Origin of the sequence: Virgibacillus salexigens, from assembly GCF_014905415.1 — a bacterium.
GTDB classification, from domain to species: domain Bacteria; phylum Bacillota; class Bacilli; order Bacillales; family Amphibacillaceae; genus Virgibacillus; species Virgibacillus salexigens.
In genome coordinates this window covers 865,069-922,739 of sequence record NZ_BNEO01000001.1, presented here as the reverse complement: position 1 = coordinate 922,739, position 57,671 = coordinate 865,069, and the positions used below count along the sequence as shown (strand labels likewise).

Sequence of the window (57,671 nt, the reverse complement as noted above, 5' to 3'; positions counted from 1 at the left end):
CTCTAATGACACAGCCAATTATTTAGCAAAAAGTTTAGATATGGACCATTTTATTCATACAGTAACTTCAACTTGCGATTACATAAAAGCAAAACATCGTAGCAAAAAAACGATTCATTTAAGCTTTGACGAATGGAATGTTTGGTATCACTCGAGAGAGCAAGATAAGAAGATTAATCATTGGCAAATTGCCCCTCCTCAATTAGAAGATGTCTATAATTTTGAAGATGCTTTGCTTGTAGGTAGCATGTTAATTACTTTCTTGAATCATGCTGATCGTGTGAAAATGGCTTGTATGGCTCAGCTTGTAAATGTCATTGCCCCCATTATGACGGAAAATAATGGCCGCGCATGGAAACAAACCATTTATTATCCATACATGTACACATCTAAATACGGTAGGGGGCATTCCATCAAACCAATATTATCTTCTCCAAGGTATGACAGTAAAGACTTTACGGATGTACCGTATATCGATAGTGCAGCAGTATTTAATGAGGAAAAAGAAGAGTTGGTTATCTTTATCGTAAATAAAAACGTACATGATTCGATCTATTTAAGTACGGATATTAGAAGTTTTGAAGGCTATGCGGTTGTTGAGCATGTTGTATTGGAGCACGAAAATTTAAAGGCAGTAAATACATCAACAGGTGAAGAGGTGAGGCCTCATAAGAGCGGAGCATCTATCCTGAATGATGGTTTATTGGAAACCCGTTTAACAAAAGCATCTTGGAATATGATCCGTATTCAAAATGTAACCGCTTAAAATATTGGAATAGAGGAGGTTTTACCATGGCATCGTCATCTGCATCTGATCAATCTCAGTTACAATTAGAGACGGAGGAGTACCGTTCACCGTTATCCCCAAATAAAGATCCTAAATATAAAAAGAATAAAAGAGGTCCAAATAAGTTCTTTAAGCTATTAAATTCAAAGAAAGTAGTTCCATATGTATTTATATCACCGTTTATCATTACTTTTTTAATACTGACTCTTTATCCTGCCATTCAAGGAATCATCATGAGTTTTCAAAGTGTATTACCCGGACAAGTTTCGTTTATTGGGTTGGAGAATTATTCACGTATTACAAACGGTACGTTTTATAAGGCTCTAACGAATACAACCATATATGTGGTCCTGACAGTTATTATATTAACCGTTATTCCTATACTACTGGCGGTCTTTTTAGATTCTAAATTAATTAAAATGAAGACTTTCCTGCGCGCATCCTTTTTTATCCCTGCACTTACGTCAACAATTGTTGGTGGTATGATATTTCGATTAATGTTTGGTGAGCAAGATACAGCAGTAGCAAATCAAATACTAAACTTCTTGGGTATGGACGCTGTTAATTGGCGATTTAATGCCATATCAGGCATGTTTTTAATGGTTTTGTTAGCATCATGGCGTTGGATTGGTGTTAACATGTTATATTTCTTGGCAGCATTACAAAATGTACCGTCTGAATTATATGAAGCAGCGAAAATTGATGGAGCATCGAAAGTTCAACAATTTTGGTATGTTACATTACCACAGCTCAAGCCGATCGTTATATTTGTTATGACGATCACAATTATTAATGGGTTTAGAATGTTTGAAGAAAGCTTTGTGTTTTGGGAAGCGGGTTCACCAGGCAATATTGGACTAACCGTTGTCGGCTATATCTATCAGCAAGGTATTCAGCAGAATGATATGGGGTTTGGAGCTGCAGTCGGAGTAATTTTAATGCTTATCATTTTTGTTGTTAGTATTATTAACCTGTTGGTAACTGGAGCCTTTAAAAGAGGAGATGAGTAAATGAGTAAGCAAAACCACGCCATAGTGAAATGGATCGTAAATATTGGTTTTATTATTTTTGCGTTAATTGCACTTTTTCCAATTATTAGTCTTGTTATATCGTCATTTATGCCTTCTTCTGAACTAATGAGAAACGGAATTTCATTTAATATAACAATGGAGAAGTTACAATTAGATAACTATACCTACATCTTTTCACAGGCACCTGAATATTGGGCATGGTATGGCAATAGTCTAATTATTTCGGTTGTAACGATCGTACTTTCACTCTTTTTTTCTTCCATGGTAGGTTATGCATTAGCTTTATACAACTTCAAAGGGAGAAATTTCTTTTTCATCCTTGTGTTATTTATTTTAATGGTGCCATTTGAAATTCTTATGCTGCCACTATTTCAATTAATGATAAATACACAACTGGTGGACACATATTTTGCTGTGATTTTACCAATGGTCGTTGCACCAGTTGCTGTCTTTTTCTTTAGACAATATGCATTAGGATTACCTAAAGAGTTAATGGACGCAGCACGTATCGATGGTACAACAGAATATGGAATATTTTTCAAGATTATGCTTCCGTTAATGGGACCTTCCCTTGCAGCGATGGCCATTTTACAAGGGCTTAGTAGTTGGAATAATTTCTTATGGCCATTACTTGTCCTCCGTTCAAACGATATGTTTACTTTACCCATCGGTTTAGCTACATTATTGACACCTTATGGAAATAATTATGATGTATTAATTGCAGGTTCGGTAATGACCATTATTCCGATTATTATTCTATTTATCTTCTTCCAACGCTATTTTGTTTCGGGACTAACAGTTGGAGGAGTTAAAGGATAATAAAAGCGCACCACTTAATGAATGAAGAAAAGGAGGTTTGAGGGTGAATCCAAATGGAATAGTAACGACTTTAGAGAAAGTGATGAACTGGATTAGTAGATTCGCAGTTGTGAATTTCCTCTGGCTGCTTTATTCACTGATGGGACTATTTGTTGCTGGAGTGTTTCCGGCTACTGTCGCAGCCTTAGGAGTTTCTCGTAAATGGATAGCTGGTAATAAGGAGATTCCTATTTGGAGAACGTTTAAAGAAGTATATTTTAAAGAATTTGCAGCAGCTAATGTATTGGGGTGGATTTTAACAGCAATTGGTACCGTGCTTTTTTTGAATTATAAGGTATTACAAGTGCGCCAGGAGGAAGTTGTGTTTATGGTACCTTTTGCTTTCTATTTTGTAGTAATTGTTTACTGTTTGGTTGTTATTTGGAGTTTCCCCCTCCTTGCTCATTATCAAACCAGTATCTATCAATATATGAAACATGCGTTCATCATTGGATTATCAAAAGTACATATTACGTTGGGGATCTTTGTTACTAGCTTTGGTTTAATTTATCTATCGATTTCCTATCCTGCATTTCTACCACTCCTATTTTTTAGTGTTTTTGCATTTAGTTGGATGTGGGGAGCGATGTATGTTTTCTCTCAAATGGATACAGCCAATGTATAAGAAGAAAGATTTTTTAAAAAGGAGATGGTTGCTTTGAACAAAATCATTATCAATGGGGATATACATGAAGGAGTCATTCACAAAAACATATATGGGCATTTCGCAGAGCATCTGGGAAGGGGGATATACGAAGGGATTTGGGTTGGAGAGGACTCGCCTATTCCCAATACACAAGGAATTCGAAATGATGTATTACAGGCATTAAAACAGTTGAATATTCCTGTTTTGCGATGGCCTGGTGGCTGTTTTGCAGATGAATACCATTGGAAAGATGGCGTTGGCCCATATGAAGATCGTAAGCGTATGGTAAATACGCACTGGGGTGGTGTGGTTGAGAACAACCACTTTGGGACACATGAATTTATGATGCTTTGTGACATGCTTGGAGCGGAACCGTATATTTGTGGGAATGTTGGCAGTGGAACGGTCCAGGAAATGTCGGAATGGGTAGAGTACATGACATTTGATGGGGAATCACCAATGACAAATTGGCGTAAAGAAAACGGAAAAATGGCACCTTGGAAGCTGACATATTTTGGTGTAGGCAATGAAAATTGGGGTTGTGGCGGGAATATGCGCCCCGAATATTATGCTGATCTATACCGTCAGTATCAGACATATTGTCGTAATTATAATGATAATACATTATACAAAATTGCTGGGGGAGCTAATGTTGATGATTTTCATTGGACTGAGGTGTTAATGCGTGAGGCAGCACCTTTTATGGATGGCCTAAGTTTACATTATTATGTACATCCTGGTGGATTTGAAAAAAAGGGTTCAGCTGTTAATTTTACGAAAGAAGAATGGAAGGTCACGATGCAGAAAGCATGGTTTATTGAAAAACTGATTAGGAAACATGGTACTATTATGGATAAATATGATCCGAATAAACGAATAGGTATGATTATTGACGAATGGGGAGCTTGGTATGATGCGGAACCAGGTACAAATCCTGGGTTTCTTTATCAACAGAATACGATTCGTGATGCGCTTGTTGCAGGTGTTTCCTTAAATATCTTTAACCAGCATAATGACCGTGTGCGAATGGCTAATATTGCGCAAACCGTAAATGTTATTCAGGCCATGGTATTAACAGAAGGGGATAAGATGTTACGAACGCCAACATATCATGTGTTCGATATGTTTCAGGTGCATCAAGATGCTAAAAAGCTAAGTCTTGATATTGTTTCTGAGGAAGTTGAGGTTGGCGATGAAAGGTATTCGAAACTAAGCGCATCCGCATCAGAGGCAAAGGATGGAACTATTCATATCAGCTTATGTAATTTAGATACAGATGAATCAGCTAATACCACCCTTCACATCCGTGGATCCGATATGACCACCGCTACTGGAAGGGTTCTGACTGCAAAGGAAATGAATGCTAGAAATACCTTTGAATCACCCGAGACAGTTAAACCAACTGCATTCACCTCATATAAACGGAAAGGCAATTTCCTCCAATTGGAATTACCACCGATGTCCGTCGTAGTATTGGCTCTAAACTAAATATTCAATAAGGAACGGATGATTTAATTTAGAATGGAGGAAAAAAGAATGGAGCTGACAAAGGAACTCTACCACTTGGCAGAGGATTTAAACCAAGATACATCTAACTTTCCTACGATAGAAATTAAAAAGAATTGTATGGATCAAGTAGCCCCTTTTCTTCAAGCGCATCATTTGGCAACCGTTGTGTTGGTGGTAGATAAGCATACGTACCAGGTTGCTGGAGAAAAATTACAAAACGCATTACAAGATAAAGTAACTACACACCTAGTTTCACTGCGAGCAAATGCACATGGTCAAGTAAATGCAGATGAGACTACAATAATGCAATTACTTGTTGGTATACCAGAGCAGGCAGATGCTTTAATTGCAGTTGGTGCAGGAACGATTCATGATATTACGCGCTTCTGTGCTTATAAAATGGGTATCCCGTTTATTTCTGTACCTACGGCAGCGTCAGTAGATGGCTTTACTTCAAAAGGGGCACCACTCATTCTAGAGGGTGTTAAGCAAACCATTCAAACAGCATCTCCAATCGCTGTTTTTGCAGATATTGCTGTCTTGAAAGATGCACCTAAAGAACTTACTGCGGCTGGTTTTGGTGATATTTTAGGGAAGTACACGTCACTACTAGATTGGAAGATTTCCTATTTAATTGGTGAAGAACCATATAACCAAACGGCTGCTGATCTTACAAGAACGTCATTGGATACCTGTATTCAATACGTAGAGGAAATTGCACAGGCAAACGAGGAGGGTGTTGCCATTTTAATGCAAGCATTAATCGAATCGGGATTAGTGATGTTGCTAATCAATTCATCTCGTAGTGCTTCCGGCGGAGAGCATCATCTATCCCATTTTTGGGAGATGGAATTATTAAAGAAAGACGCGAAACAATTATTACATGGAGCTAAGGTAGGTGTAACGACAATCCTTATTGCTGATTTATATCGTCAGTTTGCACATTGTTTTGCTACTGATTTATTAAAACCTGCTACGAAAATAGAGGAAAGATTAATAACGTATTGGCCTACAATAAAAACTGAAATACTCACGATGCCTGATTCTGATTGGTTAAGGACGATGTTGAATAGAGTGGGAGGTCCGACTACTTCTCGTGAATTAGGGATTGATGATCAACTCGTGGAAGAAAGTCTTAATAAGGCATATTATCTACGGGATCGCTGTACGGGTTTATTGTTAATCAATAAATTAAAAAAACAACGCATAGCATATCCTTTCGAGAAGGTGTATGGCTAGGAGGTTATTGATGAGCTGTAAAGGATGTTATGCTGATAATGTGATGTCTATTCACGATGTAAAGCTTCTTGTGGAAGAACAACTAGCACTGGAGACGGATCTAGTCGATGATGCTGTTTACAAAGAAAGAGTTGCTAGTTGTATGACTTGTCCATCACTGCTTAATCAAACTACCTGCAGTCTTTGTGGTTGTTTTATTCACTTTCGAGCAAAGATAGCGTATAAGCATTGTCCCCATCCGACTGACTTCAAATGGTAAGTGAATAAAACATTCCTTCTTAAATTAATTTAATTTACTATGCTATAATGAAGTCAGTTAATGATTGAACGGAGGATAAGCCATGCAGCGTGGGACGTTTCAGTTAATGAAATCAGTAAATAAATCCATCATACTTAATAAAATTAGAACATCAGAACCAATATCGCGAGCACAAATTGCCAAAGATACAACATTAACCCCACCGACTGTCAGCAGTATTGTAAAGGAACTAATCGACCAAGGAATCGTCATGGAAAGTGAACTTGGGAAATCAATGGGTGGGAGAAAACCCACCATGCTTCACATTAATAGTGATGCCTATTATGTGGTTGGAGTGGATGCTGGTCCAGAAACAGTAGCTTGTATGCTGACGAATCTCTCAGGGGAGGTTTTTGAGCGTATTTCCAGTAAAGTGATAAAACCAACAACCAATACAAAATTTCTTGCCGTTATCAAAGAGAATATACAAAAAATTCTTCATACTTCTCCAATCCAATCAGAAAAAATTATTGGTATTGGTGTTGCCATGCATGGCGTTGTTAATGTGAAAGATGGGGTATCACAAATTGCCCCAAACCTCGGGGTGTCAAATATACCTATTAAGCAGGAATTAGAGGAAGCATTTGGTTTAACGGTTCGAGTTGAAAATGATGCAAGAGCCATGGCATTAGGGGAGTCTTGGTTTGGTGGTCATGGAGGCGTTCACAGTATGGTCGCAGTGAACATTGGACGTGGTGTTGGTTCTGGTATTATTATAAACAAGCAGTTATATCATGGTGCGGAGGATATTGCTGGGGAGATAGGGCATATGACCATTGATATAAATGGACCGATTTGTGATTGTGGAAATCCCGGCTGCTTACAAACATTCATAACAGGAACAGCAATAGCTGATCGCGCGCAGTCCAAGCTAGCACTAGAAAATGGCAGTAATTTAACTGGGAAGAAAGTATTTGAACGTGCACAGCATGGCGAACGAGGATATATCGAATTACTCCAGGAAACGGGCATAATCATTGGTATAGGGCTAATTAATCTGATTCATTTGCTGAATCCCGAGAAAATTGTCCTTGGCGGAGGTGTTATGAAAGGGGAGAAGTTTATTTTTCCCCATATTAAGGACACGATTAAACAACGTGCACTTACTTCGAAAGCAAAGGAGACCGAGATTACCATTACGAATCTCGGAGATGATGCAACATTATTAGGTGCAGTAGCGTTACTATTAGTTGAATTATTTAATGAAAGACAATGAATAAATCAAAGAGCTGAATGCATACTTGTTCAGCTCTTTGATTTGTTAAGCCTGTATTCCAAAGGAAAAGACCGTTTTTTCTTGATAGATTTTATCTGGCTTTAATAGGATTGATGAAATATGGTTATGGTGTAGGGAGGCTGGGCTTCCTTGTGTTTCAAAGCATACCCCCATATAACTGCCAGATTGTCCTTCTGCTAATTCCATTCCTCCCTCTAATGTATTCGATGTATACATGACCATCCCCGGTTGGGTCGTTCGAACATCCAGTGTTCTGCCCGATGTCTCTTCTGTTATTTGTACATGGCCATTTCCGTCAAATAGAAAGTAGTGATCATAGCCATCATTCGCAACTTGATGTTGTAAGGAAGCAGTAGTCGTGCCGTCTTTTAAAAATCTTCCAGTGCGAAAATCAAAGGTGCTATTGTCCACTTCAATCGTTTTACCGGTTGGAATGAGTTTCTCATCTAATTCAAGAAATGCATTGCTGTTAAAGGTCACATAGTGATTAGTAACCTCCTGTTTGGCAGATCCATTTAAATTAAAATAACTATGATTCGTTAATGCAATCGGAGTTGTCTGATCAGTTGTCGCATGATAATCCAAGGTAAGTTGGTTATCGTTTGTTAAACAATAAGTTACCGTAACGTCAACATGGCCTGGAAAGCCATTCTTAGGATCTGTTTGATGCCTAAGTTTCACTCCTACAGCCTCATTTGTTTGGAAAGGTACGGCGTCCCATAACACTTGATGAAATCCATTCGACCCGCTATGCAGATGATTCTCCCCATCATTTTTCTCCAAGGGATATGTTTTTCCGTCCAATTGAAACGAAGCTTTCTCAATCCTCCCAGCTACTGGACCAATCAATGCACCAAAAAAGGCAGGATTCGCTTGGTAATCGGTAATATTTTTAAATCCGAGGACGACATTTTCTCTGTTCCCATCACGATCTGGTACCATGATTTCTGTAATAATACCGCCATAGTTTAAGAGACTAACAGACATCTGCTTGTCATTTACTAAAGTGAATTCCGTCCACTTATCCGTCACTTGCTTGCTTGAGATCTTCATCCATTCGGTCACCTACCTATTTAATGTGTCTATAAATCGTGAGAAGTCTTCTTTTTGTTTAAATACCCCAGCATCTTCTAATGCTTTGGTGAATTTCTTACCTACTTCTTCCTTAATAATGGATGTTGCGCGATCCTCGTCATTAATCACACCGTATTGCTGCTGTAGTTGTTGTGCCCAAGCTTGATGATATGTTGCAATAGCTGCGGACTCTCCAAGCAAATGCTGCTTTATTTCAGCTAGCTCCTCTTTTAAACGTGCTGGGAGTACAGCAAGACCCATTACTTCTATCAAGCCAATATTTTCTTTTTTGATATGATGAACGTCTGCATGTGGATGGAAAATTCCCATTGGATGCGCTTCTGAAGTTCGATTATTGCGTAATACCAGATCAAGCTCATGGGTTCCATTTTTATGCAATCTTGCTATTGGCGTGATCGTATTATGAGGAACATTACCGGAAAATGCATGGATAGCAGCACCTTCATCCGAATAACCTCTCCATTGTTGTAATATGTGATCTGCTGCATCAAGCAATTGTTCTTTATGCTGACTTTGCAAACGAATCACCGATAATGGCCATTGTAAAACCGCTGCATGAATGGATGGAAAACGCTCTAACGTAAAGATAAACGCATTTTCTGCTGTGGTCATAGCAAATTGATAATTACCTGCTTGATAATGGTCATGACTTAAAATGGAACCACCGACAATTGGTAAATCTGCATTTGATCCAATAAAGTAGTGGGGGAATCGTTCCGTAAATAGTATCAGACGTTCAAATGCTTGTCTATCGATCTTCATGTTTCGGTGTTCTTCTGCAAGCAGAATGCTATGCTCGTTATAATAAACATAAGGAGAATATTGCAAATACCAATTCTCCCCTTGCAGGGAAACCTTTATTACTCGGTGATTAGCACGGGCAGGATGACCGATTCTTCCTACATACCCTTCATTTTCAACACATAAGACGCATTTAGGGTAATTCGTCTTCTGTTTTTGTTCTCTTTCTCGTTTTATTTGCGCGGGATCCTTTTCTGGCTTCGAAAGATTTATAGTAATATCCATATCCCCATAAGGCGTACTAGATGCAAAATGAATGTTCTTGTTAATTCGTTTTAATTGGATATAATTGCTGTTTTGGCTCAAGCGATAAAAGTAGTCCGTTGCTTCCTTAGGTGATTGTTCGTATTTTTGATAAAAGGTACGATTCACTTCGGAAGGGCGAGCAACAAAACAATTCATAACCGAAGCTGCTAGCATTTCCTTATCATCAAAAATATCTTCGATTACGTTATGGTCAATTGCATACGTAATTATTTGATCAAGAAGTTCAGGAATGGACGCTTCCAGGGGTATGACATCTTCTGGGAACGTAGTTATATCTAATAGGTGCATCACTTGATTTCTGACATACAAACGATCGTCTTTGGTGATTAAACCAACGTGAGTGGCTTGTTTAATTAGTCCACTAAGTAGTTGTTCAATCATGATGATTTATCTCTCCTTTATAGCCGTTAGGATGCTGTTGATGCCAATTCCAAGCATCGGCTAATATCGTATCAATGGAAGTCCTTGTTGGTTTCCATCCTAAGACTTGCTTGGCTTTGTCAGAACTTGCAATGAGTACAGCTGGGTCTCCCGCTCGTCGTGCGCCTATCTTTACGGGAATAGCTTTTCCCGTAACACGTCTAGCAGATGCAACCATCTGTTTGACGGAAAAGCCAGTATTGCTACCTAGATTGAAAACATCGCTTTTTCCATCATTTTCTAAATAATCAAGTGCAAGGATATGGGCTTGAATAAGATCTTCTACATGCACATAGTCGCGAACACAGCTCCCATCGTCGGTAGGATAATCTTCTCCAAAAATCGTTATCGCATCTCGCTGGCCAAGGGCAACTTGTAAAATGATCGGGATAAGATGTGTTTCTGGACGATGATCTTCACCAATTTCGGCTGTCTCTCTTGCACCAGCCACATTAAAATAACGAAGTGATACAAAACGGATATCATGCGCCTGGGCCGTCCACTTCATTAATTTCTCCATCGTTTGTTTGGTTTCTCCGTACGCATTAGTAGGGTTAGTAGGCATTGTCTCCTTAATTGGTATCGTATCGGCTTCCCCATACGTAGCTGCGGTAGACGAGAAAACAATAAGCTTCACCTGATTTTCGACCATGACCTCTAATAATACTTGCGTACCATACACATTATTATCAAAATATTGGAGTGGCTTTTCCATTGATTCACCAACTAATGAATTAGCAGCAAAATGGACCACTGCTTCAATCGTTTCTTGGTGAAAGACATGACGTAAAAAATCAATATCTCGAATATCTCCTTGATAAAAAGTAGCGCTGGGGTGAATGGCTGCTTGATGTCCTGTTTGTAAATTATCAACGACAACAACTTCTTTTCCTTTATCAATTAATTGATAAACTGCATGGGAACCAATATACCCTGCTCCGCCTAAGACTAGTATGGACAATTATACCACCTCCTCTATGATTTCTTTTGCACCATCACCGATTTCAGCTGAATAGAACGTGGCAGGATAACCAATCTTTTCTTCATAGATTGTATTTACATTTTTCCGAAAGGCTTCTGTATATTTTCGTTCCACAACCGCAATCGCACAGCCTCCAAAGCCAGCTCCGGTCATCCTTGCCCCTAACACGCCTGGTTGATCCCAGGCAGCCTCTACGATGGTGTCAAGTTCTATTCCTGTAACTTCATAATCATATTTTAACGATAAATGAGATTCATTCATCAGCTCTCCAAAACGGTCTAAGTCACTCACTCTTAATTTTTCAAGAGCTTCCTTTGTTCGAGCATTTTCATATACCGCATGTTTAGCACGTTTTTGATGGATGGGGTTATTAATCCATTTGGCATTTGTTTCAAATTCATCAGGTGTTAATTCTCCAAGGCTTGCTATGGGAAGCTGCTTCCGCAAGTCAAATAATGCTTGCTCACATTCGGTTCGTCGTTCGTTATACTTTGACCCAGCTAATGTGCGTTGCTTATTCGTATTTATAATAAGAATAACATGGTCTTTAAGCTCTAGTGGAGCATAGTAAAAGTTCAAAGACTGACAGTCTAATAGAATTGCATGGTTTTTCTTTCCCATACCAATAGCAAACTGGTCCATGATTCCACTACTAACCCCAATATATTCATTTTCTACTCGTTGACCAAGCTTGATCATCTCAATTCGGTTACTATTTAAGGAGAAAATCCCCTCTAAAAGTACACCTGTCACCATCTCAATGGATGCAGAAGAAGATAGTCCAGCACTGTTTGGAATATCCCCGTAAAATAAGATATCCATTCCTTGATCGATAAGATGCCCTTCATTAATAAGAAACTGGATCATCCCTTTGGGATAATTCGCCCAATTATGGGACGCTTGATAATTTAAATTAGATAATTCACATTCGATGATTCCAGTTTCAGAAAAATTGCTGGAATAGAATCGTATGCGTTTATCCTCGCGTTTGCTACAAGCAGCATAGGTACCAAAGGTGATAGCGGCAGGAAAAACATTCCCGCCATTATAATCGGTATGTTCCCCTATTAAGTTAATTCGGCCAGGAGCAAAAAATAACCGTGGCTTCTTTGTTGTATGAAAGATATTTTGAAACATCGTTTGTAATTCAGACGATTTCATAAAAAACCCCCTTCATTGGTTTAAAACGCTTGCAAAAGAAGATAATTAATTTAATTAATTAAGTATAGTTTACTATAACATTTGTTGAGATACAATGGAAAATAATTGCGAATCTAACCAGCTATCAACCTATGTAATAATATTAAATCTTTTCATTCTATAACGTCTATGATATTGTTTCATTTAGATAATTAATTTAATTAATTAAGATGTTTGGGAAGATTGCAAAAGTGGGATATAGTTTATAAACGTTTTTTGCAAGCGCTAACGATTGCTAATTTATATGAAAAGGAAGGGTTGTATGACATGAAGGGTAAAATACTAAACAAGAAAATGATCTTCTTTTTCGGTGCTTTAGGTGGACTCTTATATGGATATGATATGGGAGTTATATCGGGAGCATTGCTATTCATTAAAAATGATATTCCATTAACGAGCTTTACGGAAGGGTTAGTAGTTAGCTCAATGTTATTCGGTGCGATATTTGGATCTGGATTTAGCGGACCGTTATCAGATAAATTTGGACGTAGGCGGCTCGTGTTTATGATTTCTATTATTTTTATCATTGGTTCATTAGTGCTTGCCTTTGCACCTAATATGGAAGCACTTGTAGTCGGAAGGCTTATTATTGGACTAGCAGTAGGTGGATCAACTGCCATTGTCCCTGTATATTTATCAGAAATGGCTCCGACAGAATCACGAGGCTCATTAAGTTCGTTAAATCAGTTAATGATTACGATTGGTATTCTTTCTTCCTATTTGGTCAACTATGCCTTTGCAGAAATAGAAGGCTGGCGTTGGATGGTGGGATTAGCTGTCGTACCTTCATTAATATTAATGATCGGTGTCTTATTTATGCCAGAAAGTCCAAGGTGGTTGCTGGAACACCGTAGTGAATCAGCTGCTAGACGTGTAATGAAATTAACAAGAAAATCAGGGGAAATCGATAAAGAAATCGATGAAATGCATGAGATAAATCGTATTTCTGAAGGAACATGGAAAGTGCTAGCTTCCTCCTGGCTGCGTCCAACGTTAATCATTGGTTGTACATTTGCATTATTGCAACAGATTATTGGCATCAATGCGATTATTTATTATGCACCAACGATTTTTAGTCAAGCAGGTTTAGGAGATGTAACAGCTATACTAGGGACAGTGGGGATCGGTTCGGTTAACGTATTAATGACAATTGTTGCAATTATGATCATTGATAAAATTGATAGAAAAAAATTATTAATTACTGGTAATATCGGAATGGTTGCTTCATTGGTAATAATGGCCGTACTGATTTGGACACTTGGCTTAGATTCGAACTTGGGTGCGTGGATCATCGTCGCTTGCCTATCTTTATTTATAATCTTCTTCGCATTTACTTGGGGACCAGTGTTATGGGTAATGCTTCCAGAATTATTCCCAATGCGCGCACGTGGTGCTGCAACAGGAATTGCTGCATTGGCTTTATCGATTGGAAGTTTACTAGTTGCCCAGTTTTTCCCAATGTTGGCAGAAGCTTTAGGTGTTGGGCAAGTATTTCTAATCTTTGCAGTTATTGGCGTTGTCGCGCTTATCTTTGTTATTAAATTCTTACCTGAAACACGCGGGCGTAGTCTAGAAGAGATCGAAGCCGACTTACGTAAGCGAACAGCTAGCTAATGATAGAAGAGTATATGTACGAAGCATTCGCTTGATATTCCTATTTTCCCTAGGTTTCTTTGGGTACAAACGTAATATAGATCATAAATATCCAAACTAATTTTTGTATAATTATATTCGGAAATTAGTTTGGATTTTTTTAGGGTATTTTAAATGTGGCTACTACCGATAGGATGGATACCATTCGTAGGGAATGTATTCTATGCTAAAATAAATAAAACGCTTTCAAGAAGGTGTATAAAATGAATGTTTATCGAAAACGACTCATTTTTTTATTAGCTACAATTTTATTCATTGTAAGTTGTAGCGTGATGCTCTATTTTGGCTATAAAACTTTTTATATTGAAGAAAACAATAATAACGCAGCTGATAATTATCGCTATCATTTTGCTTTAATAGCGGAGGAAACTGAAAACGCGTATTGGCGATTAATTGAGGATGGAGCAAAAAAGGCAGCTAGAGAAAAGGAGATATATTTAGAGTATGTTGCACCGAAAAAGGCAGATAATGATCAGTTGTTGGTGTTATTCGATCGTATGATTGCAGCTAAGGTTGATGGAATTATTATTCAAGGGATAGAAGGAAATAGGTTCGTCGATCTTGTTCATAAGGCAATTGAACGAAATATACCAGTAATTACGATTGATACAGATGTGAAAAGTAGTGAGCGTAAGGCATATGTAGGAACGGATAATTATTATGCCGGTCAATTAGCTGCGCAGACAATTATACAACATACACAAGGAGAACAACGTGTAGGTATTGTTATGGGGAGATTAGATGCTATTAACCAAAAGGAGCGTCTTGCTGGATTTAAGGAAGAAATAAAAAATGCACCACGCATTGAAATTGCTGATATTAAGGAATCACAGATTACCAAGATTGGTGCTGCACAAGCAGCATATGAAATCTATAAACAACATCCTTCCATTACAGCATTGGTTGGAATGAGTGCGCTAGATGGAATTGGCATTGTTCAGGGGATGCAGGAGGTCGCACCAGAAAAAGAACTCTACATAACTTCCTTTGATATTTTACCAGAGACAGTTGAATACATAAAACAAGGCGATATTGATGCAACAATTAGTCAATATCCGAAGCAAATGGGACGTACATCTATCGATACGTTGATTACGCTACAAAACAAGGATCTATTAAAAAATGAAAAATTTATCGATACGTCAATTATTACGAAGGGTAACTTAGAAAAGCTAAGTGGTGATTGGAAATGAGGACAATTCGTGGGAAATTGATCGTATATTCGTGTGTGTTTATTATTTTGTTTCAAATTACTGCTATATCTATTTATGTCAGCTCTAATCAATTATCTTCTATTTACAATAAACGATTTGAGCGGTTTTTAATCTTGAATACTATCTCTCAACAAACAGAAAGCTTGTATTCTGAACTTAAACTGTATGTTAACAATTCAAATACGGCACAAGATACGTCCTACTTCCAACTGAAGAATGGATTGGAGAATCAAAAAGATCGATTGCTAGCAATATTTAATGAAGATAACACGATTGAGTTAAAAAATTATCGTCATATTATTGAAACGTTTATTTACGAGAGTGAGTTAACCATGGGTTTTGTAATTAAAGATGATATGGAACAGTATACGAAGCATTTAGAGGAAACACGTGCAGCTTCTAACTATATTCAGGCAGCGACTTTGGAATTAATAGATAGGGATCTAACAGACTATCAACTATTTTATCAGGACATGCAAGAACGGAATCAGAATTTCTTTTTATTTATTCTTTTTTTGTCTTTATCAACGATATTACTTGCCGTTTTCTTTGCTATCTGGTTTTCCAAAGGAATTACGATGCCGATTCAACAATTGTCTGATGCAGCGAAAGAAGTTTCGACAGGAGAATTAGTAGGCGCACCGATTAATATTAAGGCAAATAATGAACTGAAATTATTAGGGGATACGTTTCATAAAATGCGTTTGGATATTCATCAGCTTGTGTCTGATATGAAAGACCAATCAGAATTGGATCGACTTGTGAATGAAATGGAAATAAAACATCTGCAAAATCAAATTAATCCTCATTTTTTGTTTAACACGTTAAATACGGTATCGAAAATGGCCTATTTAGAAGATGCTGCATCTACATCAAAGCTCATTGATGCAACTGCTGCGCTTCTAAGACATAGTCTCGGGCACATTGATAAGAATGTATCGCTTCGCGAAGAAGTAGATGTAGTTGCTGACTATTTTCATATACAAAAAGTCCGGTTTTCAGAACGAATTCAGTTTCAATGGTTTGTGGATGAAGCATGTTTAGATATAGATGTTCCAAGACTGACACTGCAGCCATTAGTTGAAAATGCATTTATTCATGGAATTGAAGGGAAAGAAGAAGGGGGAACTATCACGCTGACCATCTACGAATCCGAGAAATGGGTAGTTACAGAAGTAGCTGATGACGGGATTGGCATGGACCCAGATGATGCACAAAGCTACATTACAACAACCAATAAAGCGATCAACCATGTAGGACATTCTACAGGAATCGGTTTATCCAATGTCATTCGCCGACTCCAACTATGCTATCAACAAATGAATGTTGCAGAAATCGATACGGAACCGGGGAAAGGAACAACAATTCGATTACTTTTGCCCAAAGATGGGAAGGAGGATGAAGATGCGAATTATTATAGCTGAAGATGAGTTGGTAGAAAGGAAAGCCATGCGCAAGTTTATTGAAGAAACATTCGTTGATATGGAAGTGGTAGGAGAAGCAATGAATGGAAGAAAGGCGGTCGAACTCGCAGAACAATTAGAACCAGATATTATGTTTATGGATATTCGTATGCCAGGTGTGAATGGACTTGAAGCCATAGAGCAAATTTCAGCAAAGCATAAGCGAATAAAATTCATCTTGGTTTCAGCCTATGACTCTTTTGAATATGCGAAAGAAGCGATGCGATTTGGCATTAAGGATTATATTTTAAAGCCTGGAAGAAGGCAGGAAATAGTGAAGACACTATTACGTGTTTCCAAGGAAATCCATCAAGAACAACAATCCGATTTGCAGTCTCAGGTATTACGAAAAGAACAGTTATTGGATCGATTAATGCACCAATCAGATTCGAGAGGAATAAAAGAACTAAAAGGTCAATTGTTCCCAGATATGGAAACTGCCTGTTTTTTTGTAATCAAAGCGACTGGTGATCATAATCTAGAAGATTATGAGTATCAACTGAAAACAGTGCTCAGCAGTAAAGCGTGTATCTTTAAATCAATTCCGAGTGAACAAGTAATTGTTGGCTGTATTTTTTCAGTAAATAAATTAATCAAATCGGATCTATTAGTTCTCGCAAGAAAAGTTCATCTTGAATTAGGAGAAGCAAGTTATATTGGGATTGGTAATCCGACAGCAAACATGGACCAACTAGCTCATTCTTATCAGAATGCATATCGTGCTTGTATCGACTTATTCGCGGACCGAAATCGGAATTATGGATTCTATCAGGGGAAAATCAAAGACAAACAAACAGATGAAAAGATTAACACTATTTGTATTTTAGTAGAACAAGGAAAACAAGAAGAAGTGATCGTATTTTTTAAGAATCATGAATCAGAACTTACCGGAATGGATAAAGAAGAACTTTATATTCAATTAATACAGCTATTTGCTCGTCACGGTGTGGAAAAACCAAAGACATTAGTGACTTCTTTACAGTCCAGTCAGGATTGGTATTCCTATTTGCATCTGTGCTGTATGCAAATGCGTGATTATTTTGCTTCCAAACGTTCGATCCATCTAGCAAAAACATTTATGAATGAACATTTTCATGAGAACTTAACATTAGAACAGGTTGCGGCAGAAGTGAATCTTAGCCCAAATTATTTCTCTAATCTATTTCGAGCAGGTGTTGGATCAACATTTATTGATTATCTAACACAGATTCGCTTACAAAAAGCAAAAGAATTAATAGAAACGAATAATTATTCCTTAAAAGAAATAAGTTTCATGATTGGCTATAAAGATCCAAATTACTTTAGCAGGGTATTTAAGAAGCATGTTAATCAATCACCTAAGCAGTATCAACAAGCCATCTTAAGAAAGTGAAGAAAAACGTAAGATAGTGCAGAAAATGTACGCCAGCTCTCATTGATAGCGTTTTATAATGGTTATGGAAGCGTTATCAAAAACATACCGAAGGGGGAAAATATAACGTGAGGAAGCTATACGGGATGTTCGCATTTATGGCAGTTATCATGTTCATTACGGCATGTAGTGAAAATTCGTCGGGAGAATCTGAAAATGAATCATCTAGTAATGAGGCAGAATCTACTGGGGAAGTAGAAATATTTAGCTGGTGGACAGGTGCGGGCGAAGAGGATGGTTTACTTGCATTAATTGATTTATTTGAAGAAAAACACCCAGATATAACTGTTGAAAACGCTGCGGTAGCAGGCGGAGCAGGAACGAATGCCAAAGCAGTGTTAGCAACAAGAATGCAAGGAAATGATCCGCCATCGACGTTTCAAGTCCATGGTGGGGAGGAGTTAAATAAAAGTTGGGTTGCTGCAGATAAGATGGAGCCGTTAAATGACCTATATGAAGAAAACGAATGGATGGATAAATTCCCAGAAGAGTTAATTGAGTTAGTTAGTAAGGATGACGATATTTACTCTGTTCCTGTAAATATTCATCGTGGGAATGTAATTTTTTATAACAAGCAAGTATTTGAGGAAAACAACATAGCAGTACCAACGACATTGGACGAGTATTTTGCAGTAGCGGATCAGCTTCAAGAAGCAGGGGTTGTACCAATGGCGTTAGGAGATAAAGAATCATGGCCTGCTACACAAATATTTGAAAATGTATTACTAGGTGAGCTTGGCCCAGATGATTACGTGAAGTTATTTAATGGAGAAATTAGCTTTGATGATGAACGGGTCGTTCAAGCAGCAGAAAAATTTGCTAAGATACTAGATTATGTAAATGAAGATCATGCTTCACGTAACTGGCAGGATTCGGCACAATTGGTTGCAAACGGGGAAGCAGCAATGATTAATATGGGTGACTGGGCAAAAGGCTATTTTGCCAATGATCTGGAATTGGAAACAAATGAGGATTTTGGTTATTTTGCCTTCCCTGATACAGAAGGAGACTTTGCAGTCATTACCGATACGTTCGGATTACCAAAAGGCGTAGAAAATCCAGAAGAAGTAAAGGAATTCTTAACCGTGTTAGGATCTGTAGAAGGCCAGGATACATTTAATCCTTTGAAAGGATCGATTCCGGCACGTGTAGATGCAGATCCCGAAAAATATGACCAATACGGAAAGGATGCGATGGATGCATTCCAAAGTTCCAGATTAGTTCCTAGCCTTGCTCATGGTTCAGCAGCATCCGAAGGATTTCTTACAAAAGCAAACCAAGCAGTCAATATCTTTGTTACCCAACGAAATGTGGATAATTTAATTCAGGCTTTGGATAATGCTGGGCTTGAGTAACCAGCAAAAATCCAAGCAGATAATGAGGCTGCCCATTTCAGGCAGTCTCTTCCTATTTAAATTAGTTGAAAAGGAGGGGGTTATATGGCAAATACGATAAACGGAAAACGCAAACGATTTTCCAAGGATCAATGGACGGCTATTGCATTTTTGATTCCATCGTTGATTTTAATTTTCATCTTTGTTTACGGATTTATTGGCTGGACGGGATACGTATCGGTAAGTAATTATAATTCACTCGTTCCCGACTTTTCCTTTGCTGGATTAAAAAATTACCTTTATTTATTTAACGATTTTCGCTTTCAAGCGGATTTACGGAATACCTTATTCTTCACGGTTTTATTTATTGGGCTTGTTATTGTACTCGGAATAGGGATTGCAATTTTAATTGATCAAAAATTAAAAGGGGAATCGATCTTTCGCAATATCTTTCTATTTCCAATGGCGCTATCTTTTGTTGTAACAGGGGTTGTTTGGCAATGGCTGTTAAATCCTTCTACTGGATTTAACCAATTCTTAAAGGTGTTTGGTATTCAGCCTAAATGGTATACGGACACAAATATACTGGCGGGATTTGAATGGGGAAGTATTGAATTTGGTTTGCCAGTAGCCATTATTGCAGTCGTTATTGCTGCTGTTTGGCAAATGACAGGTTTTTCTTTAGCAATGTATTTAGCAGGGTTACGTGGAATTCCGGATGAATTACGAGAAGCGGCAAGGATGGATGGAGCAAGCGAATTTCAAATTTATCGGAAGATCGTACTTCCCATGTTGCTGCCAATTACGATGAGTGTCGTGATTATAATGGCACATATTTCTTTAAAGATTTTTGATTTGATTTATGCAATGACAGGTCCAGGTGCTAACTTTGTGACGGATGTTCCTGGGGTGTATATGTTTGAAACCACATTTAGAGGTAATTATTATGCGAATGGAGCGGCAATAGCGATTATTATGCTCTTATTAGTAGCAGTATTTATTGTTCCTTATTTGTGGAACAGTCGAAAGGGGGATCAGTAAATGACTGCTGTTAACCTTGGAAAAGTGTTTAAATATCTTATCTTAGTTGTATTAGCAATTGTCTTTTTAATGCCAGTCTATGTCATTATTGTGACGAGTCTAAAGCCATTAGATGAAGTTTCCCTTGATCAAATGTGGGCCTTGCCGTCGTCGATTGATTTCAGTTCGTATACAGAAGCGTTTGCTAATTTAGCTCCAAACTTTATGAATAGTATTTATTTGGTTATACCAGCGACAATACTATCTGCTTTGTTAGGGGGCATGAATGGATATGTGTTATCAAAATGGAAGTTCAAAGGTGCAGATACCTTATTTACGGTTATATTATTTGGTATGTTTATCCCTTATCAAAGTATCTTAATTCCATTAATTCAATTTTTACGTACAATTGAATTATATAATACCATTCCCGGTTTAATTCTTGTCCACGTCGTTTATGGACTTCCAATTACAACATTGATGTTCCGAAATTTTTACGCCAATATACCAGATCAAATGATTGAAGCAGCTAAAATAGATGGAGCAAGTTTTCTGGGAATATTTCGTCATATCATGATACCTTTATCAATTACAGGATTTGTCGTTGTGGCCATTTGGCAATTTACAAATATTTGGAATGAATTCCTATTTGCAGTCACCATTACAACTTCTGATCAACAGCCGATTATGGTTGCTTTACAGAATTTGTCTGGGAGCCAAATCGTTCAGTGGAATGTACAAATGGCAGGTGCTTTGATTGCAGCCTTACCAACATTACTCGTATATATTTTCTTAGGAAAATACTTTGTAAGAGGATTATTGGCTGGATCTGTGAAGGGGTGAATTTTCTACTATATGATTAGAAAAGAGCTAGCCTATCTGTGGTTGAAAACATAGATAGGCTTTTTTCATGTCTTCCATTCAATTGTAATTACTACTTAAAAACCGAACAATTGTATTCGAATAAATTCGTATATGCAGGGAGTCTAATTTACTTTATTCTTTATTTATATATAGATAATTTTCTAAAAATTATAGACAATAAAAATCGGATATGCTACTATTAAAAATAATTAGTAAACATTTATTAATAAATTTACTAAATAGACATTTGGATGCAGACATGAGGTGACAAGTTTGAGTTACTCCATTGGGGTGGATATTGGAGGTACAAAAATTGCTGCGGTAATTTTGGATGAACGAGGTGCTATTGTTCATAGAAGTAAAGTGAATAGTATAACCAATGATAAAGAGGTGATGTTTCAGCAAGTTGTCACGTGTATCCATGGAATGATAGAAGAAGCAGAGATCCCATTATACAAAGTTGGAGGAATGGGAGTAGGTGTTCCTGGTAAAGTCGATCGAGAAGAGGGATTGGCTGTATATCAAAATAATTTGCCTTGGGATAATTTCCCAATTGTAGCACGTTTACAAGAAATGTTTCCGATTTCTAAGATAAGTATCGAAAATGATGTGTATATGGCTGCCTATGCAGAATGGGAGCAAGCTATGTTACAGAAAGAATCAACCTTCGTATATATTACAATCAGTACTGGGATTGCCTGTTCCATTATACATAATGGCATTTTTCTTCGAGGGAAAGGTTTTGCTGGTGAGATGGGAATGTATCCAATTCGAAATATCTTCGGTGACGATTCTTCACTGGAACAAGTGGCTTCTGGTCCAGCTATCGAACGAATTGCTAGGCAAATGTTAGGGAAGCAAATTCAATCTACTCATGATTTTTTTCAGGTTTATCAAAAAGGTGATTTAAATGCAAAACGGATTATGATTTCCATCGTAGATGCAATTGCTCAAGGAATGTATATTGTTATAAGTTTACTAGACCCACACTTAATTGTATTAGGTGGAGGTGTCATCAACCATAATCCCATTTTACTAGATTTAGTAAAATCAGAATTACGAAAGCGACTCATTCCAGAACAGGAGGGAGCAGAAGAACGTATTCAACTCAGCCAATTAAAAGATGATTCTGGTGTGATAGGGGCAGGCTTGATAGGAAGTTGTTAAGATAATCATTCATTTGTGGATAATAAACACAATTGTTGGAGGGGAAATATATGAGAAGAGTATGGGGGATCATCATCCTTCTAGGTTTCCTAATAGCTGTATCCGCATGTTCACAGGAAGAAGATGCAACTGCTGATGGAGATTCAACGATCACGTATGCGTATTGGGATAAAAACCAAGAAGATATGTTAAAAGGTATCGTTCAAGAATTTAATCAAGAATATCCAAACATTCATGTAAAGTTAGAACTTACGCCCTATGATCAATACTTTACAAAATTAGATGCCGCTGCTACTGGAGGAGGTTTGCCCGATGTGTTTTGGATGAATGGACCAAACTTTGTGAAATATGCATCCAACGACATGCTGGAGCCTATCAATGAGTATATCGAAGAGGATAACTTAGATTTATCACCTTATCCAGAAGGGCTATTAGGCTTATATCAATACGAAAAGACAACCTATGCGCTGCCAAAAGATTATGATACTGTTGGTCTTTGGTATAATAAAGAGCTATTTGATAAGGCTGGTGTATCTTATCCAGATGAAACATGGAAGTGGGAAGACTTAGTAGATGCTTCCAAAAAACTGACTAATCCAGATAAGGATATTTATGGGGTTGCAGCATATATTCAGGATGCACAGGCTTCCTATTTCAATACGATATTGGCAAATAACGGTTACGTTATTTCAGAAGATAAAAAGGAATCGGGATTTGATGATCCAAATACAATAGAAGGATTGCAGAAATACCATGATCTTATACACAAGCATGAAGTATCTCCAACACATGCGCAGATGGAAACAACGGAAGCGGCTAGTATGTTTGAGTCAGGTAAAGTTGCAATGCTATTTCAGGCATCGTATATGATTCCACAGTTTAAAGCAAATGAGTATACAAATGCGAATGTTGATGTAGCACTTCTTCCAGAAATGAAAAAACGAGCTAATGTTATCCATGGTTTAGGTAATGTAATAGCGAAAAATTCGGCAAACAAGGCAGCTGCATGGGAATTTGTGAAATTCTTAAGTTCGGAGAAAGCAGCAACTATGCAAGCAGAATCGGGTATCATTCCAGCTTATGAAGGAACGCAGGATGCTTGGCTGAAATCAACGCCTAATTTTAACTTGCAAGCATTTTTAGACATGGCAGAAGTTGCTGAACCGTACCCCGTATCCAAAGATACGGATAAATGGTCAAGCATCATTCAAGATAATTTAGCAAAAGCCTGGTCTGGTCAAATGACAGTAGAGGAAGCGAGTGAAGTGATTGATAAAGAAATGGAAAAAGTACTCGAAGAAGAATAGATAAGTGGCTCAAATTAATGGAGTGATCATAGGTGGATATCAAAAAGCAAAAATCAACACTTAGAAAAAATGATATGTATTGGGGTTATTTGTTTATTGCACCAACTTTATTGGGGCTATTAATCTTTTATATCTTTCCCGTCTTCCAAACTTTCTTTTATAGCTTTAATGATTGGGGAGATTTTGGCAGTTATTCATGGTCAGGGTTGGAAAACTATGAAGAGATGTTCGCCAATCCTGAGATTTGGGATTCTTTTAGAAATACATTAATTTACGCATTTGTAATGGTACCAATCAGTATAGCGATTTCGATTATTGTTGCAGTACTGTTAAACCAGAAGATCAAGGGCCTAACGTTTTACCGGACTCTTTTCTTCCTTCCTGTGGTAACGATGCCAGCCGCAATTGGAATGATATGGAAATGGTTATACAATGCCGATTATGGAATTATTAATCACATTCTTGGTTGGTTCTCCATTCCAGGACCAGATTGGCTAACAGATCCTAATTGGGTGCTTATCTCAATTATTATCGTAGGTACATGGGGAGCAATAGGAACAAATATGGTTATTTTGCTGTCTGGACTACAAGGGATTCCAAAGTCACTATATGAGGCAGCGTCACTAGATGGAGCAGGACCAACTTATTCTTTTTTTAAGATTACACTACCATTATTATCACCAACCATTTTCTTTGTTGCTGTTATTTCATTTATTTCGGCATTTCAGGTTTTTGACTTTATCTTTATGATGGTAAGTCCGACAAACCCGGCAATTGATAGTGCGCAATCGGTGATCTATTTGTTCTATCATTATGCATTTGTTATTGGAGAAAAAGGAATAGCTGCAGCCATCGCTTTTGTATTATTCTTAGTTATTCTCGTGTTAACCATTCTACAGTTCAGGTTACAGAAACGGTGGGTGCACTATGAATAGGGGGAAAATGGTAAGATGGAGAATATAAGTAATACACGAAAAGTGGTGATTCACGCCCTGCTCATCATCGGTTCTATTGTAATGGTTGGACCATTTCTGTGGATGGTACTAACTTCCTTAAAGACAGTAGGTGAGGCAGCGCAAATACCACCTAAGATATTTCCTGAAGTATTCCAATGGAGTAATTATAAAGAAGTATTCTCATCCTTTCCCTTTGCGGAATTTTATTGGAATACCTTTTTTACCACTGTAATAAAGACGATTGGCCAATTGTTCTTATGTTCGTTAGCGGCATATGCATTTGCAAGAATTAAATTTCCCGGAAGGAATTTTTTCTTTATCTTGTATTTATCGGTGTTAATGATTCCGCCACAAGCATTTTTAATACCGCAATATCAAATTATTGCTAATCTCGAATTACTTAATACGTTAACAGCGTTAATCTTGCCGGGATTATTCAGTGCATTTGGAACGTTCTTATTGAGGCAATTTTTTATGACCATGCCGGATGAATTAGAAGAAGCTGCCAAAATAGACGGTTGTAATCATTTTCAAATCTATTGGCGTATCATGCTGCCACTTGCGAAACCAGGGTTAATTGCTTTAGCAATATTTACAATTATTTGGTCATGGAATGATTTTTTGTGGCCGTTGATCGTTAATAGTTCACCGGATAAGATGCCGTTATCAGCAGGGCTAGCATCATTACAAGGGCAGTACAGTACGAATTACCCCGTACTTATGGCTGGTACCTTCTTAGCTTCATGGCCATTAATTATTATCTTCATGTTCTTCCAAAAGGCTTTCGTGGAAGGAATTGCCTTATCTGGTCGAAAAGGCTAGTATTCAAGAAAGGAGCGATGATTATTGCGAAAGATAAAAGCGGTGTTGATTGGTGCAGGTGATCGTGGAGCAAGGGCATATGCCCCGTATGCGAAAAACTTTCCCCATGAACTGGAGTTTGTTGCGGTGGCGGAGAAGGATCCTGTTAAAAGAGCAGAAATCGCTTCGTCACATCAAATTGAAGTGGCATCCTGTTTTTCCTCGTGGGAAGTGTTGTTAAGTGAAAATATGGATGCAGAAGTGGCTTTTATTTGTACTTTGGATCGGCAGCATTTTTATCCGACGATGAAGGCGTTAGAAAAAGGGTATCATGTATTGTTAGAAAAGCCGATGTCTCCAAATGCTGAAGAATGTGTGCAGATGACTGAGCAGGCGAAGAAGTATCAACGGCTTCTTTCCATCTGCCACGTGCTGCGATATACCGATTTTTGGTCAAGGATTAAGCAGATCATCCACAATGGTACGATTGGTGATATTGCTTCCATTCAGTTAAATGAAAATGTAGAAATTATGCATATGTCGCACAGTTTTGTGAGGGGAAATTGGAATAATAGTGACACATCAAGCCCGATGATTCTGCAAAAATCCTGCCATGATATGGATATTATCATGTATTTGATGGACGAATCATGTAAGCGAGTTAGTTCTTTTGGTTCTCTCCTGTATTTTCATGAAGGGAATAAACCGGAAGGAGCCCCGCTTCGTTGTTTGGACGGATGTCCAGTAGAATACCAATGTCCATTTCATGCCGGGAAGTATTACTTAGGAGAAGGAAGAAATTGGGCCAAGAAATTTACAACCGATCATACACGTGAGGGCATTATTCATGCATTGGAAACGACATCATATGGTAAATGTGTCTATCAATCAAATAATAATGTGGTTGATCATCAAGTCGTTAATTTAGAATTTGCTAACGGTGCAACAGCAACATTCAGTATGTCTGCGTTCACTAGGGAGCAGACTAGAATCGTACAGATTATGGGAACAAAAGGAGAAATCAGAGGAAAAATGGATGAAAATCAGATTTCTGTTTATGATTTCTTAACAAAACAAGAAACAGTCATCCATCTCCCTAATCCGAACAGTGGCCACGCTGGCGGTGATGAAGGAGTAGTAAGGGAGTTCTTACAAGAGGTTCGCCAGTTTAATGGAAAGGAAAGTACAAGTAAATCATCGGCAGTATTATCTTTGGAAAGTCATTTAATAGCCTTTGCAGCAGAGGCTTCACGCCTCGAAAAAGGAAAAGTGATTGAGATGGATTATTTTCATCAGAAGCATCGAACCCAAGCAACAATTGATTAATTATGGGAGGAAGCCTCATATGGCTTATAAAAGGCAGTTATTCTGCCTTTTTTCTATGACTTAAACAGACGATACTGTTAGAAAAATGGTAAAATAATGATAGATTTGAAGTAAGTAGTCTAGGAGTGATGGTGTGGCAACAATCAAAGACATCGCGAATCAAGCTGGAGTTTCTCCTGCAACGGTTTCTCGTGTACTTAATTATGATGCAAGTTTATCCGTATCAGATGAAACAAAAAAGAAAATATTCGAAGCGGCTGAAGATTTATCTTATCGGAAAAAGGCAACAAAGCGGAATAGTAGTAAGCAAATTGCAATCGTTCATTGGTATACAGAAAAAGAGGAATTAAGTGACTTGTATTATTTATCCATACGATTAGGAATAGAAGAACGATGTAAAGCACTAAATATTCAATCCGATGTATATTTCCTTGATAACATAGATGAAATATCCAATGAAGAGGTAGACGGGATTATTGCCGTAGGAAAATTCAGTGCAACCCAAGTAAATGAATTAACCACTGTGAGCCCTCATGTGGTTTTTGTAGATGATAGCCCTGATGAAGATAAATATGATGCGATTATCATTGATTTTGAGAAAGCAACCAAAACGGTTATTGATTATTTCTTGAATACAGGTCATGAATCCATTGGGCTTATTGGTGGTAGAGAACAATTAAAAGGGGAGGAGGTAGCACGTACGGACCTACGAGAGAAAACATTTATAACGTATATGAAAGAAAAGGCCATGTTCGATTGTAACTATATCTTTGTTAGTTCTTTTTCTGTTGATGAAGGATACCGCCTGATGAAGCAAGCCATTAACCAATTAGGAGATCATTTGCCTACCGCCTTTTTTGCTAGCAGTGATGTGATGGCAATTGGCAGCTTACGAGCATTGCATGAGGCAAATATTGCTGTTCCTGAACGGGTAAGTGTTATTGGATTGAACGATATGTCTGTCGCGAAATATGTGTTTCCCTCCTTAAGTACTGTTAAAGTATATACAGAAGTGATGGGAGAAACGGCAGTAGATACATTAATGGAACGGTTAGAAGGCAGGAAAATTGCAAAGAAGATCTTTATTTCTACGAAACTAGTTATAAGAAAAAGCGTGCGTTAGTTCCTGATTTTTTCATTCCTCCTTTTAAGGCAATAAACTCCTTTTATTGGTTGGGACCTTTACATATGCATTGAACTGCTATATACTAAAATGAACTGGTAATAACCACTTTTGGAAGGAGGATATCGCTCTAATTGGATAAGTTAAGCAAGGTACCTTTATACTTACAATTGATGGAAAACCTTATCAAACAAATAGATGAGCAAACATATCAAGAGCATGAGAAATTGCCATCAGAACGCGAACTATGCGCTATGTATAATTTGAGTAGGATCACTGTTAGGCAAGCACTGCAAGAGTTAGAGAGAGAGGGCTATATTTATAAATTACATGGTAAAGGGACATTTGTTTCTGCATCCACGTTCAATCAACATCTAGTAAAGCTTTATAGCTTTACTGAAGAGATGAGAAAGCTAGGAAAAACACCTTCAACACGCGTTTTGTCCTTTAAAGAAATTGCGGTTGAAGATCGCTTAGCTGAAAAAATGAATGTACAACCCCTCGATGAAGTATATCAAGTGGTTCGCTTACGATTAGCAGATGATGAAGCTTTAATGTATGAGACATCCTATTTGCCAAAGAAAATTTTTCCTTATTTAACCAAGGAACAATTGATGAGGGCACCAATGTATGATGTGTTTTCTAGGGATTATCAGGTTGTTGTTACCCGTGCATTAGAGAAGTTTTCGGCAACGAGTTTACGAGAAACAGAGGCTGGATACTTAGAAGTAACTGCTCAACAGCCAGCAATGTTAATCAGGAGATTCGCCTATCATAATGAGCAGTTAATTGAATATACTGTAAGTGTAGCAAGAGGAGATAAATTTGATTACACAGTGGAATTGACGTAAAACAAACTCTATTAGGAAGCCATTCCATTCTTAATAGGGTTTTCAATTATCAATACTGGTTATGACAACATAACCAGTTGAGGAGGAAATAAGATGTTTAAGCTATCAGAAAAAGAATTAGCAGATGAAATGGCTGGATTTACAACCCGTGAGATTTCTCAACAGCCAAATGTTTGGAAAGAAGCAGTAGAAAACGTATTCCAATGGAAGGATGACATTCATGCATTTCTTTCAGCTATTTACACGAAGCATGCTCGATTAAGGGTTGTCTTTACTGGTGCAGGTACTTCAGCGTTTGCGGGTGATATACTCGCGCCAGTATTACAAAAAGAGAATCAAGCGAACATACAATTTGAAGCGATTGCAACAACAGATATGGTATCTAATCCTGCCGATTATCTATTTGAGGAAATACCTACTATTCTAGTTTCTTTCGGAAGATCCGGAAATAGTCCTGAGAGTGTAGCTGCAGTCAATTTGGCTAGCAATATCATTAAGGATTTCTATCAAGTTATTATCACTTGTAATCCAGATGGGGAGTTAACAGAGAATGCAAGGCATGATGAAAATAGCCTTATTCTACAGACACCAGAACAAGCACATGATCAAGGCTTTGCGATGACAAGTAGTTTTACAAGTATGATGATCGTTGGTTATGGGGCATTCACCACGAGTCCTTTTACTGGAAATTCAGTTACAAAAATCATTGCGTATGCAGAAAGATTAATCAGCACTTTAGCAGATATCGTTGATGAAATTATTCATATGAATATGGAGCGAATTGTATATTTGGGATCTGGGATATTAAGTCAATTATCGCATGAGGCAGCTTTGAAAATGCTAGAGTTATCGGCGGGTAAAGTTGTTGCCGTACATGAATCCTCCTTAGGGTTCCGTCATGGACCTAAATCAATCTTAAATGATCAGACACTCGTTGTTCTATTCATGTCTCAAGATCCATATACCAGACAGTATGATTTGGATATATTAAAGGAATTGTCACAGGAGAACAGCAAGGTGGTCGTACTAACGGAAAGTAAAGATTCAGAAGTAGTGGAGCTGGCAGATTGGGCCCTTTCAGTCAATGGAGAGGGAGAGTCACTTGGAAATGACTTTTATTTGGCCTTTCTTTATATCATCTTCGCTCAAATCCTTGCTTTGAAGAAGTCGATCCAACTTGGAATTACACCGGACAATCCAAGTCCTGATGGAAAAGTGAATCGAGTGGTTAAGGGGGTTACTATTTATGAGTACCGCAACATTTAGGGACTATGGGCAGTCTCTAAATAACTAATTATGATAGCACTTACATGTTTGAAGAATTAAAAGAAAGGATGAATCATATGACAGGACCAAATATATTATTAACACGAATTGATAATCGATTAATACATGGGCAGGTAGGCGTAACATGGGTAAATCACTTAGGGGCAAATTTAGTCGTTGTAGCGAATGATAAAGCTGCTGGAGATGAGGTTCAGCAAAGTCTAATGGATATGGTACTTCCAGATGTCATACAAGCACGATATTTTTCATTACAAAAAACAATCGATGTTATTCATAAAGCATCGCCTAAACAGAAAATATTCTTGGTTGTTAAAGATGTTCATGATGCTCTGGCATTAAAAGAAGGTGGCGTTCCCTTGGAACAAATCAATGTGGGTAATATGCATTATGAAGAAGGGAAAAAGCAAATATCTTCTACTGTCTCTGTAGATGAAGCTGATATAAGTGCATTTAAAAAACTCGAACAATTAGGAGTAAGTATGGACTTACGGGGAGTTCCGAATGAAAAAGGCCAAAATATCATGGATCTTCTTTAATTGAAGTGTTTCCTACAAATCTATGTTTAAAAGGAGGAGTGAAGGATGTTACTGGAGGCTATTTTAATAGCTTTATGGGCAGGGATTATTGGAATAGATTTATATAATGGTTTGACACATATTCATCGTCCAGTTGTCACTGGTCTGGTTGTTGGTTTGATTCTTGGAGATGTTACTACAGGATTAATCGTCGGCGGTACATTAGAACTAATTTGGATGGGGATGGTCCCGCTTGCTGGGGCGCAACCTCCTAATGTCGTTATTGGTGGAGTTATTGGAACCGCATTCGGAATTATAGCTGGGCAAGATCCGAATGTTGCTGTTGGTGTAGCCATCCCATTTGCTGTTGCTGTACAGGGATTGATTACATTATTCTTCACCGTTTTTGCACCAGTCATGCATAAGGCCGATCAATTTGCGTTGGAGGCAAATGGAAAAGGGATTGAAAGAATTAATTATCTTGGTCTAGTAATCTTGTTTATTTTTAATGCAGTTATTGCCTTTTTGCCTATTTACTTTGGTGCTGAAAAAGCGGCTGCTTTTGTAGAAACCGTTCCACAATGGATTATTGATGGATTATCAGTTGCAGGAGGAATCATGCCAGCAATAGGTTTTGCAATGCTGCTAAGGATTATGATGAAGGTCGAATATATCATGTTCTTTATTGTTGGGTTCATTCTTGCTGCCTATCTTGAGCTCCCAATATTAGCGATTGCTTTAATTGGTTTAGCCATCGCATTGTACGACTATTATCAAAACAAACATAAGCAAGGCCCTACACCTGAAGAGGGGGAGATAACGGATGGCATCTAATCATTATCAATACGAGGATACAACTTCTGCACAGGACTTACCGCCCAAACAAATACGAAGTCTTGCATGGAGGTCGTTATTGTTACAAGCCTCATTTAATTACGAGCGAATGCAAGCCGCTGGATGGCTATACTCTATTTTGCCTGGACTGAGGGTTATTCATAAGAATAAAAAAGATTTAAGCAAATCAATGAAGGATCATTTGGAATTCTTCAACACACATCCTTTTCTCGTAACGTTTATTATGGGAATTATTCTAGCTATGGAGCAAAAGAAAGAGGATAGGGAAGCAATACGTGGCATTAAAGTAGCAACAATGGGACCCTTAGGTGGTATTGGTGATGCTTTGTTTTATTTAACATTATTGCCAATTACAGCAAGTATAGGTGCCTCTTTGGCAGTGGAGGGCAATATTCTCGGACCGTTTATCTTTTTGATCATGTTTAATATTATTCATTTCGGAGTTCGATTCGGATTAATGCGTTACGGTTATCGTACTGGGGTTAAGGCAATCGGCAAGTTAAAGGAAGGCACGAAACATGTTTCACGGGCCGCCTCAATCGTTGGGTTAACAGTAGTAGGTGGGCTGATTGCCACCTATGTAACTTTTAAAATTGATTATACATGGAAACAAGGAGAGTCTGAATTAAATGTTCAAACGGACATCTTAGACCAGATCATGCCAGCTATGCTTCCTTTAATATATACCCTGCTTATTTATTGGTTATTAAAAAAAGGCCGTTCGCCAATTTTGTTAATAGGAATAACCGTAATAGTAGGCTTGATTGGATCTTATTTTGGAATTATGTAGTAAGAAAAGTGCAGAGCGCCTGTTTAAAAATTTAGAAATTGGAGCGGCGTACCATAGATAAAGGAATCTCGATGGGCGTTAGCAAATCGATGATGATTTATCGTAAGACACGACGTGAAATCTTCTAGTATTTTGCGTTCGTAGCTAGACACAATTTTCTCATCAGAAGCGTTTTATCCAACCATCAAATTTAATACTTTCTTCACTTAGGACAAAAGCGCAACGAATCGTTCCGTACATTAAAATGAAATTGTAAGAAAAAGGAAGGTGAATGACATGATTGGTATTGTTCTAACAGGTCATGGGAAATACCCTACTGGTTTGTACCAATCCGTTAAACTAATTGCTGGAGAAGTAGAGAGTCTGGAGGTTGTCCCTTTTGTGCAAGATCAAGACAAGTTAAAAGACTCATTGCTTAAGGCAATTGAAAAAGTAGATGAAGGAGACGGTGTTGTTTGTTTTGCAGATTTAGCTGGAGGCACCCCATTTAATGTAAGCTCGCAATTAGCAATAACAAGGGAATACATGCATGTAATTGGTGGAACAAATCCTCCGATGCTGCTTAGTGCTTTGTTTCAAAGAGAACTTCCAGTCAAAGCATTTGTCTCGAACGTTATACAAGAGGGGAAAGCGAGTATTAAAGCTTTTGAATTCAAAGAACGAACAGGAAATCATTCAGAGGGTATTTAGCAATTTGACCAAATAAAATACGGAGGTATAAAATTATGACCTGCTTGCAAAATACAAAAGAAATGCTAGAAAATGCAAGGAAAGAAGGCTATGCTGTTCCAGCTTTTAATATTCATAATCTCGAAACGATTCAAACCGTCGTAGAAGCTGCGGCTGAACAACGATCACCGGTTATATTGGCGGCTACTCCTGGAACGATGAACTATGCAGGGCGTGCTTATATTCAAGCAATAGCAGAAGTGGCTGCAAAGCAACATGAGATCCCTATTGCATTGCATCTGGATCATCATGAAACCTATGAATCGATTGCAGCATCACTTGAACTCGGTACGAAATCCGTGATGATTGATGGATCTAAACAAACGTTTGATGAAAACATTGCTATATCAAAATTAGTTGCCGATAAAGCGCATACGTATAACGCTACGGTAGAAGCAGAGTTGGGGAAATTAGTGGGGCAAGAAGATGATATGGTCGTTGCAGCAAAAGATGCGGCATACACAGATCCAGATACTGTTGTTGAATTTGTGGAACGGACCGGGGTAGATTCCTTAGCTGTTGCAATTGGGACGGGACATGGTTTATACGAAACAGAACCTCATTTAGATTTTGATAGATTAACAAAAATCAAGAATCTAATATCGATACCGATTGTACTGCATGGGGCATCAGGGATATCGAAGCAAGATGTACAAAAATGTATTTCGCTGGGATGTGCAAAGGTCAATATTTCAACAGAGTTGAAAATCCCGTTTTCTCAAGGGTTAAGAGAGCATTTGATTAATTATCCAGATGAAACAGACCCACGTAAGTACATGGCACCTGCAAAAGCAAAAATGAAAGATGCAGTTGTCGAAAAAATAGCCATATGTATGAGTGCTGGGAAAGCATAACAGATGTATGGAGGAGGTGGTATCGATGATTCTTACGGTTACGTTAAATCCTTCGGTAGATATGCAGTACCAATTATCAGCGTTACAAGTAAATGATGTGAATCGGGCTGCCCATGTGTCTAAGACTGCTGGTGGCAAAGGGCTTAATGTCACCAGAGTTATTGATCAATTACAAGAGCAAGTCACAGCAACTGGTTTTCTAGGTGGAAGATTAGGAGAGTTTATAGTAGATGAATTATCGCAGCAACAGATTGCTCATGATTTTGTATCCATTCAAGGAGAGACAAGAAACTGCATCGCTGTTTTACATGATGGCAAACAGACAGAGATCCTAGAGAATGGCCCAATCATTACCAAGGATGAATCAGAGCAATTTCTTCAAAAGCTGCAGAATTTATTGGGGAAAGTTACTAGATTGACGATTTCAGGCAGCCTTCCAAAAGGTTTAACGGTATCCTTTTATCAACAAATTATTAGCTTGGCAAATCAACAAAAGGTTCCTGTTTTTTTAGATACGAAGGCATCGCTATTGATGGAAATTGTAAAAGGTGATGCGAAGCCATATTTAATTAAACCAAATCAGCAGGAATTTGCCGAGGCGATGGAAATGACCTCAAACAGCGTGGAAGCCATTGTTGACATTTTATCTCATCGAACCCTTCTTTCTGATATCCCTTGGGTAGTCGTAACACTAGGAAAAGATGGAGCTGTTATAAAACATGAAGCAGTTATTTATCGAGCATCTATTCCTAATATCCATGCTAAAAATCCAGTTGGTTCTGGGGATAGTGTCTTGGCTGGTTTTGCCGTTGGTCATCAGCGGCAATTATCAGCAGTGGAACTAATTCAATTTGGTTTAACAATGGGTGTCTTAAATGCATTGCAAGCCCAGACAGGTCAGATTGACCCAGAAGCCATACCTGATTACCTATCGCAAATTCATGTTCGCAAATTGTTGAAATAGAATCGCTAATCCGTCTTAATTGACGGGTTAGCGGTATTTTTTTGCCCGAAATTCTATGGGGAACTTCAAATTTCTTTGCTACATCAGTTTTAGAAAATTTTATTATTATCTTTATTTCGTGTTATATAGGAATAGGAATAAAGAGAGATACAAGCTGTTTGTGTCGATCCCAATATCGTACATTCGTCGTTCAAACATTTATGATGAAATCGCGTACATTATTGTGGTATTGGCTGATACAATGAATGTGAAAGAGGGGAAATCATGAAACTTGATGATCGGAGTAACACGATCTTTGAAGCATTATTAAATAATCCTAGCATGAATAGCAAAGAGGTTGCACATACGTATAAGCTGACGAGAAGACAATTAAGTTACAGGATTCAAAAGATCAATCAATGGCTGGATAATCAAGGTCTCCCGCCAATTAATCGTACAAGGCAAGGTTACTTTATTCTAGATCAGAATGTTTATACAGCCTTGCTTCATGATCAGGAGGGAGCGAAGCCAAACCGGATTCTCTCCGAATCAGAACGTGTGTACATGATCGTGTTTATGCTTATCAGTAATAATGACTTATCGCTCTACCATTTTTCAAGTGAATTACAAGTAAGTAAAAATACTGTCCTAAATGATATAAAGAAAGCACAGCAATTGGTTGAACCATTTCAATTAACCATTCGCTATAGTCGGAAGTATGGTTACCTATTAGAAGGCAATGAATTCTATACTCGAAAACTACTCATTCACATAACAACGGTCATACTTGATATGAACGATGGAGAGAAGCTTGTACGGCATTTGGCTCATATGCAAGCAGGAGCGGTAACAGAGACTATAAAACGAATCGAGAATATAGAAAAGAAGCTTAATCTGAAATTTACGGATGAGAAGCTAGCATCGATGCCTTATATCTTATTACTTGTTTTATACCGAATTAACAAGGGACATGTGATTGATTCTTTCTATATTACTTACGATGAGCTCTCAAATACGAAAGAATATCTGGCGACAGAAGAAATTCTTTTTGATCACCCCCATATTCCTATGGTAGAGCGGCTGTTTATTACCTTGCATTTATTAACGATAAATGTGTACTGGTCTGAGTTATTGATGGAAGATACGATTCCTGATTTATATGAAGCACTTGATGAAATGGTGACGCGTTTTGAGAAGAAATCTGTAGTTGTCATTCAAGACCGTGTGCAATTACTGCAAAAGCTATTATTACATGTCAAACCAGCGTATTACAGAATTAAATACGAACTAACGGAAATCAATCATGTACAGCACGGATTAAGCAAGGAATTTTCTGTGCTTCATCACCTAGTAGAACAGGCAATCGAACCGTTAGCGTTTTTAATTGGCAAGGATATTCCCGAAAGTGAAACGGTCTATTTAACGATGTTAATTGGTGGTTGGTTAACGAAGCAGGGGGACAGTATTCAGAAGAAAATCAAAGCCATTGTTGTTTGTCCAAATGGTGTATCGGTATCAAGGCTGATGTATCGTGATTTGAAAGATTTATTTCCTGAATTTGTATTCTTAGATTCATTATCTGTACGAGAATTCAAGGTTTATCCGTATGATTATGATCTTGTGTTCTCGCCAATCCCTTTAGAAACAAATAAAAAGCTTTTTACGGTGAGTAGTGTCTTGCATCGTGATGAAAAAATTCGCTTAAAGAAACAGGTGTCATTAGAATTACATGGCTATTTTCCTTCGAAAATCGAAATGGATGAAATGCTGCAGATTATTAAAGAACATACGACAATTCATGATAAACAACAATTAGCAAAGCGATTATATCGTTATATGCATCGTGATGAGGCAGAATCCATTTATACGGAAGAACCTCCTTCTTCCATGATGGTGCTAAGTGATTTTTTGCCATTAGATCATATTCGAATGGTGCATACAGTTACTTCCTGGAATGAAGCAGTTAAATTGACAGCAAAACCTTTACTTGTAAATAACAAGATTGCTAGATCTTATTTGGAAGCAATGTTGAATCAAAAAGAACAGGATCCTTATATTGTCATTGGGAATCATCTTGCTATCCCACATGCAGCACCTGAGGACGGTGTTAGGGAGACATCAATGAGCCTGCTGCATATAAAGGAAGGTGTTGATTATGGAAAGGAGTATCGTATTCACATTATGGTTGTAATTGCTGCGATGGATAAACAAAAACATTTAAAAGCATTACTGCAGTTAATGAGGCTTGCTCAATCGAAGGATGCAATGAAAACATTGATGCAAATAGAATCAAAAGACAAAATGAAGCAATTGATTCAAGATTACTCATTTGAATAACAACAGGGACTGAGGTGCAGATATGACAGAGCTATATTATGATCAATCAATTATTCAAGTAGACCTTGATGTGACAAGTAATCAAGAAGCACTTGAGAACATGGCAGCAACGATGGCAGAAAAAGGATTTGTCACGGAGTCATTTAAAGATGCGCTAATTAACCGGGAAGCAGCGTTTCCAACAGGCTTACCAACTCAAGGCGTATCTGTGGCAATACCGCATACCGATATCGAGCATGTCATTAAAAAATCAATTAGTGTCGCAATTTTAAAGAAACCAGTTGAATTTGGCATAATGGGAGATTTGGATTCGACGACTCCCGTAAAAATTATCTTCTTGCTAGCTATGGATGAAACCCACGCGCAGCTTGTCCTATTACAACAGCTGATGCAGGTCTTTCAAAATGAAGAACAATTAACGTATTTAGCTAATCAGAAAGATAAACAAAATATAAAACGATTCCTAGAAGAAGAACTAGGGTTCACGCTTAAAGGAGGTGAATAACATGGCAGATAAGAGAAAAGTATTGGTGGCATGTGGTGCAGGGATTGCTACATCAACGGTAGTCAATAGTGCAATTGAAGAAATGGCAAAAGAAAATAATTTAAATATTGAATTAGTTCAAATAAAAATTGCTGAAGTAGGTTCATATGTAGACACCGCCGATTTGCTAGTAACGACAGCAATGACGAAGAAAGAATATCCTTTTCCTGTAATCAATGCACGTTCTTTCCTAACTGGAATTGGTGTAGAGGATACAAAGAAACAAATTTTAGAAGAACTAAAAAAATAAGTGAAGGGGCATCTCGTAAGGAGAGATGCACCTCTTCAAAGGGATAAGGGGGAGGAATTATGCAGGGGTTTGTTGATTTTATTCAAGCCTTCTTAGACTTAGGAGCTACCGTTATTTTACCAGTTGCGATTTTTCTATTAGGTCTGTTATTTGGGCAAAAACCGGGAAAAGCATTTCGATCAGGATTAACGATAGGTGTCGCATTTGTTGGTATATTCTTAGTTGTTGATTTATTGGTAAATAATTTAGGGCCTGCAGCACAAGGAATGGTTGATCGATTAGGTGTTGAATTAAATGTCATTGATGTAGGATGGCCGGCAACTTCTTCGATAGCATGGGCCTCGGTTGTGGCGGCTTTCATCATCCCATTGGGATTAATTGTAAACGTTATCATGTTGGTGAGCAAAACAACCAAAACAATGAATGTTGATATTTGGAATTTCTGGCATTATACCTTTATGGCAGCGATGGTGTATGCCATTTCTGATAGCATTATTCAAGGACTTATAGCGGCAGTTATCTTCCAAATCGTTTGTTTGAAGGTCGCTGATTGGACAGCTCCTATGGTTAGTGAATTTTACGAGCTACCGGGAGTTTCTTTAGCAACAGGGTCTACAATTTCTTATGCACCAGGAATATGGTTAGTTAAAGGATTACAGAAGATACCCGGATTGAAAAATTGGAATGCGGATCCTGAAACGATACAAAAAAGGTTCGGAATATTCGGAGAATCAATCTTTATCGGCTTGTTTTTAGGGGCGGCAATTGGTGCCCTAGCTGGTTATAGTGTTGGTGAAATCATTGAGATTGGTATGGCCATGGCAGCAGTTATGGTACTAATGCCTCGTATGGTAAAAATTTTGATGGAGGGACTAATGCCTGTTTCGGAATCAGCAAGAGAATGGTTAAACAAACGATTTGGTGATCGTGAAATTTATATTGGACTGGATGCTGCTGTAGCATTAGGACATCCTGCTGTTATTTCTACTGCACTGATCCTTGTTCCCATTACTGTCGTTTTAGCTGTTATTTTACCAGGAAATGCTGTATTACCTTTCGGTGACTTAGCTACCATTCCATTTATAGTAGCCTTTATTGTCGGTGCTGCCCGAGGGAATATTGTGCATTCCGTTATTGTTGGTACAGTGATGATTGCTATCTCTCTTTATATTGCAACAGACGTTGCACCGATCTTTACACAAATGGCTGAGAATGCGGACTTCGATATGCCTGAAGGCTCTGCGAGAATCTCGAGTATCGACCAAGGTGGAAACTTGATTAATTGGATTATCTTTAAAATTTTCTCTTTGTTTAATTAAGTCGTAAAGGCCGTCATTTCAATTCTTTTAGAATGTATAGGGGGATCATCATGCAAGCACTTATAAAAACAGCTTTAGGATTCGGTAATCTGGTTGTGCAAGAGAAGGAAGAGCCGAACCCAAATCCAGGGCAGGTAAAAATCAAAGTTCACTATGCAGGGATTTGTGGTTCAGATATCCATACGTATGAAGGACATTACAAAGTAGCTTCTCCAGTTACGTTAGGTCATGAATTCTCTGGTGAAATTGTAGAAGTAGCTGATGATGTGACAAATTTCAAAGTTGGAGATCGTGTCACTTCAGAAACAACATTTTATATCTGTGGAGAATGTAATTACTGTCAGACTGGGAATTACAACTTATGTAATCACCGCAAAGGATTAGGTACGCAACAAGATGGAGCATTTACCTCATATGTGATTGCACGTGCAGAAAGTCTCCACCTGATACCGGAGCTTGTCAGCTATCAAGCTGCTGCTATGACAGAACCATTGGCTTGTACACACCACGCTGTCAATAAAGCAGAAATAAACCAAGGGGATATTGTGGTGGTGATTGGCCCTGGTCCAATTGGTTTATTAACCGCACAGGTAGCCAAAAGTCGTGGCGCAACGGTAATAATTACGGGATTAACGAATGACAAGATTCGTTTAAATAAGGCAAAGGAAATCGGCATTGACTATGCAGTAGATTCACAAAAACAAGATTTAAAAACGCTCGTCCATTCATTAACAGCTGGATACGGAGCAAATGTGGTATTGGAATGTTCTGGATCTGTAGCTGCTGCTAAGCAAGGGATGGATTTGTTAAGAAAACAAGGTCAATTTGTTCAGGTGGGGATATTCAGTGAACCAGCTATCTCTTTTGATATGGAAAAAATTATCCAAAAAGAGATACACATGGTGGGAAGCAGAAGTCAAAAACCGGCAGATTGGGAGCCATCTCTGGCACTGATGAGCAATGGCGAGGTGCAAGCAGAAGCATTGGTAACCCATCAGTACAAAATTACCGAGTGGGAACAGGCTTATCAAGCAATAAAAAGCGGCGAAGCAATTAAGGTGTTACTTGTTCCCCACCTATTAGACAGCTACGAGGGAGGGAAAATCGATGGTCGAACCATTACTTGATTTTATGTTAGGGCCAATGCGAGGAATCACATCCATCTATGTGGAATATCAAGTCATTTTTAATACATTGGTAGTCGGATTTGGGATATATTCAATATTCTTTTCACGAAAAAAACAAACAGCCAATGAAGCAGGTGATTAGATGAAAGCTTTGAAACTATATGCAAAAAGAGATATACGATATGAAGAGGAAGAGACTCCGAGAATTGAACAGAACAATGAAGTTATCATCAAGGTGAAGGCGGTTGGAATCTGTGGATCCGATTTATCCAGATATAAGAAGTTAGGGCCGTATGTGGAAGGGATGGTCTTTGGGCATGAATTTGCAGGAGAAGTTGTAGAAACGGGTTCTGCGGTAGAGGAAATACAAGTGGGTGATCGAGTCTCTGGATGCCCGACTTACTGTTGTGGGAAATGTATGTATTGTCAAAAAGGAGAATTAGCAAGGTGTGAGAAGTTAATCGTTATTGGGGCTAAACATCCTGGAGCATACGCAGAATATGTGAAGTTACCTGAAGCGAATGTAATACCTATACCAGACGGTGTTGATTTTGATACGGCTGCAATGATTGAGCCTTCTGCGGTTGTGGCTCATGGTTTTTATCGAACGTCGCTTCAGCCGGGGCAAGATGTTGCTATTATGGGATGTGGCAATATTGGATTATTAGCGATTCAATGGGCCAAAGTGTTTGGTGCAAGACATATATATGCGATTGATATTGATGAACAGAAGTTAGCGACAGCCAAACAGCTTGGTGCAGATTATATCATTCATTCAAGAGAAGTACCAGCCTATCAACAGCTCCACAAGGTAACCGATGGATTAGGTGCTGATATAGCTATCGAAGCAGCTGGTTCACCAGTTACTTCTGCCCAAATTTTCTCCCTCGTTAAAAAAGGCGGCGAAGTTGTCTTTATGGGTATTCCATATGCGGATGTAATGATCGAACGATTTTATTTTGAACATATTGTTCGTAATGAATTAACTGTTTTAGGTTCTTGGAATGCCATTTCATCGCCATATCCAGGTAAGGAGTGGGAAATGGCGATGAACTTTATGAAAAATGGACAGTTAAACGTCAAGCCAATTATTTCTCATCGAATTCCTTTAATAGATGGACCATCAATATTTGAAACTATCATTCAGCAACAAGGGTCATTTGGAAAGGTACTATTTTATCCAGAACGTGTTCAATAGAAAGACGAAATTAGAACTGGCATTAAGATTATGTAAAAGTAGATGTGGCAGGGATGCAACTAAAATAGCTAACCCAAAAGTGAAATGATAAAATAGGGATGAACTAAATGCTAATACGAAGTATTTTGACGGAGCGATGGTAGAACCTGTTTTTATAACTAACCCGAACGGATTCGAGTTGAATCGTTCGGATTATTATAGGAATAAGATACTGTTGTCTCAGCCTCGCCTATTTGTTTATTCCTTATGGGGAAGAGGAGCTGTTTCTGAAATTAGTTTCTTTTGCTGTAATTCTTCCCAGAATGGATCAGGTATTTTCTCATTCATTGCTGCCAAATCTTCCTTGATCCGCTCTGGTCTGGTAGAACCAGGGATAGCTGCTTGAACGGCTGGATGTGCAGTTGAAAACTGTAAAGCAGCTGCTTTTAAGTTAACGTCATACTGTTTGGCAATGTTATTTAATTCGTTGACAAGTGCTTTGACTTCATCTGTTGCTTGGGCGTAATCGAAGTGATCACCACCCAACAATGCTCCAGAGTTGTATGGACCACCAACTACGATACCTACTCCTTTTCTCTGGGCTAACGGCATCATTCGTTCTAATGCACGTTCATGCTGCATTAAAGTATATTGAGTGGCTGATAAATTTAAGTCCGGATTAGCTTCTTCTAGTTCCATTGCAACTTCAATAGGAGTCGTAGTATTCACACCTAATCCCCATGATTTAATAACCCCTTCTTCTTTTAAGCGAGTCAATGTACGAAACGCACCTTTACGTGCCTCGTCAAACTTCGTAATCCATTCGTCTTCTAGAAAGTCTGGAGAAAGGTCATGAACAAAGACCATATCTAAATAATCCGTATTCAGCCGTTTCAAACTTTGCTCAATTGAACGAAGCGTTCCAGCTTCTGTATAATCTGTTTGTATTTTATTCTTTCGAGCTTGCTCAAATAATCCAGACTTCTCTTCCTGTTCCTCTAAAATGACACGTCCTACCTTCGAACTTAGTACAAATTCTTTTCGGTCCTGTTCAGCTAGCGCCTCTCCTAGCCTCATTTCCGATAACCCAGCGCCATAAAAAGGAGCTGTATCGAAATAGCGCACGCCTTGGCTCCATGCTGATTCAATTGTTGCTTGAGCCTCTTCTTCACTTACATTACGAAACATATTCCCAGTGGAGCTGTACCAAGACCGATTTTATTATTTAGTGCATCATGTAAGTATTTCATTACGAAACCTCCCAAAAAAACATTTCCTAGTAAAAATTACCCAAAACCAATGTAAATAAAACATTTTTAGGTAGCCCAGCGTACAATTTTTACAACATAGGCATATGCTGATAATGACAATTCTTAGATAGAAAGGAAGGCGTGTATATGTTTTATATGGCCCAATTTGATAAGCAAATAAATACTACAATGCCAGATTCAGTAAGAAATTCTCATGATCCATTGCAGTACTTATGTAATTCCATCCACCAGGATATAAAACGAGAAGGGAAAATGATTGCAATCTGTCAAAAACTAGCTGATGAAGCATCTTCAGAGGAAGAGCGGATGAACTATTTGCAAATTATTCAAAGAAAACTAGTACTGTTGGACAACTCAGCTATGATATATCGAAATCTAACAGGAGGGGAACCGGACTATGAGGAAGATATTCGAGTTGCGGATGGCCAAGAAGGTGTACAGCAACTTCAGTTACTAGAACAAGAGAGTTATCAATCTTATCAGAAAGGGTACATGTTGACACAAGATCCATATGTGCGGGACGTCTTCTTACGAGCCTATTATGGGGCAGAATCAGCACAACTCACCTCTAAACAATCACCTCAGGATACGGCAACGCGTATCTCCGATCAAGGAGGAGATCCATTTGTTGTAGCTATTGAGCAAGCCACAGAACGAAATAATACTTTTCGGACAGCGATATGGACTGGAGATCATTTGCAAGTAACGTTAATGAGTATTGATGTTGGTGAAGATATTGGGTTAGAAATTCACCCTGACACAGATCAATTTTTACGTTTGGAGCAGGGAAATGGGTATGTACAGATGGGGAAAAGCAGAGACAATTTAGATTTTAACCGATATGTAGAAGAGGATGATGCGATAATGGTACCAGCAGGTACCTGGCATAATATCACAAATACCGGTGATGAACCTTTGAAACTATACTCTATTTATGCTCCGCCAGAACATCCATTTGGAACGGTTCACCAAACAAAAGCGGATGCCTTGGCAGATGGAGAATACTAATTCGACTAGCCTCCGGTTCAAAGGAAGTTTTTTACCACTTCATATAAAACTATACTTGTCATAATTATTAAACTATGGGATGGTTTACGTATAGGTTGATACTTGCTCAAAAAAAATCCAAGCAAGAACATCTGTCTCTGCTTGGATTCATATACATTACAAGAAAGGGGGAGTTATAAGGATACTAGTAGTATACCCAGTTATCAGCTTTTTAAACCAATACCATGGAAAAAGGAGAGAAAAAATGGGAAAAGTTGCCCTGCAATTGTATACAGTTCGCGAATTAGCTAATGAGAATTTATTAGGGTTATTAGAAAGAATTGCGGAGCTAGGTTATCAAGGCGTCCAATTTGCTGGGTTCCATGATCATAGCGCAGAAACGGTACATAAACAATTACAAGCATTAGGTTTAACACCTGCAGGTGCCCATGTACCGATAGAACTGTTACAAAGCCAGTTGGATGAAGTGTTGCGTTTCCATACCAAACTAGATAATTCATTGTTAATTTGCCCGTTTTTACCCGAATCGATGAGGAAATCAAAAGATGATTATTTGCGGACAGCTGACCAATTTAATGAGATTGGTGAGAAGCTTACACGAGAAGGTTTTGCTTTTGGTTACCATAACCATGCATTTGAGTTTGAACGTTTTGATGAAACATCTGGATTTGAACTGCTGTTTGAGCATACAGATTCTAGCAATGTGAAGATGGAGCTCGATTGTTATTGGGCAGCCTATGCTGGAAGTGACCCCGATCGATTAATACAGAAATATCAAGACAGATGTATTTCACTTCATGTTAAAGACGGAAAGCAGGAAGAAGGAGAAATGATTTCTACGGAGATTGGCAATGGCACATTAGATATTCCAAAACTAATTACATCTGGTAAAGAACATGATGTGAATTGGTTCATCGTTGAGCAGGAACATTTCACTGGAGATCCATTAATTAGCGCGAAAGAAAATGTAAGCGCATTAAAACAGCTGATATAACGAAAAGATCGGGCAAGTAATGTGCCCGATCTTTAAATTATAATAATGGAACAATAATGCCGGCGATTAGTAGAATAAGTGCTCCACCTAAACGAGATGATATTTGAGCAAACGGCATTAATTCCATTCGCTTGGAAGCGGACAATACGGCCACATCACCCGTTCCTCCCATATTAGCCATACATAAACCTGCCGTGATTGCAGATTCGATTGGGTGGAAGCCAACTAATTTTCCGAGCATTGCCGCTCCTAATGCTGCACCAACAACGACACTGGCAACCAATAAAATATATTCGATCGTCAGTGCATCAATAACAGCATTCAAATCCGTATAAGCAATCCCTATCCCAATTAATAAGGCGAGCGTCCAGTTTTTTGCAACGAATTGATACCACTGATTTGCCCCATTTTCAACAATTTCAGGTAACCATCCTGCTAATTTAAAAATAGCTACTAAAATAATCATGAGGGCATATGGGTGTAGTGGGATAAAGTTTCCTAAAATTTGGCCAAGCACATAAAATACGAGAGCTGCAACCATACCTACACCCATGATACTTACATTATACGTAACCTTTTTATTTTCTACATGGAAGCCTTCCATCAATTGGCCATTTCCTGATAGCTTAGGAAACTTATTACCGATCATATTTAAGATACCTGCAAGAATAATAGCCAGGACATTACCTAGTGCTAATGCTGGTACAAGGATTGAAATATAATAGGATGGATCATTACCAAGAATTTCGGAATATACTTGAGACATTGGAACAGCACCAGCTCCCATACCTCCACCCATAATTGGCATGGCAATAACTAAAATGGCATCTTTAAATCCAAATCCAATAATCAGACCTACAATACCCGCTAGTATCATTGATACAATTACAGCAGCTAATAAAGGTAAAGCAAATTTAGCGCCAGCTTTTTTTAATGTGTTGGAATTCATTCCTAAGATACTACCTGTTATTAAGGCAGCAATATAGAAATTAAGAAAACCACCGGATTTCATGAATTCCGTTATACTGGTAATGGTTTCTTGGGGCATGATATCTGCGTATACGAAAAAAGCAGCACCAAATATAGCTACAATAGCACCTCCACCTAAAAAGCTTCGGAGGATAGGGGTATTATCGCCAATCCAGCCAAACAGTTCTCCCAGTACCATCATAATGAGTAAACTACCGATCATTCCAGCAGGTAAATTCCCTGTATACATAGCTGCTAAAGCGATAATTGTAATTAATGCAAACCAAATAACCGGGATATTAAAGATACTTATGCGCTGAAATAACCTTGTTTTTGATACTGTTTCCGGCTCAATTGATTGTTGTTGGGGTGTCGTCATGATTTGCCTCCTAGTTATGAATATACTTTCTTTTAGTTGTTCGCTTTGCTTTCGTTATCAGGTGCTTAATTATTTGTTCTATCTCATTCAAAGTACCTTGAGCGTGCACAATTGCACGTTTTCATCCTTCCCAATTTTGAATGCCTACAAATACCGTATGAAACTTGTATCAATTCTCCATAAGTTAAAACGCTTACAATAATTAGTACAAATCTTCATTACAATGAATATATTCTATATACATGAAAAGCTGTTAGGTATTTTATATGTGTAAGAGCCTAAAGAACCATAGGGATAAGTTATGTATGATCGAAGAATCATAATCTTCGATACATTCCTTTATCTGAAAGCCGCATTTCCTTAGTATATGAAGAAAGAATTTAGTAGTTTCTTTGATCCAAGTTATGCCCCCCTTCCTTCCTAACCTACGTATGAAGGGTTAAAACGTTTTTGAAGGATTCGTAGCCTAGACATATCGTAACGCTAACTAACTTTCGTATTTGCACATTCTATTTTTATTACTCTAGCACCTGATCCAGCTATTTGTCGAGAGACAAAAGGCATAGCTACGCTTGATCTAATAGATTAAGCGTAGCTATGCTGAAGGCAACAAGTAGGTTATATTCTATTTATTTTCCTACTTACGGTTCTTTTGGAATTTTTTCATCTTAGATTGGTATAGTACTTTTAGTCCAAGGTAAAATTGAATAATTAAGGAATTTTTGGTTATTTTCCTTTATAATAATACTAAATAGGTATGCCATATTTACTTATCAAGAGTTATTCCAAGAGTCATCCCCATATGCAGCAGGAGAGGCTCTTGTATTTTGAGGAAAAACAACTTAAGCCATATCGTTTATTTTGGGTCCAATGTTGAGCAATATGTATTGCAACCCAAACAATAATTCGGTTTATGAGTATATAAGTAATTAGCATATTGACAATTAATTAGCAAAACAGTAAGATTTATTGTAATCGATTACAATTAGAGGTGTGAGGAGCATGGCAACTATACAAGAAGTAGCGAAAAAAGCAGGGGTATCTGTAGCCACAGTTTCTAGAGTACTTAATAATTCCCATACTGTAAAAGAAACAACAAGATTTAAAGTTGAGCAAGCGATTGGAGCGTTAAATTACGCGCCCAGTGTTTTAGGACGGAATTTACGAAATTCAGAAAGCCGACTACTTCTTGTGTTAATACCGAGTATTTCGAACCCGTTTTATACGGAGATTATTAATGGGATAGAAGATACTGCTATTCATGAAGGCTATAATATCATGCTTTGTGAAACGGATTCGAATCCTCAAAGAGAAGCGATTTATTTTAATCTTGTTCGTAATCGCATGGCCGATGGTATTATTCTAATGGATCCAACTATTAATCGAAATAATGTATTGCAATTGGCAGAAACACACCCAATTGTACAATGCAGTGAATTTGATAAGGAAGGGCATATATCCTATGTTTCGATTAATAATGAATTAGCTGCTTATCAAGCGGTGAAGCACTTAATTAAAATTGGAAAGAGGAAAATTGCATTCATTAATTCCGATGAAAAATTTTTATATGCACGTGAGCGGAAAGCTGGTTATGAAAAGGCATTTAATGAGTACGATATGTCTGTAGAAGCGAAATGGATGTATAATATCCAAAAGCTTAATTTTGAAAGTGGGCAACAAGCAATGCGGACACTTCTTAACCAAGCCGATCGCCCTGATGCAGTTTTTGCTGTGTCTGATGTTCTTGCCATTGGTGCATTAAAAGAAATTCACGCTAGTGGGTTGAATGTGCCTAATGACATAGCGGTGATCGGCTTTGACAAAATTAGCTTTTCTAACATGACCTACCCAACGCTGACAACGGTATCGCAGCCGATGTACCGGATGGGATGTATTTCAGCGACAATGATTATTAAGAAGATAAGAGGAGAAAAGGTAGAAAGTATGCTTCTTGAACATGAATTAATTATTCGTGAATCAACATAAGGGGGGAATATCATGTATTCATTAACCAACCAAATTGCGATTGTTACTGGTGTCAGTCATGGCAATGGAATAGGTGCGGCAATTTGCCGTCAACTTGCAGCGGCAGGTAGTTCGATCTTTTTTACCCATTTTCGGGCAGAGGCTAGTTGGCCAACGTTTTTTCAAGAAGAAATTAGGAGACGTGGGGTTGAATGTAATTATTTGGGCATCGATTTGTCCCACACACAAGCACATAGGGAAATAATGACGACGGCGGTAGATCAAATGGGAGTTCCTACTATTCTCGTAAATAATGCGGCCCATTCTACAAGGGATGGCTACCAAATTCTTGATGCAGAAATAATAGATAAACATTATCAAGTCAATATGCGTCACACAATGTTATTAAGTGCTGCCTTCGCACGTCAATTAGAACAAACAAATGTTGATCATGGACGGATTATCCATTTAACATCTGGTCAGGCGCAAGGACCAATGGTCAATGAGTTAGCATACGGTGCAACAAAAGGAGCTATATCGGCATTTACTTTGTCATTATCAGCTGAACTTGCCCCACTTGGAATTACCGTAAACGCGGTTAATCCTGGACCAACAGATACTGGCTGGATGACGGAGGAGCTAAAACAAGAACTTCACCCCAAATTTCTATCAGGAAGAATCGGTGAACCAGACGATGCGGCAAAATTAGTATCTTTTCTTGCAAGCGATCAAGCAGGCTGGATAACCGGTCAAGTTATTCATTCAGAAGGGGGGTTTCTAAGACAATAGGGTAAGGGCATTATTTTGAAAAGTATTATCGATTTCATTCAATTTCTCGGCCATGATAAAAGAGGCATGCATTATTGATACATCTAGAGTGGGATAAAAAAGTTATTGACAACAGGGGAATAAGGGTTATAATAAAACCATAATGTAATCGATTTCATTTTTTCTAATATTAAATAAAGTTATTGTGGTGAAATCGATAAAAACCAAGGGGGATTTCCATTGAAGTTATCTAAATACTTGCTTCCTATTCTACTATTGATTGGCTTGGCATTTGTACTAATTGCTTGTAGTGACTCTTCATCCGAAGACGAAACTGCTGATCAAAATGGTTCCGGATCAGGTGATGAAGAGGAAGTTACTATCGTTTATGCCCGTGGAGTAGATACAACACCAGCGACAGAAGCACTTATTAAAGCATTTGAAGAGAAGCACCCAAATATTAACGTGAAAGAACAAGAAATGCCGGCAGATACCGGTCAATCGCATGACCAGTATGTAACCGCTTTCAGTTCGCAAAGTACAGAAATTGACGTTTTTAATGCAGATGTGATTTGGCCAGCAGAGTTTGCGCAAGCGAATTATGCTTTAGAGCTAGATCGTTTCATTGAAAAAGATGGAATCAATATGGAGGATTACTTCCCTGGTACAGTTCAGGCGGGTAAATTCGATGGAAAACAATGGGCTATGCCACAATATACCGATGCCGGAATCCTCTACTACCGAACAGATATCGTCGATGAGCCGCCGAAAACATGGGATGATCTTATTGAACAAGCAAATAACCTTAAAGGCGAAAAAGGGACAGAATTTGGTTATTTGATGCAAGCTGCACAGTATGAAGGATTAATTACAAATGCGATTGAGTTTATCGCATCGTATGGTGGAGAAGTAGTTAATGAGAATAATGAAGTCGTTGTCGATAGTCCGGAAACCGTTAAAGCTTTGGAAAAAATGAAAGAAGTGGTTGGTTCTGATTTTGTACCACAGAATATTCTTAATTTCCAAGAAATTGAAACGGAGAATGCTTGGATTGAAGGGAAATCCGTTTTTGCTCGTAACTGGCCATACCTAATGTCTTCTTCCAATGATGAAGAACGTTCTGCAATAAGTGGGAATGTAGAGATGACCACGATGCCAGAAGGGGATGCAGGGAGTGCATCAGCATTAGGTGGATGGATGACGATGATTAATCGTTACTCCGAACATCCTGAAGCTGCTTGGGAGTTTGTAAAATTTATATCTGGACCGGAAGGACAAAAGATTTCGGCAGTGGAGGGCGGCCGTGCGCCAACTATTGAAGCATTATATGATGATCCTGAAATACAGCAGTTAAATTCATTATTTGGGAACCCAGATTTCCGAGAAGTATTGCAAACCGCAGTGCCCCGTCCAGTAACACCAATTTATCCAGAAATCTCAGATATTATGCAAATTGAAATCTCTAAAGTCCTAACTGGTGATCAGAATCCACAACAAGCTGCTACCAATATGCAAACGAAAATGGAAGCTGCGATGAACGAATAAGGAAGGTTAATAAGGCAAGGTGGGCATTCCTCATCTTGCCTTTATAAATAGAGATGTAGGAGAAGGAGGGTTACCATGAAGAGGAAAAAACGCAGCTTTCAATTGAATGAGAAACAACTTGGTTATGCAATGGTTCTGCCTTCATTAATTCTTGTTTTTGTTGTTGTGCTTTGGCCAGTGGCGCAGTCGTTCTGGAATAGTTTATTTGATTATCGATTAAATGATCCGAACCGGTCTGAACTAATGTTAAGTGCCAATATTGATTTAGAGAGATACGTAGATAATCATTTTTATATTAATAGTCAATTAGAGGATTTAGCTTCATCTGTAGAAGGGGAAGCAGCAGCAACTATTACCGACATAAAGGAAAAGATAAATGGGTATCATCAAGAATTAGTAGAAGATGAAGAAACCAAGCAGAAAGTGGAAAAAGTCGATGAATTAATTATGAACTATCAGCCGGTCACGGATTCCGATTTGAAATACCAGAAGATTGATAATGGATTCGCAGACGAATATCGTGATGCTTTAATGAGTTATCAAGATAAATTAACAGGCTTAGCCTCCTCTGTCTCAGATGAAACAGTCAGTGAAAATATTAACCAATCTGCGGATTTACTGGGGGCGACTGGAGAAACCATCTTAAAATCGAACTTCATTGGATTAAAAAACTATGGAAAATATCTACAGGACACACGCATGTGGAAATCCTTGTGGAATACAACGTTCTTTACTGTTGTAACAGTTGCATTGGAGCTAGTGCTTGGTGTTTGTATCGCGTTACTTATTAATCGAGCGTTTAAAGGTAGAGGCCTCATTCGTGCTTCAGTATTAATTCCTTGGGCAATCCCAACTGCTGTGGCTGCCATGATGTGGGGTTTTCTCTATGATGGGCAGTCTGGTATCGTAGCTCATTATTTAGCATCTCTAAATCTAATTCCAGGAGAATCCTGGTTATTATCAACGTCTAATGGAGGAATGTTCTCCATTATCTTAGCCGATGTCTGGAAAACAACACCATATATGGCTTTATTGATACTAGCAGGCTTACAGACGATTCCGAGTTCACTCTATGAAGCTTCCGGCGTAGACGGGGCGAATAAGTGGCAACAATTTTGGAAGATCACCTTGCCATTGTTAAAATCTTCTATTCTAGTAGCTTTACTATTTAGAACGCTGGATGCATTCCGTGTATTTGATTTGATTTATGTATTAACTGGTGGTGGACCAGCGAATGCAACGGAATCCATTTCGGTGTACGCGTATAAAACCTTATTTGCTCAACAAAATTTTGGAGAAGGATCTGTGTTGTCGGTTATCGTGTTCTTATGTGTAGCATTAATCAGTTTCATCTATGTGAAATTGATCGGTTCCGATTTATTTGCAGGTCGAACAAAATGAGGAGGGGAGTAGCATGAACAAACGTGGAAAAATTGGTTTTTATATTTTCTTGATTATCTTTGTATTTCTCGTCATGTTCCCATTCATCTGGGTATTCTTGACATCGATTAAACCAGTAAATGAAATCTTTTCTTCGTTTAAATGGTTTACAAGTAATCCATCACTATCCTCCTATGAGGCTGCTTTAACAAATCGACCATTGTTACGATATATGCTCAATAGTTTTGTCGTATCGATCCTGACAACGTTATTAGCACTTGTTTTTGCTTCGTTTACTGCTTATGCGGTAACAAGGCTGCCAATTAAGGGGAAAGGCCTGATTTTAGGAATTGTCTTAGCTGCGTCAATGTTCCCGCAGATTGCGATCATATCGCCAATGTTTAATCTTGTTACAGGTTTAGGTTTACGTAATAGCTACTTAGGTTTAATAATTCCTTATATTACAATCAGTCTTCCACTTGCAATTTGGATTCTATCTACATTTTTCCAAAAGATTCCTTATGAATTGGAGGAGTCAGCGAAATTGGATGGGGCTAGTCCGTTCCAAACATTTCGTAAGATTATCTTCCCGCTGGCAACACCAGGCATTTTTACTACAGGGATTCTTGTATTTATTGCTGCTTGGAATGAGTATCTTTTCGCATTAACGATTAATAGTGAGGATTCGTGGAGAACAGTACCGGTTGGGATTTCAATGTACCAGAGTGAATTCTCTGTTCCATGGGGGGATATTTCTGCTGCAACAGTAATTGTGACGATTCCAATTGTCATTTTAGTACTGATTTTCCAACGAAGAATCGTTTCTGGTTTGACATCTGGCTCTGTGAAAGAATAGGAGTTCGGATTTAATAAAATTAAACTTTAGAGGATGGTGGAGTATATGACAGAGAAAGTTCAAGTAGGAATTATTGGTTGTGGTGGCATTGCCTTTGGAAAGCATTTGCCGAGTTTATCAAAACTACAGCAGGTAGAGCTCGTTGCTTTCTGTGATGTGAAGAAGGAAAAGGCCGAACAGGCAGCGAAAGAATATGGAGTGGAAGGTTCAAGCGTGTATCAAAACTATCAAGATTTGTTGAAAGATTCAGCGATTGATGTCGTCCATGTTCTTACACCAAATATTTCTCATGCAGAAATTAGTATTGCTGCGCTGCAAGCAGATAAGCATGTCATGTGCGAAAAACCAATGGCAAAAACAGCAGAAGAAGCCAAGGCAATGCTCGAGGCGGCCAATCAATCAAACAAAAAATTAACGATTGGTTACAATAATCGTTTTCGACCAGATAGTCGATATTTAAAACAAGTTTGTGATCGCGGCGACTTAGGAGAGATTTATTTTGCAAAAGCTCATGCGATTCGACGGCGTGCTGTCCCTACATGGGGAGTGTTTTTAGATGAGGAGAAGCAAGGCGGCGGTCCATTAATTGATATTGGAACACATGCACTTGACTTAACATTATGGATGATGAATAACTATGAGCCGAAAGTGGTTATGGGGGCTACGCATCATCAATTAGGAAAGAAAGAGAATGCAGCAAATCCTTGGGGTTCATGGGATCCAAAGGCTTTCAATGTAGAAGATTCCGCGTTTGGATTTATCACAATGAAAAACGGTGCTACCATAATCTTGGAATCTAGCTGGGCATTAAACTCCTTAGACGTAGACGAGGCAAAATGCTCCCTAAGTGGATCTGAAGGCGGAGCTGATATGAAAGATGGTTTGCGCATGAATGGAGAAGAATTTGGAAAGCTTTACACGACGAATGTAGATTTAGGAGCGGGTGGTGTTGCCTTTTATGATGGGGAAACAGAATCTGACGCTGATCTAGAAGCGCGACTGTGGATTGAGTCCATAATCGAAGACAAAGAAACAGTTGTCCAGCCTCAACAGGCTCTCGTAGTGACCCAAATTTTAGAAGCGATCTATCAATCTGCAAAAACGGGGAAAGCAGTTTATTTTGACTAAACAAAAAAAGGGTGGCAATAAGAATGATTCGAGTAGCATTATTAAGTAGATGGCATGTTCATGCTGACGACTATGCAAGGGAAGCAATCGCACATCCAGATTTACAAGTGGAAATGGTTTGGGATGAAGACCCCGATCGTGGAAGGCGATGGGCGAACGAATTAGATGTTGCTTTTGAAGCAGATATTGATCAGGTTTGTTCAAGTCCGGATATAGACGCTGTCATTATTACCACACCTACAGATCAGCATAAGAAAGTCATGTTAAAAGCTTGTCAGTATCAAAAACATATTTTTAGCGAGAAAGTATTGGCTTTCACCATAGAAGATTGTCAGGAGATTATTAAACAGGCAGAAGACGCTGGTATCAAATTAATGCTATCGCTACCAAGGCTTACGGAGAAAGAATTTCTGCAGGCAGATCATGCGCTAAACGAAGGATGGCTAGGGGATTTATCGATGATTCGCTGCCGGCTAGCGCATAATGGAGCAGTTGCTCCAGCTGGAAAAGAAGCAGGCTGGCTGCCAAAGCGTTTCTTTAATAAAGCGCAAACTGGTGGTGGAGCACTAATTGATCTTGGTGCACATCCAATTTATTTAACAAACCGCTTAGCCAAAGATCCGAAGGCAGTTTATGCAAGAATGCAGCCCCAAGTTAGTAAGGATGTTGATGATGCAGCAGTAGTAACCATAGAATACGCTTCTGGAGCATTAGGCGTTGTGGAAACTGGCTTTTTATCATATAGTAGTCCTTTCCAATTGGAACTGTATGGTACAGAAGGTGTTCTACTAGCTGAAGAAGGTCGTATTCGCTTAAAGAGTATCCATTATGGCGACAACCAGTGGATAGAAATTGATGAGCAGCTTCCAGTAGTAGCAACTCCAATGGAGCAGTGGGTAAACGCTATACAAACAGATGAACCAACTTTTATTACTGCTCAAGATATGATGCAATTAACAATGATTAATCAGGCAGCGCGTCACTCCCATCAGGAGGGAAAGCGAATAGAAGTAAGTGATATCAAATAAAATTTACAGACGAAGGGGATATACACATGAAAGTAACCATCTGGAACGAATTTCGTCATGAAAAAGAAAACCCGAAAGTTGAAGAAATTTATCCAAAGGGGATTCACGATACGCTTTCCCAATTTTTAGTAGAGGCGGGCTTAGATACACAAACAGCAACATTAGATGAACCAGAACATGGCTTAACCGATGAGGTATTAGAGGAAACAGATGTCCTTGTTTGGTGGGGGCATAAGGCGCATCATGAAGTAGAGGATACGATTGCAGAGAAGGTAAAAGTACGTGTTCTTGAAGGAATGGGATTAGTAGTTCTTCATTCAGGTCATTTTTCCAAAGTATTTAAGAAATTAATGGGTACAACATGTGATTTGAAATGGCGGGAAGCGGATGATAAAGAACGCTTATGGGTAGTTGATCCGAGTCACCCAATTACAGCAGGAATAGGAGAATATGTCGAGCTCGAGAAAGAAGAAATGTATGGCGAACATTTCGACATCCCTGTTCCAGACGAGTTGATCTTTGTTAGTTGGTTTGAAGGTGGAGAAGTATTCCGAAGTGGTGCTACCTTTAAGCGCGGGCAAGGAAAGATTTTTTATTTCCGTCCAGGTCACGAGACATATCCTACGTATCATAATAATGAAATTCAACGGATTATTACAAGTGGAGTAAAATGGGCGGCGAGTTCGAAAAGTATCAAGCCAACCTATGGTAACAAACAGCCTTTAGAGAAAATAGCAGAGAAGGAGTAGATCACATGGCATCACTACGCGTAGCGATAATTGGCTGTGGAAGTATTGCTAAACATCGGCATTTATTAGAATATCAAGCTAACTCAAAAGTAGATATTGTGGCTGTTTGTGATAAGGTAGAAGAAAGAGTGAACGAGACTGCACAACGTTATCAGGTAAAAGCTTATACGGATTATCAAGCCATGTTAGCCAAAGAGGAACTGGATGCGGTCAGTGTTTGCTTACCTAATTATTTACATGCTCCTGTATCCATTGCAGCATTAGAAGCAGGCTGTCATGTCTTATGTGAGAAACCAATGGCTACAAGCATTCAAGAAGCTGAAGCGATGATCACTGCTACTAAGAAGCGTGGTAAAAAACTAATGATTGGTCATAATCAGCGGTTTGTCCCGTCCCATCAAAAAGCAAGAGAAATGATTGCAAACGGGGAGTTAGGGAAAATCTACAGCTTTCGGACGGCATTTGGTCATGGTGGGCCAGAAGGCTGGAGTATTGATGGCAAAAATAGCTGGTTCTTTAAAAAAGATGAGGCTTTTATTGGATCCATGGGAGATCTCGGTGTACATAAGGCTGACTTAATTCGCTTTCTTCTTGGTGAAGAAATTAGTGAAGTAGCTGCGTTTGTTGAAACAAATGCAAAAACGGACACAGATGTCGATGATAATGCTGTTTGTATGTTAAAAACAGAAAGCGGAATTATCGGTACTTTAGCAGCAAGTTGGGCGTATGTATCTAAAGAAGATAATGCAACAAGAATTTATGGTGAAAAAGGCATTTTGCGTTTAGAAGATGATTCAACTTATTCGTTTATTGTCCACCATGCAGATGGGAACGTGACAAATATTGATCTAGGTGGTATTCAGTCTAATGAGGAAGATGGCCAAACAACGACGCATGTGATTGACCATTTTGTCGACTCAATTTTAAACGATATCGAACCATTGGTTAATGGGGAAGAAGGATTGAAATCACTGCAAGTCATTTTAGCCGCGTTGGAATCAAGTCAAACGAAGACAATAACAAAAATATAGGAAGGTTTGTTATGGATAAATTAAAAGTAGGAATAATTGGAGTCGGTGGGATTGCTCAGAGCAGGCATATTCCAGCTTTCCAAGCGTTAGAAGATCGAGTGGAAATCATAGCAGTGCAGGATGTGAATCAAGATCGCGCCAAAGAAGTAGCTGCAAAATATGACATCCCACGTACATTTGTTCAATATCATGATTTATTTGAGCATGTAAATGCGGTGGTAATTTGTACACCAAATAAATTCCATGCAGAAATTACAGTAGCAGCATTAGAAGCTGGTGTTCATGTCTTATGTGAAAAGCCAATGGCGATGACGACGGAAGAATGTGAGAGTATGATATCGGCAGCGAAGCAATCTGGCAAGCAGTTGGCAATTGCTTACCATTATCGACATACCGATAATGCAAAGCTTGCAAAACAAGCTGTTCTGCATCAGGAAATTGGTGAGCCGCTTGTAACTCGAGTGCAGGCGTTACGCAGAAGAAAAGTTCCCGGCTGGGGGGTCTTTACTAATAAAGAATTACAAGGTGGAGGCAGCTTGATTGACTATGGTTGTCACCTTCTAGATTTAGCGATTTGGCTGTTAGGCGATCCTGAACCGGTGGAAGTGTTGGGAACAACGTACAATCGGCTAAGCAAGCTGCCAAACCAAATCAATGATTGGGGCACATTCGATCATGCAACGTTCGAAGTGGATGATCATGTAACTAGCTATATTACGTTTGACAACGGGATTTCCATGCAAATGGAATGCTCTTGGGCAGCCAACATTAAGGAAGATACGAGACATTTGAGTATTTCCGGTGTCGATGGTGGGTTGAGTCTCTATCCGTTTGAATTGTATCAACCAAAGCTTGGTACTTTTATGCGCAGCGATGCAAAAGTAGAGCATAATGAAACAAACGCTGGCTATATTCAGGCTGAGAACTTTGTAGATAGCTGCTTGGGTCAAGACGAATTAGTCGTGAAGCCAGAACAAGCCTTAAAAGTTACCAAAATCATTGATGCCATTTAT

At 38.5% G+C, this 57,671-nt stretch carries 53 protein-coding genes and 1 pseudogene (2 of these 54 only partly in view); 48 read left to right on the top strand and 6 right to left on the bottom strand.

Translation table 11 applies throughout. The features are described from left to right. From arfA to JKP73_RS04135, 8 genes are all read left to right on the top strand, one after another. Positions 1–766, top strand: partial view of an arabinosylfuranosidase ArfA gene (gene arfA / locus JKP73_RS04170; protein ID WP_021289700.1) — the 3' portion only. It extends 752 nt beyond the left edge of the window; the window shows 766 of its 1,518 coding nt (coding positions 753–1,518); the start codon falls outside the window, past its left edge; its stop codon occupies positions 764–766. Between the two features lie 26 nt (positions 767–792). Continuing rightward, positions 793–1,797, top strand: coding sequence for a carbohydrate ABC transporter permease (locus tag JKP73_RS04165; protein ID WP_021289699.1), 1,005 nt, complete (start codon positions 793–795; stop codon positions 1,795–1,797). Then, positions 1,798–2,637: a carbohydrate ABC transporter permease gene (locus JKP73_RS04160; RefSeq protein WP_021289698.1), complete on the top strand. Its 840-nt coding sequence runs from the start codon at positions 1,798–1,800 to the stop codon at positions 2,635–2,637. Positions 2,638–2,680: 43 nt separating this feature from the next. Then, positions 2,681–3,301 (top strand): YesL family protein, encoded by a 621-nt coding sequence (locus JKP73_RS04155; protein WP_021289697.1) that lies wholly within the window; start codon positions 2,681–2,683, stop codon positions 3,299–3,301. Between the two features lie 24 nt (positions 3,302–3,325). Next, positions 3,326–4,810, top strand: a complete 1,485-nt coding sequence (locus JKP73_RS04150) for an alpha-N-arabinofuranosidase (RefSeq protein ID WP_160806787.1) — start codon at positions 3,326–3,328, stop codon at positions 4,808–4,810. Positions 4,811–4,858: 48 nt separating this feature from the next. After that, positions 4,859–6,070, top strand: coding sequence for a sn-glycerol-1-phosphate dehydrogenase (locus JKP73_RS04145; protein ID WP_021289695.1), 1,212 nt, complete (start codon positions 4,859–4,861; stop codon positions 6,068–6,070). Positions 6,071–6,080: 10 nt separating this feature from the next. Then, entirely contained in the window at positions 6,081–6,329 is a 249-nt protein-coding gene (locus JKP73_RS04140) for a DUF6171 family protein (RefSeq protein ID WP_021289694.1), read from the top strand. A gap of 82 nt (positions 6,330–6,411) precedes the next feature. After that, positions 6,412–7,584 carry an ROK family transcriptional regulator gene (locus JKP73_RS04135; RefSeq protein ID WP_160806786.1) on the top strand — a complete coding sequence of 391 codons (1,173 nt, stop codon included), beginning with the start codon at positions 6,412–6,414 and terminating at the stop codon, positions 7,582–7,584. 45 nt (positions 7,585–7,629) lie between these two features. On the opposite strand, the gene JKP73_RS04130 is transcribed toward JKP73_RS04135, so the two are convergent. The 4 genes from JKP73_RS04130 to JKP73_RS04115 are packed head-to-tail and all read right to left on the bottom strand — an operon-like array spanning position 7,630 to position 12,331. Beyond that, positions 7,630–8,658: an aldose epimerase family protein gene (locus tag JKP73_RS04130; protein ID WP_021289692.1), complete on the bottom strand. Its 1,029-nt coding sequence runs from the start codon at positions 8,656–8,658 to the stop codon at positions 7,630–7,632. 12 nt (positions 8,659–8,670) lie between these two features. Next, a complete protein-coding gene (gene galT / locus JKP73_RS04125; RefSeq protein ID WP_160806785.1) occupies positions 8,671–10,149 on the bottom strand; it encodes a UDP-glucose--hexose-1-phosphate uridylyltransferase in 1,479 nt (492 codons plus the stop codon). Beyond that, positions 10,142–11,149, bottom strand: coding sequence for a UDP-glucose 4-epimerase GalE (gene galE, locus JKP73_RS04120; protein ID WP_021289690.1), 1,008 nt, complete (start codon positions 11,147–11,149; stop codon positions 10,142–10,144). The genes galT and galE overlap by 8 nt, the downstream gene beginning before the upstream one ends. Continuing rightward, positions 11,150–12,331: a galactokinase gene (locus tag JKP73_RS04115; protein ID WP_160806784.1), complete on the bottom strand. Its 1,182-nt coding sequence runs from the start codon at positions 12,329–12,331 to the stop codon at positions 11,150–11,152. 306 nt (positions 12,332–12,637) lie between these two features. Here JKP73_RS04115 and glcP point away from each other — a divergent pair, with 306 nt between their 5' ends. The 28 genes from glcP (at position 12,638) to JKP73_RS03975 (ending at position 41,608) form a co-directional block, all read left to right on the top strand. Then, positions 12,638–13,984: a glucose transporter GlcP gene (glcP, locus tag JKP73_RS04110; RefSeq protein ID WP_038244820.1), complete on the top strand. Its 1,347-nt coding sequence runs from the start codon at positions 12,638–12,640 to the stop codon at positions 13,982–13,984. Positions 13,985–14,226: 242 nt separating this feature from the next. Beyond that, positions 14,227–15,216, top strand: coding sequence for a sugar-binding protein (locus tag JKP73_RS04105; RefSeq protein WP_160806783.1), 990 nt, complete (start codon positions 14,227–14,229; stop codon positions 15,214–15,216). Beyond that, complete coding sequence (locus JKP73_RS04100; protein ID WP_021289686.1) at positions 15,213–16,661, top strand: sensor histidine kinase; 1,449 nt, start codon at positions 15,213–15,215, stop codon at positions 16,659–16,661. The genes JKP73_RS04105 and JKP73_RS04100 overlap by 4 nt, the downstream gene beginning before the upstream one ends. Then, positions 16,642–18,072: a response regulator transcription factor gene (locus JKP73_RS04095; protein WP_021289685.1), complete on the top strand. Its 1,431-nt coding sequence runs from the start codon at positions 16,642–16,644 to the stop codon at positions 18,070–18,072. The genes JKP73_RS04100 and JKP73_RS04095 overlap by 20 nt, the downstream gene beginning before the upstream one ends. Before the next feature lie 125 nt (positions 18,073–18,197). Further along, positions 18,198–19,466, top strand: a complete 1,269-nt coding sequence (locus JKP73_RS04090; RefSeq protein ID WP_021289684.1) for an ABC transporter substrate-binding protein — start codon at positions 18,198–18,200, stop codon at positions 19,464–19,466. A gap of 84 nt (positions 19,467–19,550) precedes the next feature. Continuing rightward, positions 19,551–20,486 (top strand): carbohydrate ABC transporter permease, encoded by a 936-nt coding sequence (locus tag JKP73_RS04085; protein WP_021289683.1) that lies wholly within the window; start codon positions 19,551–19,553, stop codon positions 20,484–20,486. Positions 20,487–20,555: 69 nt separating this feature from the next. Continuing rightward, positions 20,556–21,308 carry a carbohydrate ABC transporter permease gene (locus tag JKP73_RS04080; RefSeq protein WP_369759833.1) on the top strand — a complete coding sequence of 251 codons (753 nt, stop codon included), beginning with the start codon at positions 20,556–20,558 and terminating at the stop codon, positions 21,306–21,308. Between the two features lie 294 nt (positions 21,309–21,602). After that, complete coding sequence (locus JKP73_RS04075; protein ID WP_021289681.1) at positions 21,603–22,496, top strand: ROK family protein; 894 nt, start codon at positions 21,603–21,605, stop codon at positions 22,494–22,496. A 50-nt stretch (positions 22,497–22,546) separates the two neighbouring features. Beyond that, on the top strand, positions 22,547–23,803 hold the full coding sequence (locus tag JKP73_RS04070) for an ABC transporter substrate-binding protein (RefSeq protein ID WP_200410943.1): 1,257 nt from the start codon (positions 22,547–22,549) through the stop codon (positions 23,801–23,803). 74 nt (positions 23,804–23,877) lie between these two features. Further along, a complete protein-coding gene (locus tag JKP73_RS04065; RefSeq protein WP_081674672.1) occupies positions 23,878–24,738 on the top strand; it encodes a carbohydrate ABC transporter permease in 861 nt (286 codons plus the stop codon). A 15-nt stretch (positions 24,739–24,753) separates the two neighbouring features. Beyond that, a complete protein-coding gene (locus JKP73_RS04060) occupies positions 24,754–25,581 on the top strand; it encodes a carbohydrate ABC transporter permease (protein WP_021289678.1) in 828 nt (275 codons plus the stop codon). A gap of 24 nt (positions 25,582–25,605) precedes the next feature. Further along, on the top strand, positions 25,606–26,886 hold the full coding sequence (locus JKP73_RS04055) for a Gfo/Idh/MocA family protein (RefSeq protein ID WP_200410942.1): 1,281 nt from the start codon (positions 25,606–25,608) through the stop codon (positions 26,884–26,886). A gap of 133 nt (positions 26,887–27,019) precedes the next feature. Beyond that, positions 27,020–28,009 carry a LacI family DNA-binding transcriptional regulator gene (locus JKP73_RS04050; protein ID WP_021289676.1) on the top strand — a complete coding sequence of 330 codons (990 nt, stop codon included), beginning with the start codon at positions 27,020–27,022 and terminating at the stop codon, positions 28,007–28,009. 134 nt (positions 28,010–28,143) lie between these two features. Continuing rightward, complete coding sequence (locus JKP73_RS04045) at positions 28,144–28,860, top strand: GntR family transcriptional regulator (RefSeq protein WP_021289675.1); 717 nt, start codon at positions 28,144–28,146, stop codon at positions 28,858–28,860. A gap of 93 nt (positions 28,861–28,953) precedes the next feature. Further along, positions 28,954–30,126 carry an SIS domain-containing protein gene (locus JKP73_RS04040; RefSeq protein WP_160806781.1) on the top strand — a complete coding sequence of 391 codons (1,173 nt, stop codon included), beginning with the start codon at positions 28,954–28,956 and terminating at the stop codon, positions 30,124–30,126. Positions 30,127–30,170: 44 nt separating this feature from the next. Next, entirely contained in the window at positions 30,171–30,683 is a 513-nt protein-coding gene (gene agaV / locus JKP73_RS04035; protein ID WP_234447052.1) for a PTS N-acetylgalactosamine transporter subunit IIB, read from the top strand. A gap of 45 nt (positions 30,684–30,728) precedes the next feature. Then, on the top strand, positions 30,729–31,496 hold the full coding sequence (agaW, locus tag JKP73_RS04030) for a PTS N-acetylgalactosamine transporter subunit IIC (RefSeq protein WP_021289672.1): 768 nt from the start codon (positions 30,729–30,731) through the stop codon (positions 31,494–31,496). Further along, positions 31,486–32,307: a PTS system mannose/fructose/sorbose family transporter subunit IID gene (locus tag JKP73_RS04025; protein WP_038242419.1), complete on the top strand. Its 822-nt coding sequence runs from the start codon at positions 31,486–31,488 to the stop codon at positions 32,305–32,307. The genes agaW and JKP73_RS04025 overlap by 11 nt, the downstream gene beginning before the upstream one ends. Before the next feature lie 276 nt (positions 32,308–32,583). Next, entirely contained in the window at positions 32,584–32,997 is a 414-nt protein-coding gene (locus JKP73_RS04020; protein ID WP_160806780.1) for a PTS sugar transporter subunit IIA, read from the top strand. Between the two features lie 35 nt (positions 32,998–33,032). Further along, positions 33,033–33,890 (top strand): tagatose-bisphosphate aldolase subunit GatY, encoded by an 858-nt coding sequence (gene gatY, locus JKP73_RS04015; RefSeq protein WP_160806779.1) that lies wholly within the window; start codon positions 33,033–33,035, stop codon positions 33,888–33,890. Positions 33,891–33,915: 25 nt separating this feature from the next. Then, on the top strand, positions 33,916–34,854 hold the full coding sequence (locus JKP73_RS04010) for a hexose kinase (RefSeq protein ID WP_038242426.1): 939 nt from the start codon (positions 33,916–33,918) through the stop codon (positions 34,852–34,854). Positions 34,855–35,118: 264 nt separating this feature from the next. Beyond that, on the top strand, positions 35,119–37,170 hold the full coding sequence (locus JKP73_RS04005; protein WP_038242429.1) for a BglG family transcription antiterminator: 2,052 nt from the start codon (positions 35,119–35,121) through the stop codon (positions 37,168–37,170). A gap of 22 nt (positions 37,171–37,192) precedes the next feature. After that, complete coding sequence (locus tag JKP73_RS04000) at positions 37,193–37,675, top strand: PTS sugar transporter subunit IIA (RefSeq protein WP_021289666.1); 483 nt, start codon at positions 37,193–37,195, stop codon at positions 37,673–37,675. A gap of 1 nt (position 37,676) precedes the next feature. Further along, positions 37,677–37,964 carry a PTS sugar transporter subunit IIB gene (locus tag JKP73_RS03995; protein WP_021289665.1) on the top strand — a complete coding sequence of 96 codons (288 nt, stop codon included), beginning with the start codon at positions 37,677–37,679 and terminating at the stop codon, positions 37,962–37,964. Positions 37,965–38,023: 59 nt separating this feature from the next. Then, positions 38,024–39,283 carry a galactitol-specific PTS transporter subunit IIC gene (locus JKP73_RS03990; protein WP_038242432.1) on the top strand — a complete coding sequence of 420 codons (1,260 nt, stop codon included), beginning with the start codon at positions 38,024–38,026 and terminating at the stop codon, positions 39,281–39,283. Positions 39,284–39,333: 50 nt separating this feature from the next. Then, positions 39,334–40,410, top strand: a complete 1,077-nt coding sequence (locus JKP73_RS03985; RefSeq protein WP_021289663.1) for a zinc-binding dehydrogenase — start codon at positions 39,334–39,336, stop codon at positions 40,408–40,410. Further along, a complete protein-coding gene (locus JKP73_RS03980) occupies positions 40,391–40,552 on the top strand; it encodes a hypothetical protein (RefSeq protein WP_021289662.1) in 162 nt (53 codons plus the stop codon). The genes JKP73_RS03985 and JKP73_RS03980 overlap by 20 nt, the downstream gene beginning before the upstream one ends. Beyond that, positions 40,553–41,608: a galactitol-1-phosphate 5-dehydrogenase gene (locus JKP73_RS03975; protein WP_160806778.1), complete on the top strand. Its 1,056-nt coding sequence runs from the start codon at positions 40,553–40,555 to the stop codon at positions 41,606–41,608. 237 nt (positions 41,609–41,845) lie between these two features. Here the strand turns inward: JKP73_RS03975 and JKP73_RS03970 are convergent. After that, positions 41,846–42,837, bottom strand: a pseudogene (locus tag JKP73_RS03970) (aldo/keto reductase). Between the two features lie 147 nt (positions 42,838–42,984). Between JKP73_RS03970 and JKP73_RS03965 the strand changes: the two are divergent. Both JKP73_RS03965 and JKP73_RS03960 read left to right on the top strand, forming a co-directional pair. Then, positions 42,985–43,866, top strand: a complete 882-nt coding sequence (locus JKP73_RS03965) for a cupin domain-containing protein (protein WP_038242435.1) — start codon at positions 42,985–42,987, stop codon at positions 43,864–43,866. 244 nt (positions 43,867–44,110) lie between these two features. Further along, positions 44,111–44,860, top strand: coding sequence for a sugar phosphate isomerase/epimerase family protein (locus JKP73_RS03960; protein WP_038242437.1), 750 nt, complete (start codon positions 44,111–44,113; stop codon positions 44,858–44,860). A gap of 37 nt (positions 44,861–44,897) precedes the next feature. Here JKP73_RS03960 and JKP73_RS03955 read toward each other — a convergent pair whose 3' ends face one another. Then, entirely contained in the window at positions 44,898–46,208 is a 1,311-nt protein-coding gene (locus tag JKP73_RS03955) for a 2-hydroxycarboxylate transporter family protein (RefSeq protein ID WP_021289657.1), read from the bottom strand. A 1,002-nt stretch (positions 46,209–47,210) separates the two neighbouring features. Between JKP73_RS03955 and JKP73_RS03950 the strand changes: the two genes are divergently transcribed. From JKP73_RS03950 to JKP73_RS03905, 10 genes are all read left to right on the top strand, one after another. Continuing rightward, positions 47,211–48,194 carry a LacI family DNA-binding transcriptional regulator gene (locus JKP73_RS03950; RefSeq protein ID WP_021289656.1) on the top strand — a complete coding sequence of 328 codons (984 nt, stop codon included), beginning with the start codon at positions 47,211–47,213 and terminating at the stop codon, positions 48,192–48,194. A 12-nt stretch (positions 48,195–48,206) separates the two neighbouring features. Beyond that, positions 48,207–48,962, top strand: a complete 756-nt coding sequence (locus tag JKP73_RS03945) for an SDR family oxidoreductase (RefSeq protein ID WP_021289655.1) — start codon at positions 48,207–48,209, stop codon at positions 48,960–48,962. A gap of 219 nt (positions 48,963–49,181) precedes the next feature. Further along, positions 49,182–50,486 (top strand): ABC transporter substrate-binding protein, encoded by a 1,305-nt coding sequence (locus tag JKP73_RS03940; protein WP_021289654.1) that lies wholly within the window; start codon positions 49,182–49,184, stop codon positions 50,484–50,486. A gap of 75 nt (positions 50,487–50,561) precedes the next feature. Beyond that, the gene (locus JKP73_RS03935) at positions 50,562–51,887 is read left to right on the top strand and encodes a carbohydrate ABC transporter permease (protein WP_021289653.1); all 1,326 of its coding nucleotides are present in this window, start codon (positions 50,562–50,564) and stop codon (positions 51,885–51,887) included. A 13-nt stretch (positions 51,888–51,900) separates the two neighbouring features. Next, positions 51,901–52,722 (top strand): carbohydrate ABC transporter permease, encoded by an 822-nt coding sequence (locus tag JKP73_RS03930; protein WP_021289652.1) that lies wholly within the window; start codon positions 51,901–51,903, stop codon positions 52,720–52,722. Between the two features lie 45 nt (positions 52,723–52,767). Further along, on the top strand, positions 52,768–53,850 hold the full coding sequence (locus JKP73_RS03925) for a Gfo/Idh/MocA family protein (protein WP_021289651.1): 1,083 nt from the start codon (positions 52,768–52,770) through the stop codon (positions 53,848–53,850). Positions 53,851–53,873: 23 nt separating this feature from the next. Further along, positions 53,874–54,878, top strand: coding sequence for a Gfo/Idh/MocA family protein (locus tag JKP73_RS03920; RefSeq protein WP_021289650.1), 1,005 nt, complete (start codon positions 53,874–53,876; stop codon positions 54,876–54,878). A gap of 26 nt (positions 54,879–54,904) precedes the next feature. Continuing rightward, positions 54,905–55,627: a ThuA domain-containing protein gene (locus JKP73_RS03915; protein WP_160806777.1), complete on the top strand. Its 723-nt coding sequence runs from the start codon at positions 54,905–54,907 to the stop codon at positions 55,625–55,627. Between the two features lie 5 nt (positions 55,628–55,632). Beyond that, a complete protein-coding gene (locus tag JKP73_RS03910; RefSeq protein ID WP_160806776.1) occupies positions 55,633–56,658 on the top strand; it encodes a Gfo/Idh/MocA family protein in 1,026 nt (341 codons plus the stop codon). Between the two features lie 11 nt (positions 56,659–56,669). Further along, positions 56,670–57,671 carry the 5' portion of a Gfo/Idh/MocA family protein gene (locus tag JKP73_RS03905; RefSeq protein WP_160806775.1) on the top strand. The gene runs 39 nt beyond the window's last position, so only the first 1,002 of its 1,041 coding nucleotides appear in the window; it begins with the start codon at positions 56,670–56,672; its stop codon lies off the right edge, out of view.

What these genes read in the sequence shown, in the direction of transcription:
- JKP73_RS04000 (WP_021289666.1), top strand. Translation starts at nt 37,193, where the DNA reads ATGACAGAGCTATATTATGATCAATCAATTATTCAAGTAGACCTTGAT.
- JKP73_RS03925 (WP_021289651.1), top strand. Translation starts at nt 52,768, where the DNA reads ATGACAGAGAAAGTTCAAGTAGGAATTATTGGTTGTGGTGGCATTGCC.
- JKP73_RS04025 (WP_038242419.1), top strand. Translation starts at nt 31,486, where the DNA reads ATGGCATCTAATCATTATCAATACGAGGATACAACTTCTGCACAGGAC.
- JKP73_RS04130 (WP_021289692.1), bottom strand. Translation starts at nt 8,658, where the DNA reads ATGAAGATCTCAAGCAAGCAAGTGACGGATAAGTGGACGGAATTCACT.
- JKP73_RS03910 (WP_160806776.1), top strand. Translation starts at nt 55,633, where the DNA reads ATGGCATCACTACGCGTAGCGATAATTGGCTGTGGAAGTATTGCTAAA.
- JKP73_RS04090 (WP_021289684.1), top strand. Translation starts at nt 18,198, where the DNA reads ATGTTCGCATTTATGGCAGTTATCATGTTCATTACGGCATGTAGTGAA.
- JKP73_RS03995 (WP_021289665.1), top strand. Translation starts at nt 37,677, where the DNA reads ATGGCAGATAAGAGAAAAGTATTGGTGGCATGTGGTGCAGGGATTGCT.
- JKP73_RS03960 (WP_038242437.1), top strand. Translation starts at nt 44,111, where the DNA reads ATGGGAAAAGTTGCCCTGCAATTGTATACAGTTCGCGAATTAGCTAAT.
- JKP73_RS04100 (WP_021289686.1), top strand. Translation starts at nt 15,213, where the DNA reads ATGAGGACAATTCGTGGGAAATTGATCGTATATTCGTGTGTGTTTATT.
- JKP73_RS04165 (WP_021289699.1), top strand. Translation starts at nt 793, where the DNA reads ATGGCATCGTCATCTGCATCTGATCAATCTCAGTTACAATTAGAGACG.
- JKP73_RS04060 (WP_021289678.1), top strand. Translation starts at nt 24,754, where the DNA reads ATGGAGAATATAAGTAATACACGAAAAGTGGTGATTCACGCCCTGCTC.
- JKP73_RS04065 (WP_081674672.1), top strand. Translation starts at nt 23,878, where the DNA reads ATGTATTGGGGTTATTTGTTTATTGCACCAACTTTATTGGGGCTATTA.
- JKP73_RS03965 (WP_038242435.1), top strand. Translation starts at nt 42,985, where the DNA reads ATGTTTTATATGGCCCAATTTGATAAGCAAATAAATACTACAATGCCA.
- JKP73_RS03990 (WP_038242432.1), top strand. Translation starts at nt 38,024, where the DNA reads ATGCAGGGGTTTGTTGATTTTATTCAAGCCTTCTTAGACTTAGGAGCT.
- agaW (WP_021289672.1), top strand. Translation starts at nt 30,729, where the DNA reads ATGTTACTGGAGGCTATTTTAATAGCTTTATGGGCAGGGATTATTGGA.
- JKP73_RS04085 (WP_021289683.1), top strand. Translation starts at nt 19,551, where the DNA reads ATGGCAAATACGATAAACGGAAAACGCAAACGATTTTCCAAGGATCAA.
- JKP73_RS03945 (WP_021289655.1), top strand. Translation starts at nt 48,207, where the DNA reads ATGTATTCATTAACCAACCAAATTGCGATTGTTACTGGTGTCAGTCAT.
- JKP73_RS04010 (WP_038242426.1), top strand. Translation starts at nt 33,916, where the DNA reads ATGATTCTTACGGTTACGTTAAATCCTTCGGTAGATATGCAGTACCAA.
- JKP73_RS03915 (WP_160806777.1), top strand. Translation starts at nt 54,905, where the DNA reads ATGAAAGTAACCATCTGGAACGAATTTCGTCATGAAAAAGAAAACCCG.
- JKP73_RS04140 (WP_021289694.1), top strand. Translation starts at nt 6,081, where the DNA reads ATGAGCTGTAAAGGATGTTATGCTGATAATGTGATGTCTATTCACGAT.
- JKP73_RS03975 (WP_160806778.1), top strand. Translation starts at nt 40,553, where the DNA reads ATGAAAGCTTTGAAACTATATGCAAAAAGAGATATACGATATGAAGAG.
- gatY (WP_160806779.1), top strand. Translation starts at nt 33,033, where the DNA reads ATGACCTGCTTGCAAAATACAAAAGAAATGCTAGAAAATGCAAGGAAA.
- JKP73_RS04135 (WP_160806786.1), top strand. Translation starts at nt 6,412, where the DNA reads ATGCAGCGTGGGACGTTTCAGTTAATGAAATCAGTAAATAAATCCATC.
- JKP73_RS03950 (WP_021289656.1), top strand. Translation starts at nt 47,211, where the DNA reads ATGGCAACTATACAAGAAGTAGCGAAAAAAGCAGGGGTATCTGTAGCC.
- JKP73_RS04145 (WP_021289695.1), top strand. Translation starts at nt 4,859, where the DNA reads ATGGAGCTGACAAAGGAACTCTACCACTTGGCAGAGGATTTAAACCAA.
- JKP73_RS03935 (WP_021289653.1), top strand. Translation starts at nt 50,562, where the DNA reads ATGAAGAGGAAAAAACGCAGCTTTCAATTGAATGAGAAACAACTTGGT.
- JKP73_RS03955 (WP_021289657.1), bottom strand. Translation starts at nt 46,208, where the DNA reads ATGACGACACCCCAACAACAATCAATTGAGCCGGAAACAGTATCAAAA.
- agaV (WP_234447052.1), top strand. Translation starts at nt 30,171, where the DNA reads ATGTTTGAAGAATTAAAAGAAAGGATGAATCATATGACAGGACCAAAT.
- JKP73_RS04095 (WP_021289685.1), top strand. Translation starts at nt 16,642, where the DNA reads ATGCGAATTATTATAGCTGAAGATGAGTTGGTAGAAAGGAAAGCCATG.
- JKP73_RS04070 (WP_200410943.1), top strand. Translation starts at nt 22,547, where the DNA reads ATGAGAAGAGTATGGGGGATCATCATCCTTCTAGGTTTCCTAATAGCT.
- JKP73_RS04150 (WP_160806787.1), top strand. Translation starts at nt 3,326, where the DNA reads ATGGTTGCTTTGAACAAAATCATTATCAATGGGGATATACATGAAGGA.
- JKP73_RS04160 (WP_021289698.1), top strand. Translation starts at nt 1,798, where the DNA reads ATGAGTAAGCAAAACCACGCCATAGTGAAATGGATCGTAAATATTGGT.
- JKP73_RS04105 (WP_160806783.1), top strand. Translation starts at nt 14,227, where the DNA reads ATGAATGTTTATCGAAAACGACTCATTTTTTTATTAGCTACAATTTTA.
- JKP73_RS03930 (WP_021289652.1), top strand. Translation starts at nt 51,901, where the DNA reads ATGAACAAACGTGGAAAAATTGGTTTTTATATTTTCTTGATTATCTTT.
- JKP73_RS04115 (WP_160806784.1), bottom strand. Translation starts at nt 12,331, where the DNA reads ATGAAATCGTCTGAATTACAAACGATGTTTCAAAATATCTTTCATACA.
- JKP73_RS04040 (WP_160806781.1), top strand. Translation starts at nt 28,954, where the DNA reads ATGTTTAAGCTATCAGAAAAAGAATTAGCAGATGAAATGGCTGGATTT.
- JKP73_RS03920 (WP_021289650.1), top strand. Translation starts at nt 53,874, where the DNA reads ATGATTCGAGTAGCATTATTAAGTAGATGGCATGTTCATGCTGACGAC.
- JKP73_RS04020 (WP_160806780.1), top strand. Translation starts at nt 32,584, where the DNA reads ATGATTGGTATTGTTCTAACAGGTCATGGGAAATACCCTACTGGTTTG.
- JKP73_RS04005 (WP_038242429.1), top strand. Translation starts at nt 35,119, where the DNA reads ATGAAACTTGATGATCGGAGTAACACGATCTTTGAAGCATTATTAAAT.
- JKP73_RS04080 (WP_369759833.1), top strand. Translation starts at nt 20,556, where the DNA reads ATGCCAGTCTATGTCATTATTGTGACGAGTCTAAAGCCATTAGATGAA.
- JKP73_RS03980 (WP_021289662.1), top strand. Translation starts at nt 40,391, where the DNA reads ATGGTCGAACCATTACTTGATTTTATGTTAGGGCCAATGCGAGGAATC.
- glcP (WP_038244820.1), top strand. Translation starts at nt 12,638, where the DNA reads ATGAAGGGTAAAATACTAAACAAGAAAATGATCTTCTTTTTCGGTGCT.
- JKP73_RS03985 (WP_021289663.1), top strand. Translation starts at nt 39,334, where the DNA reads ATGCAAGCACTTATAAAAACAGCTTTAGGATTCGGTAATCTGGTTGTG.
- galT (WP_160806785.1), bottom strand. Translation starts at nt 10,149, where the DNA reads ATGATTGAACAACTACTTAGTGGACTAATTAAACAAGCCACTCACGTT.